Below are 56,900 nucleotides of genomic sequence, written 5' to 3'. Positions count from 1 at the left end.
ATCGGCGCGGGCGGCGCTGGCCTCGGCGCTGTCGGTGCAGCTACGGCTGTTCGCGCCGGTGCTGCCGTACGTCACCGAGGAGGTCTGGTCGTGGTGGCGGTACGGCTCGGTGCACCGCGCGACGTGGCCCACCACGTACGAGGTGGCCCGGGCGATCGAGGGGACGGGCGAGCCGGCGCTGCTGCGGCTGGCCGGTGACGCGTTGAGTCAGGTGCGGCGGGCCAAGTCCGAGCGGAAGCTGTCGATGAAGGCGGAGGTGCCGCTGGCCGAGGCGCTCGGCCCGGCCGAGCTGCTGGAACAGCTCACCCTGGTCGCCGACGACCTGCGCGCGGCCGGTCGGATCGGCAAGCTCGACCTGCTCCCCGACCGCACCCCGGAGCTCGTCATCGCCTGCGCGTTCTGACCGGAGCGGGATCGGTCACCAGCCGCGCAGGAAACGCAGGCCGAGCAGGATCGCGACCACCGACGGCCCGACCAGCAGGGTGATGGCCTGGAGCCGGTACGGCATCCGGTGCCGGGTCAGCTCGACCGCGTTACCCAGCACGATCGCCCCGGCCAGCATCATGAACCCGCCCCACCAGCCCGTCCTCAGACTGACCAGATCCACCCGGATCAGTTGCAGGGTCAGACCCAGCAGCGCGCCGGTGAGCGCGAGCAGAGCCACCGCCCGGTGCAGGCCACGGGCCAGCGGGTGGGCGGCCCGCCACCCGTAGGTGCCGGCGATCGCCAGGCAGGGCAGCACCACCAGCAGCGGCCAGCCCGCGCCCATCACGCCGAACATCAGCAGCGCGCCCACCACGAACGTCAGCGTGCCGACGCAGGCGATGACGAACCCGGCAAAGGCCCGGCCGCCGCCCCGGGCCAGCAGCGGCCCGCCGCTGGCCGCGATCAGCGCTGCCGGGATCAGGATGAACCCGGCCCACCAGTGGAACCGGCCGGTGCCCTGGGCCGCCGTCGCCACCGTCGCGCTGGCCAGCCCGGCGACCGCCAGGCTGGTCAGCCAGGCCCGGCTGCTGCGGGAGTACGGCTCAGCCAACGACGTCCGCTCCGCTTCGACACCCATGTCCACGCTCACGCCCACCAGCGTGGCTGGCACCGCCCCGGCCAGTCCATCCGGCCAGCCCTACCTGCCTGCGGAGGCTGGCCGGAACAGTACCGCGCATCAGCCTCAGCTCGTCTCGCCGGCCACGCTGAACGAGCGCAGGCGGTCGACGGCCAGCACGGTGAAGCCGATGCTCACCAGCGCAGTCATGACCGATGCCACCGGCACCGACACCGTGGTCTCCAGCAGGCCGGTGGGGGCGATCCGGTCGGCCAGCGCGATCACGTACTGCTGAATGGAGAGCACCTTCGTGCCGCTGACGAAGTTGCCCAGCAGCCCCTCCCAGATCAGCACGTAGACCAGGCCGAGCAGCACCGGCCGCCGGGTGACCAGGCTGAGCGCGAGGAACAACGCCGAGTACGCCAGCGCGCCGAGCGCGGCCGAGACGGCGAGCGCCAGGCCGAGGCGTACCGAATCGGCCAGCACGCCCGCGACGTAGAGCGGCACCGCGACGGTCACCGCGGTCACCCCGGCGGCCACCGCGAGCTTCGGCAGCACGATCTGCCAGCGCGGCAGCGGCTTGGTCAGGATGTGCACCACCGTGCCGTCGTCGATCTCGGCACCCAGCACGCCGGTGCCGATGATCAGCGCCACCACCGGCAGCACCACGGCCAGCCCGAGGCCGACCAGCACCGGCGGCCCCCACTGGCGCGGGTCGACGCCCAGCGACCGGCAGAGGACGGCCAGCCCGAGCAGCACCAGCGGCAGCGGGAGAAGCAGCAGGAACCGTCGCCGGCCGAACAGCCCACGCGCGGTGATCCAGGTAATCGTCGACATCTCAGCTTCTTTCGTTCGTGACTGCGGGGCTCACTCGCTGCGCTCGTTCACTCCTCGCACTCACCGGCTCAGGCCTCCACGAGGTAGGAGAAGACGCTCTCCAGGGACTCGTCGGACGGCACCAGTTGGCGCACCCGGATGCCCCGGGACAGTGCGATCCGGGGCAGCGCCCGGGTGAATGCTCCGTAGTCGCCGGCGCGCACGGTCAGGCCGGTGCGGTCCAGTTCGACGCCGCTCACCGACGCCTCGGCGATCAGCGCCACGGCCAGCGCCCGGTCGTCGGTGGAGCGCACCGCGAAGACGTGCGGACGGTTGGTCATCAGCCGGCGGATGGTCCGGAAGTCGCCGGAGGCGGCCAGTCGGCCGGCCACCATCACCTGCACCGTGCCGGAGACCTGCTCGACCTCCTCCAGGATGTGCGAGCTGAACAGGATCGTCCGGCCGGAGTCGCCCAGTTTGTGCAGCAGCTCCATCATGTGCAGCCGCTGGCGCGGGTCCATCCCGTTGAACGGCTCGTCGAGCAGCAGCACCTGCGGTTCGTGCACCAACGCGGCGGCCACCCGGGCACGCTGCCGCATGCCCTTGGAGTACGTGCCGATCCGCCGGTCCTGCGCCGACTCCAACTCGACCAGCTCGATGGCCCGCCGAGCCGCCGCCGCAGGATCGGCCAGACGGTGCAGCTTCGCGCTGGCCAGCACGAACTCGTGGGCGGTGAGGTAGCTCTGCACCGCCTCCCGCTCGCTGACCAGCCCCAGCCGCCGGTAGACGTCGGGGTTGCGCCAGGTCGGCTCGTCGTCGAGGGTGACCGTGCCGCGCGACGGGGCGAGGAACCCGGCCATCATGTGCAGCAGGGTGGTCTTGCCGGCGCCGTTCGGGCCGAGCAGGCCGGTCACGCCCGGCCCCAGCGCCATGCTGATGTCGTTGACCGCGACCACGTTGCCGTACCACCGGGACACCCCGGTCAGGCTCAGCGTGCTCATCAGGAGGCAACCTTCCGGTAGCGGGCCAGCAGGAGGGCGGTGGCGCTGGCGACCAGCAGCACCGCGGCCAGGGCGTAGACCGGACCGAACCCGCCGATCATCATCTCGCCCGGATCGCCCTCCACCAGCAGGTCGCCGAGCGACCAGATGCCCACTCCCTGCACCAGGGTGGAGGGCGAGGCGAGACCGGCCAACTCGTTGGCGCTACGCGACGGCAGGATGCTCAGCACCCCCACGATCGGCGTGGTCATCAGGAAGACGGCGACCACTCCACCGGCGGCGAAGGCGCGCTTGCCGGTCAGCGACGCGATCAGCAGCCCGACCGAGGCGAAGACCACCGCCCACAGCCCGGCGTAGAGCAGGCCGGGCAGCAGGTCGAGCAGCTCGTTCCAGACCCCGCGAGGGCCCTGCTTGGTGGTGAACGCGGCGCCCAGGAACATCAGCACCTGCGGGCCGCCGAGCAGCAGCCAGAGCCCCGTCATCAGTGCCAGCAACTTGGCCAGCGCGTAGTCGCTGCGCGGCAGCGGCCGGGAGAAGTAGAGAGGCAGGACGCCGCTGCGCAGGTCCCGCGAGACCAGCTCCGGCGCGGCCACCGCGACGAAGAAGAGGACCAGCCAGCTCATCGAGTCGGCGAACTGGGCGTACGTGGCGACCGGCTCGCCCACCTGGCTGCGGATCGCGGTCAGCGCCGCCGCGACCAGGGTGACGATGCCGATCACCAGCCAGGGGAAGATCTTGGCCTTGGCGCTGCGCCCGAAGCCGAAGGTGGTGCGCAGCCCGTGCACGTAGAGCGCGCCGAAGACCTGCCGCCGGCCCAGCATCGGGCCTGTGTACCGCTGGTAGCCGATGTCGTGGATGACGCCGGTCGGCGTGGACCGCAGCGCTGCGGAAGACGGCTCAGGCATGGGAGAGCTCCCTCGTGGCGAAGAGTTCGGCCACCCGGTGCCGGCGCTGGTCCAGTCGGTGCAGTGGCAGGTCCAGTTCGGCGACCGCGCCGAGGATCAGGTCGTAGGTGCCGTCGTCGGCGAGTGGTACGAGGAGCAGTCGCCCGTCCCGCGCGACCGGCAGCTTCAACTCGGCCAGGCGGGCGGCGAGTTCCTCGGTGCCCTCGCTCACCTCCACGGCGAGCACGTCGGTCGCCGACGTCATCGCGGAGATGTTGTCGGCGCGCAGCAACCGGCCGCCGTCGATGGCGATCAGCGTGTCGCAGATCCGCTCCACCTCGCCGAGCAGGTGCGAACAGACCAGCACGGAGATGCCGAACTCGGTACCGATCCGGTGCACCAGGGCCAGCATGGCGTCGCGGCCGGCCGGGTCCAGGCCGTTGGTCGGCTCGTCGAGCAGCAGCAGGTCGGGGTCGTGCACCAGCGCCTGGGCCAGCTTGACGCGTTGCTTCATGCCTGTCGAATAGCCGCCGACCGGGCGGTAGCGCTCCTCGTAGAGACCGACGTGCCGCAGCGCCTCCGACGCCCGCTCGCGGGCGGTCGTGCGGGGCAGGCCGCTCATCCGGCCGAGGTGGGTGACCAGCTCGGCGGCGGACAGGTCCGGCGGAAGACAGTCGTGTTCGGGCATGTAGCCGACGCGGGCGCGGACCTGCGCCGGGTCTGCGGTCGGGTCGATGCCGAGCACCGACACCTGACCGCTTGTCGGTGGGATCAGGCCGAGCAGGATCTTGATCAAGGTGGACTTGCCGGCACCGTTGGCGCCCACCAGACCGATGATCCCGGGCTCGACGGCGACGGTGAGGTCGGCCAGCGCGGTGACCCGACCTCCGTACGTCTTGGTGAGCGACTGGGTCGCGATCAGTGTCACGACGTCAGCGTATGGAGTCGACGCCCTCCATGGACCCCGGCGCGCCCCCGGTGCTCCCCTGATCCTCGGAACAGGTCACCCCTAAGGTCCGTCGGCGGGCACGGATGATATTTGCGCCGGTCCGGCGGGCGGTCAGACCCCGCCGCCGAAATGGCCGGTCCCTGATGGCACGATTCACATTCCGTTCACCGGACAGTGTTCCCCAGGACATCCGGCCGCCGACGCGGGAGGAATCGTGATGGTCGAGGTTGGCGTCCCCAAGGTGAGTGTCGTCGTGCCGGCGTACAACACCGGCCGGAACATCGAGAAGCTTGTGTCGTCGCTGCTGTGCCAGTCGCTGCCCGCCGGCGAGTTCGAGGTGATTTTCGTCGACGACGGCTCGACCGACACCACGGGCAAGCGGTTGGACCAGCTCGCCGACGCGCACCCGCACATCCGGGTGCTGCACATCGAGAACTCGGGCTGGCCGTCGCGCCCGCGCAACCTGGGCATCGAGCACGCCCGCGGCGAGTACGTCTTCTTCGCCGACGACGACGACTGGTTCGCCGATCAGGCGCTGGAGCGGCTCTACGACTGCGCGAGGACGTACGACGCGGACGTGGTGATCGGCAAGATGGCCGGGCACGGGCGCGGCGTGCCCCGGGAGCTGTTCCGGAAGAACCGCTTCGACGCCACCCTGGCGAACGCCCCGCTGATCGACAGCCTCACCTGCCACAAGCTGTTCCGCCGCTCGTTCCTCGACGAGCACGGGCTGCGGTTCCCGGAGGGCGGCAAGCGGCGGCTCGAAGACCACTCGCTGGTCGTGCGGGCCTACTTCAAGTCCCGCCGCACCTGCGTGCTGTCCGACTACACCTGCTACCACCACGCCCAGCGGGGCGACACCCGCAACATCACGGCGGCGCTGATGGAGCCGTCGAGCTACTACGCGAGCGTGCGGGACGCGCTGGACATCGTCGACGCCCACACCGAGCCGGGTCCGCTGCGGGACCGGCTGCACCGGCGGTGGCTGCGCAACGAGATGACCAACCGGCTGCGTGGCAAGCGGATGCTGGAGGCCCCCGACGACTGGGTGGAGCAGGTCGCCCTGGAGGTCCAGAAGATCATCGCGGAGCGGTTCGCTCCCGGCGTGGCCGCCGGCCTACCGCCGCTGCAACGGGCCGTCGCCTACCTGGCCGGGCAGGGCCGGGTAGCGGACCTGCGCCGACTGGCCCGCTGGGAGGCGGGCGTCGCCGGGCACAGCAGGATCGACGACTTCCGGCCCGACGAGCACACGATCACGATGACCGTCGCCGCCGAACTGCGCTCCGAGGGCCAGCCGATCGGTTTCCGCGCCGACGACGAGCGGGACGTGCTGGTGCTCCCGGTCGACGAGATCGCCCCCGAGGTCCTCGACGCCACCACGCAGGTTCGCAAGGGGCGACTGGACCTGGTTGCCCGCCGCCGGGAGACCGGCGACGAGATCTTCCTCCCGGTGACCTTCGAGATCGAGCGGGTCGACGGCTCGGCCGCGGAGGGGACCGTCCACCTGGTGCACCGGGCCACCACCACGATCGACTTCCGCGCCCTCAACGGCGGCCGGACCCGGGGTAGCTGGCTCCTCAAGGCACGGATCACCAACGCCGGGTGGACGGAGGACGCGCCGCTGCCGCTGATCTTCGTCTGCCGGGCCGACGGCGCTCGCCCGCGGATCCGCGACGAGCGGAAAGTCTGGAACCGGCTGCGGTCGGCGGTGGGTCGCCGGGTCCGCCGCTGACCCGCCCGTCCGGGTCGTGGAGTGGCGGCCTCGACCGATCGGCGGTGGGCTGCGAAACTGTGTGCCGATCACCGAGTGGGGGGTGTGGATGAGCAACGGCTGGGTGCTGCCCGACGAGGTGCTCCGGGACGCGCCGGCGTACACGCCGCGTCCCGGTGAGCTCGCTGATCTGGAGCTGCTGCTGACCGGCGCGTACGCCCCTCTGACCGGCTTCATGACCCGCGCCGACCTGGTGTCGGTGAGCCGTCGTGGCCGACTGGCCGACGGCACGCCGTGGCAGGTGGCGGTGACCCTCCAGGTGCCAAGCGCGCTGGCGCAGGGCTTCGATCCGCGCGACCCGGCCCGCCGGGCGCTGGTGCTGACCGACGGGGAGGGCGCGCCGGCGGCCGCCCTGGACGTATCGGACGTCTGGCCGGTACGCGAGGGCGTGGCCGGAGTCGGCGGGCAGGTGCACCGGCTCGGCGACGGCGGCCACGGCCCGTTCCAGCGGTTGCGCCGCAGCCCGGAGGAGGTCCGCGCGCTGCTGCCCCCGGGCCGGGTGCTCGGGGTCATCGCCGATCGACCGCTGCACCGGCCGCAGCTCGCGCAGATCGCGCACGCCGCCCGCACCCTTGCCGCACACCTGCTGGTGATGATCCCGGTCGGTGAGGGCGGCGCCGGTGGGCTCGCACCGGAGGCGCTGGTGCGTGCGGTCTTCGCCGCCCGGGACCGGATGCCCCCGGCGACCCTGGTGGCCGTGCCCCTGTCGCACCGACGGGAGGAGATCAGCGACGCGCTGCTGCGCGCCCGGGTCTCCGCCGCGTACGGGGTGACCCACCTGCTCTCCACCGGGGAGATGCTCTCGGGCGCCGGGCTGCGGGTGCTGGTGCCGCGCGAGTTGGCATACGACAACCGGGACGGGCAGTGGCGCTGGCGGGACGACATCCCGCCGCGTAACCGCCGCCTCGCGCTCACCCAGAGCGAGATCGACGACCTGCTCGACCGGGGTTTCCCGCTGCCGGAGTGGCACACCCCTCCGGCGGTGGCGAAGGAGCTGGCCCGCGCCCGGCCGCCGCGCCGGCACCGGGGTCTGGTGGTCTTCCTGACCGGCCTGTCCGGCTCCGGTAAGTCCACCATCGCCCGAGGGCTGGCGGACGCGCTGCGCGAGAGCGGCGACCGCACGGTGACCCTGCTCGACGGGGACGTGGTGCGCCGGGAGTTGTCCGCCGGGCTCGGCTTCAGCAAGGCCGACCGGGATCTCAACGTCCGGCGGATCGGCTGGGTGGCGGCCGAGATCGCCCGGCATCGCGGGGTGGGCATCTGCTGCCCGATCGCCCCGTACGCGGCGGCTCGGGCGACCGCACGGGAGATGGCACTGGCCGCCGGGGCGGGCTTCACGCTGGTGCACGTCGCCACGCCGCTGGAGGTGTGCGAGCAGCGGGACCGCAAGGGCCTGTACGCGCGGGCCCGGGCCGGCCTGCTCACCGGGATGACCGGCATCGACGACCCGTACGAGGCGCCGACCGACGCCGATCTGGTGCTCGACACCACCGACCTGAGCGTGGCCGACGCGGTCCAGGCGGTGCTGCACCACCTCACCGAGACCGGCTGGGTGGAGCTCAAGCTCCCGTCTGCCTGAGGCGTCGCCCTCCCCTTCCTTCCATCGGTTCTGCGCACGCGCTAGTGTTCATCTTTGTTGGAACACGTTCGAGCACGTGAGAGTACGTGGACCCTTGGGAGGCGCGACGAATGCTCGCTCAGCAGCGGCAGGCGGCCATCCTGGAGCGGGTCCGCGCGGCCGGCGGTGTCCGGGTGAGCGAACTCGCCACCGAGTTCGGCGTCTCCGACATGACCATCCGGCGCGACCTGGAGGCGCTGGACGAGCGCGGCCTGCTGGCCAAGGTGCACGGCGGCGCCACCACGACCGGCCCGAGTTCGACCGACGAGCCCGGCTTCCACGCCAAGTCGGTCCGCCAACTGTCGGAGAAGGCCGCCATCGCGGACCGCGCGGCGCAACTGGTCCGACCGGGTGCGGCGATCGCGCTGTCCGCCGGCACCACCACCGCCGAGTTGGCTCGCAGGCTGGTGGACGTTCCCGGCCTGACCGTGGTGACCAACTCGCTGCCGGTGGCCGAGATCCTGCACGCCGGCGGTCGGCCCGACCAGACGGTGGTGCTCACCGGCGGTGTGCGTACGCCGTCGGACGCCCTCGTCGGCCCACTCGCGGTCGACGCCGTCCGGACGCTGCACCTGGACCTGCTCTTCCTCGGCGTGCACGGCATCACCGAGCGGGCCGGCTTCACCACCCCGAACCTCATGGAGGCGGAGACCGACCGGGCGTTGGTGGCCGCGGCGGACCGGCTGGTGGTGCTCGCCGACCACACCAAGTGGGGCACCGTGGGCATCTCCTCGATCGTCGAACTGGCAGCAGCGCACGTCCTGGTCAGCGACGACCGGTTGCCTCCGCCGGCACGACGGGTACTCGGCGACCAGGTGGGCGAATTGATCATGGTGAAGGCAACGGGGGCGGGTCGCACTACGCGCACGCCGACGAGTGAGGGGACGGCGCAGTGAAGCGCACCGCGATCGACCTGGCTGACGGCCGGGAGCTGATCTACTTCGACGAGAACGACGACGCCGTCCGCGACCAGCCGGACCGGCGGGACCTGCCGCCACCGCCGCCCGCCTCGCAGTTGCGCTACGACCCGCTGACCGACGAGTGGGTGGCCGTCGCCGTGCACCGGCAGACCCGCACCTTCCTCCCGCCCGCTAACGAGTGCCCGCTCGACCCGTCGGTCGGCGACCGGCTGACCGAGATCCCGGCCACCGACTACGACGTGGTGGTCTTCGAGAACCGGTTCCCGTCGCTGAGCGGCCGGGTCGCCGACGAGCCCGGCGAGATCACCCCGTTCACGCCGGTCCGGCCCGGGCTGGGCCGGTGCGAGGTGGTCTGCTTCACGTCGGACCACAACGCGTCCTTCGCCAGCCTCCCCCCGCGCCGGGTCCGCACGGTCCTGGACGCGCTCGCCGACCGCACCGAGGTGCTCGGTGAGCTGCCCGGTGTGGAGCAGGTGTTCTGCTTCGAGAACCGGGGCGTCGAGATCGGCGTCACCCTGCACCACCCGCACGGGCAGATCTACGCGTACCCCTTTGTGACGCCACGCACCCGGGCGCTGCTGGCTGCCGCGCGCCGGCACGCCGAGCGGACCGGCGGGGGCAACCTGTACGCGGACGTGCTGGCCGCCGAGCGCGCCACAGGTGACCGGGTGGTCGTCGAGAACGAGCACTGGACGGCGTTCGTGCCGGCGGCGGCCCGCTGGCCGTTCGAGGTGCACGTCGCGCCGCGCCGCGTGGTGCCGGACATCCCGGCGCTGGACGACAGCGAGCGGGACGCCTTCGGGCCGCTCTACCTCGATCTGCTGCGCCGCTTCGACGGGCTGTTCGACATGCCGATGCCCTACATCGCGGCGTGGCACCAGGCACCGATCCAGATCGACCGCGAGCTGGGCCACCTGCATCTGCAACTGTTCAGCATCCGGCGAGCCGAGGACAAGCTGAAGTACCTGGCCGGCTCCGAGTCGGGGATGGGTGTCTTCATCAACGACATCGCCCCCGAGCGGGCCGCCGACCTGCTGCGCGCCGCCTGAGAAGGGCCGGCACCCGCGCGCCGCGGAGAAGGGCCGGCGCCCCGCACGTCGCGGAGAAGGGCCGGTGCCCCGCGCGTCGCCGGAAAAGGGCGGGGAACAGGGCGCGGGGGGCCCGGGACAGGGCCCCCCGCAGGGAAGGGACGGCTGGCTGTGCACGCCACAGCCGGGAAGGCTGCCTGATCGGCACGCATGCCGCTGGTCGACCGCGGTCAACCTTCCTTGGACGCGACTGGCATCTCGTCCACCCTGGTCAACGAGGCGCGCCGGGGGCGGTGACGCCGAAGGCGCGCCACCGCCAAACACGCCGAAGCCCGCCGGCGGGTGCCGGCGGGCTTCGATGATGCGGTACGCCTGGATCAGCCAGCGATCTTGCGGGCCAGGTTCTCGTCCAGGGCGTTCATGAACTCGTCGGTGGTCAGCCACGGGGCGTCGCGCGAGATGAGCAGCGCGAGGTCCTTGGTCATCTGGCCGCCCTCGACGGTGTCGACGATGACCTGCTCCAGGGTGTTGGCGAACTCGGTCACCGCCGGCGTGCCGTCCAGCTTGCCCCGGTGCGCGAGACCCCGGGTCCAGGCGTAGATCGACGCGATCGGGTTGGTCGAGGTCTTCTCGCCCTTCTGGTACTGCCGGTAGTGCCGGGTGACCGTGCCGTGCGCGGCCTCGGCCTCGACGGTACGGCCGTCCGGGGAGAGCAGGACCGAGGTCATCAGACCCAGCGAGCCGAAGCCCTGCGCGACGGTGTCGGACTGCACGTCACCGTCGTAGTTCTTGCAGGCCCAGACGTAGCCGCCCTCCCACTTGAGCGCGGCGGCGACCATGTCGTCGATCAGCCGGTGCTCGTAGGTGATGCCGGCGGCGTCGAACTCGGCCTTGAACTCGGCCTCGAACACCTCGGCGAAGATGTCCTTGAACCGACCGTCGTACGCCTTGAGGATGGTGTTCTTGGTCGACAGGTAGACCGGGTAGTTGCGGTCCAGGCCGTACCGGAACGACGCCCGGGCGAAGTCCCGGATCGACTCGTCGTAGTTGTACATGCCCATGGCGATGCCGCCGCCGGGGAAGTTGGCGACCTCCATCTCCATCGGCGCGCCGCCGTCGGCCGGGGTGTAGGTGATGGTCACCGTGCCCGGGCCGGGGACGACGAAGTCGGTGGCCTTGTACTGGTCACCGTGGGCGTGCCGGCCGATGATGATCGGCTTGGTCCAGCCGGGGACCAGCCGCGGCACGTTGGACATGATGATCGGCTCGCGGAAGACGACGCCGCCGAGGATGTTGCGGATGGTGCCGTTGGGCGACCGCCACATCTTCTTCAGGCCGAACTCTTCCACCCGGGCCTCGTCCGGGGTGATGGTCGCGCACTTGACGCCGACGCCGTGCTCCTTGATGGCGTTGGCGGCGTCGACGGTGACCTGGTCGTCGGTCTCGTCGCGGTGCTGGATCGACAGGTCGTAGTAGTGCAGGTCGACGTCGAGGTAGGGCAGGATCAGCTGCTCCCGGATCTGCTTCCAGATGATCCGGGTCATCTCGTCGCCGTCGAGCTCCACGACCGGGTTGTTTACCTTGATCTTCGCCATCGGCCGGCGCTCCTCTCGGGGGACACGTGCTCAAGCAGTACGAGCGTACTGCAAATGGGCCGGCAGCCCCCACCCGGCCTCGACCGGCCGGGGGAAACCAGGCTGCGCGGCGCAGGAGTTCCCTGGCACCATCACCCGATGCCTCTGAGCCGCACCCTCGGGTCTATCACGGTCACCGCACTCACCGACGGGGAGGGGCCCTTCTTCCAGCCCCGGGCCGACGCGTTCCCGACGGCCACCGCGGCGCACTGGCGGGAGGCCGACCGGCGCGACCCGAGCAGCGTCACCGCCGACGGGCAGTGGTGGCTGCAATTCCGCAGCTTCGCCCTGCGGGTCGGCGACGGGCCGGTCACCCTCGTCGACGCCGGCATCGGGCCGTCGGACTCCCCCGCCGCGAGCTGGGCGCCGGTGCCGGGCCGGCTGCCGGCCGAGCTGGCGGCGGCCGGCATCGACCCCGACGACGTGCACGCTGTCGTGCTCACCCATCTGCACACGGACCACGTCGGCTGGGCGGTGACCGGCACACCGGGGCGGCCGTACTTCCCGAACGCGAGCTACCTCGTGCAGCGGGCCGAGCTGGACGCCCTTCAGGTGATCAACCCCGGGCTGCGGGCCAGCCTGGTCGAGCCCTTGCGCGCCGCCGGCCAGCTCCGGGTGGTCGACGGCGAGACGAGCCTCACTCCGGCGGTACGTCTGCTGCCCACCCCCGGTCACACTCCCGGCCACCAGTCGGTGCTCCTGACCTCGGCCGACGAACGGATGCTGGTCACCGGCGACCTGCTGGTGCACGCCGTGCAACTCGTCGACCCCGACCTGGCGTACGCCCACGAGGAGGACCCGGAACTCGCCCGCACCTCCCGCCTGACCGCTCTGCGCACCCACTCCCCCACCATCCTCGCCACCCCCCACCTAGGCACCCCCTTCACCCCCACCCCCACCCCACCCCCCGCCCGCGTTGATCATGAAGTTATTGCCCCGACACGCCGGTCGGGAGGGCAATAACTTCATGGTCAACGGGGCCGGCTGGGGCGGGCCTGGGATATATGCGGAAGGGGCGCGCCGGCTTGCCGGCGCGCCCCTTCCGTACTGCTGGGTGGATCACATGCTGGCGACGTCGCCCTGCTTGGCGCGGACGGCCTCGGCGGCCTCCTTGAGGCTGGCCAGCTCGTCGGCGTCCAGGTCGGTCTCGACGACGCGCTTGACGCCCTCGGCACCGATCGCGGCCTCGACACCCAGGTAGACACCGGAGATGCCGAACTCGCCGTCGACCCAGGCGCAGACCGGCATGACGTCGCCGGAGTCCTCGGCGACGGCCTTGGCCATCCGGGCGGCGGCGGCGGACGGCGCGTAGTAGGCCGAACCGGTCTTGAGCAGCGCCACGACCTCGGCACCACCGTTGCGGGTCTTGACGACCAGCTCCTCGATCTGCTCGGCCGGCATGGCGTCACGCAGCGGCTTGCCGTTGACGGTGCTCTTCGAGGGCACCGGCACCATGGTGTCGCCGTGCGAGCCCAGGGTCAGCGTGCGGACCGACGCCACCGGTACGTTCAGCGCCTCGGCGACGAAGTTGCTGAACCGGGCGGTGTCCAGCATGCCGGCCTGGCCGAGCACCCGGTTCTTCGGGAACTGGGTGGCGAGCTGGGCCAGCGCGGTCATCTCGTCCAGCGGGTTGGAGACCACGATGACCACGGCGTTCGGGGCGTACTTGGCGACGTTCTCGGCGACCTGCCGCACGATCTTGGCGTTGGTCTCCAGCAGGTCCATCCGGCTCATGCCGGGCTTGCGCGGCAGACCAGCGGTGATCACGACGACGTCCGAGCCCTCGATGGCCTCGTAACCCTCGCCGTTCGGGCCGGTGGTCGCGCCGACGACCTTGGTCTCGAAGCCCTCGATGGCCCGCGACTGGTTGAGGTCGAGAGCGAGACCCGCGGGCTTGCCCTCCACGATGTCGGTGATCACGACGGTGTCGAAGACGTCGTACTCGGCCAGGCGCTGTGCGGTGGTGGAGCCGTAGAAGCCAGCCCCGACGACAGTGACCTTCTTACCCATGGTCGTCCCACTCCCTGCTACCAGTCGGTTTTCCGGACCGTATCAGTCATCCTGGCACCGGACAGGTCAGGGGCGGCGGACAACGGCGGGATGGGGCGAACGTCACCGCCGCCCGGTTCGACCACAGTTACGCGCCCCGCCCGCTGCGGTGGGGCGCACCGGGTCAGCCGCGCTCGGCGCGCTCCACGACGTTGGTGAGCAGCATGGCCCGGGTCATCGGACCGACACCACCGGGCATCGGCACCAGCCCGCCGGCAGTCTCGACCACCTCCGGGTCGACGTCGCCGGTGTAGCGGCCCTTGCCGTCGGGGCCGATCACCCGGGTGATGCCCACGTCGACGACGACCGCGCCGGGCCGGATCATGTCGGCGGTCAGCAGGCCGGGTACGCCGGCCGCCACGATCACGATGTCGGCGGCCCGGGTGTGCGAGGCGAGGTCGAGCGTGCCGGTGTGGCAGAGGGTCACGGTGGCGTTCTCGCTGCGGCGGGTGAGCAGCAGGCCGAGCGGGCGGCCGACGGTGTTGCCCCGGCCGACCACGGCGACGGTGGCACCGCGCAGCGCCACGTCGTGCCGGCGGAGCAGCTCCACGATGCCGCGCGGGGTGCAGGGCAGCGGGCCGTCGTAGCCGAGGACGAGTCGACCCAGGTTGACCGGGTGCAGACCGTCGGCGTCCTTGGCCGGGTCGATCAGCTCCAGCACCCGCTGCGTGTCGAGGTGGGCGGGCAGCGGCAGTTGGACGATGTAGCCGTGGCACGCCGGGTCGGCGTTCAGCTCGGCCAGGACGTCGTCGACCTGCTGCTGGGTGGCGTCGGCCGGCAGCTCCCGGCGGATCGAGGCGATACCCACCTCGGCGCAGTCGCGGTGTTTGCCGTTGACGTACGCCTGGCTGCCCGGGTCGGCACCGACCAGGACCGTGCCCAACCCGGGGATGATGCCGCGTTCCGCGAGTGCCTTAACGCGTATCCGCAGCTCGTCCTTGATCTCCGCTGCGGTCGCCTTGCCGTCCAGAAGCGTCGCCGTCACGACCAGATCGTCTCATGTCCGGCACCCGCCCCTCAGACGACCTCGCCCGGTGGGGTGCCGACGCCCCCACCATCCCGCCCTTAGTAACCGTTAGTGAAAACCACCTCGTCACTATGGGTTACAGATGTGGGCCTGGTCACCCTCGGAACGGCCAGAGATCATCGGACGGGATGGAACCCGGAGGACGGCCCGAGCCGGGCGAATCCGGCCCAGACGAACACGGCAGGCACCTGACCTGACCGGAGAATGTGCAGTTCAGTGCCACAGAATCCGGTTTGGTTCAGCAGGCTCACCCGCCCTCCGACCGGAAAGAAGCCCCGACCGTTGCGCGCTTGCAATCGAGCCGTTGTCGAAGGCCGGTACGCGATCTACCGTTGCCGCTTGTTGCGCAGCGTAACCCAGCGTCGGGCCTGACTGCGCAGCGTGAGGAGATGAGGAGGCACAATGCGAGTTCGTAGACTCGCCGCCTGGACCGCCCTCCCGCTCGCGGTGACGCTGGGCCTCGCGGCCTGCGGCAGCGGCGGCGACGGCAACTCCGGTGGCAGCAGTTCGGCGGTCAGCATCCAGATCGCCGAACCGAAGCACCTGGTTCCCACCAACACCGCCGAGACGTCGGGAGCGCAGGTGCTCGCCGGCCTGTTCAGCCCGCTCGTCGACTACGACGCCCAGAACAAGCCGTACGAGGTCGCAGCGGAGTCCGTGACCTCGTCCGACAACAAGGTCTGGACGATCAAGCTCAAGGACGGCTACACCTTCCACAACGGCGAGAAGGTCACGTCCGAGGACTACATCAACGCCTGGAACTACGGCGCGTACGCCCCCAACGGCCAGGACAACAACTTCTTCTTCGAGAAGATCGCTGGCTACGCCGACCTGCAGGGCAAGGAGCCGAAGGCCAAGGATCTGTCCGGGCTGAAGAAGGTCGACGACCTCACCTTCACCGTGACGCTGTCCGAGCCGTACATCGACTTCAAGACGACGCTGGGCTACACCGCGTTCCTCCCTCTGCCGGACGCCGCGTTCTCGGCCCCGGGCGTGCTCAAGGACTCCTACGAGCAGGCGCCGATCGGGCAGGGCCCCTTCAAGATGAAGGGCTCCTGGCAGCACGACAGCAAGATCGCGGTCGAGCGGTACGACGCGTACCCGGGCGAGAAGCCCAAGGTCAAGGACATCGAGTTCCGGATCTACCAGCAGCTCACCGCGGCCTACGCGGACGTCCTGGCGGACAACCTGGACGTGCTGCCCACGATCCCGACCGAGAGCCTGAGCACCGCGCCGACCGACCTGGGCGACCGGTACCAGACCAGCCCGATGTCGTCGTTCCAGTTCCTGGCGTTCCCGACGTTCGACAAGGACTACAGCAACCCGGACGTGCGTAAGGCCATCTCGATGGCGATCGACCGTGACGAGATCACCAAGTCGGTCTTCAAGGGCTCGCAGGACCCCGCCCGCTCGTTCGTCTCGCCGGTGCTGCCGGGCTACCGGGAGAACACCGCGGGCAGCGCCGGGGAGTTCAACCCGACCGAGGCCAAGAAGCTCTACCAGGCCGCCGGCGGTCCTTCGAAGATCGTCATCTCCTACAACGGCGACGGCGGTCACAAGGACTGGGTCGACGCCACGGTCAACCAGCTCAAGGCCAACCTGGGTGTCGACGCCGTCGGCTCGGCCGAGCCGAAGTTCGCCGACCTGCTGACCAAGGTCGAGAAGAAGACGCCGGTGGGTGCGTTCCGGATGGGTTGGGTCATGGACTACCCGACCATGGAGGACTACCTCGGCCCGCTGTACAGCACCAACGGCTCGTCGAACTACTACGGCTACAGCAACCCGGAGTTCGACAGGCTGGTGAAGGAGGGTTCCGCCGCCAAGACGCAGGACGAGGCGATCGCCAAGTACCAGCAGGCGGAGGACATCCTGGCCAAGGACATGCCGGTGATCCCGCTCCGCTTCGGCGAGAACGTGTTCGGCCACTCGTCCAAGGTCAAGAACGTCGAGATGGACCTGTTCCAGCGGGTCAACCTCGTCAAGATCGAAGCGGCCAGCTGAGCTGACCATGTGCGGGCCACCCGGGCGACGACGCCCGGGTGGCCCGGACGCTCTGTGCCCGCCGGCCCCGCTCACGCGGGCCCGACACCCGGCGGCGCAGGCCTCCCCCGGCCCGACGGCACATCTCAGATATTTCGGGTACGACCAGAGATGCCGTCCTGCGACCCTTTCGCATAATTCCGGAGAGACTGCTAAGCATGTTCCGCTACATCCTTCGGCGCCTCCTCCAGATGGTCCTGGCGTTCTTCGGGACCACCCTGATCGTCTACGCGCTGATGTTCGCCGGCCAGGGCGACCCCATCCAGGCACTCGCGGGCGAACGACCGGTGACGGCAGCCCAGCGGGCCTACCTGACGGAGAAGTACCACCTGGACGCGACAGGCGTCGGCGGCTTCTTCTACCGCTACTTCGACTATGTGAAGAACCTGCTCCAGGGTGATCTCGGCCAGTCCCTGACCGGCCGGCAGATCGGCGACATCCTGCAGGCCGCCTGGCCGGTCACCGTGAAGCTCGCGCTCATCGCGCTCGCCGTGGCGATCATCTTCGGGGTCAGCGCCGGTGTGATCGCCGGGATCCGCCGGGCCAGCATCTTCGACAACTCGACGCTGGTGCTGACCCTGCTGGTGCTGGGCATCCCGACCATCGTGCTCGCGCCGCTCGCGCAGTACTTCCTGGGCGTCAAGTGGCAGCTATTCCCGCCCACCGCCGGCTCCGAGCCGACGTTCTACGCCCTGCTGCTGCCCGGCATCGTGCTCGGCTCGCTGTCGCTGGCCACCGCGTTGCGGCTGACCCGTACCTCGGTGGCCGAGAACCTCCGCGCCGACTACGTCCGCACCGCCCGGTCCAAGGGCCTGGTCAAGCGCCGCATCGTCACCGTCCACGTGCTGCGCAACTCGCTCATCCCGGTGGTCACCTTCCTCGGTGTGGAGCTGGGCAACCTGATGAGCGGCGCGATCATCACCGAGGGCGTCTTCAACATCCCCGGTGTGGGCTTCAACCTCTTCCGCGGCATCCGCACCGAGGACGGCCCCCTGGTGGTGGGCATCGTCAGCGTGCTCGTCGTGGTCTACCTGGTCTCGAACCTGGTGGTGGACGTCCTGTACGCCGTACTCGACCCGAGGATCCGCTATGAGTGACTTTGAGACTGTGGCGGCCACCGAGAACCAGGCCGCACGGCGGGGCCCCTCCGGCGAGCCGGGCGCGCCCAACCAGATCGACGTGCCGCAGAAACCGCGCAGCCTGGCCGGCGATGCCTGGCGCGACCTCCGCCGCAACCCCATCTTCTGGATCTCGCTGGCGCTGGTCGTCATCTTCACCCTGATGGCCATCGCCCCCGGCCTGTTCACCGCCAACAGCCCGAACGACTGCCTGCTGTCCCGGCAGCACGCCGGGCCGTCCGGCGGGGCCATCTTCGGGTACGACTTCCAGGGCTGCGACACGTACTCCCGAGCGGTCTACGGCACGCGGGCCTCGCTGCTGGTCGGCGCGCTCGCCGCGCTCGGCACCGGCGTGATCGCGCTGGCGGTCGGCATGCTGGCCGGGTACTTCGGCCGCTGGGTCGACGCGGTGCTCTCCCGGGTGATCGACGTGGTGCTCGGCATCCCGCTGCTGCTGGCCGCGATCGTGCTGCTCAAGCGCGTCTCCAGCGACAGCGTGAACACCCGGATCGCGGCGGTGATCTTCGTGCTGGCCATCCTCGGCTGGACCACGGCGGCCCGCGTCGTCCGCTCCTCGGTGATCACCGCCAAGGAGCAGGACTACGTGGCGGCGGCCCGGATGCTCGGCGCCGGCAACGGGCGGATCATGTGGCGGCACATCCTGCCGAACTCACTGGCCCCGGCCATCGTCGTGCTGACCATCGCCCTCGGCTCGTTCATCGCCGCCGAGGCCACGCTCTCCTTCCTGGGCATCGGCCTGAAGGCGCCGACCATCTCGTGGGGCCAGGACATCGACACCGGCCGGATCCACATGCGGGAGGCGGCGACCCCGCTGATCGTCCCGTCGGCCTTCCTCGCGCTGACCGTGCTGGCGTTCATCATGCTCGGCGACGCGATCCGTGACGCCTTCGACCCGAAGCTGCGGTGAGGACCTCATGACCGTTCAACCCACGCCCGCCTCCGCCACCCCGGACGGCGGTCACCTGCTGGAGCTGCGGGACCTGCATGTCGAGTTCCGCACCCACGAGGGCGTGGCCCGGGTGATCAACGGTGTCTCGTACCACCTGGACGCCGGGGAGACCCTCGCGGTTCTCGGCGAGTCCGGCTCCGGCAAGTCGGTCACCGCCCAGGCGATCATGGGCATCCTGGACACCCCGCCCGCGTTCGTCCGCTCCGGCCAGATCCTCTACCAGGGTCAGGACCTGCTCACCTGCTCCGAGGAACAGCGCCGGCAGGTCCGCGGCAAGGAGATCGCGATGATCTTCCAGGACGCGCTCTCCGCGCTGAACCCGGTCTTCCCGGTCGGCTGGCAGATCGGCGAGACGCTGCGTCAGCGCGCCGGCATGTCCCGGGGTGACGCCCGCCGCCGGGCCGTCGAGCTGATGGACCTGGTCAAGATCCCCGGTGCCGCCAAGCGGATCGGCGACTACCCGCACCAGTTCTCCGGCGGCATGCGGCAACGCGTCATGATCGCCATGGCGCTGGCGTTGAACCCGAAGGTGCTCATCGCCGACGAACCCACCACGGCACTCGACGTCACCGTGCAGGCCCAGATCATGGACCTGCTGGCCGACCTGCGCCGGGACCTCAACATGGCCATGATCCTGATCACCCACGACCTGGGTGTGGTCGCCGGCGTCGCGGACCGGATCGCGGTCATGTACGCCGGCCGGATCGTCGAGCACGCCGATGTCCGCTCGCTCTACAAGGCGCCGGCCCACCCGTACACCAAGGGTTTGTTGGAATCGATCCCGCGGATGGACGTCCGCGGCCAGGAACTGTCGACGATCAAGGGATTGCCGCCGAACCTGATGCGAATCCCCTCCGGCTGCCCGTTCCACCCCCGCTGCCCGTACGTCCAGCAGGTCTGCGTGGACGTGGTGCCGCACGACCTGGTCCTCGGCGACGGCCGGACCAGCGCTTGCCACTTCGCGCAGGAGGTCCGTGATGACAGCGCCCGCTAGCCCCACCAAGGTCCGGGGCGAGACCATCCTCTCCGTCGACAACCTGGTGAAGCACTTCCCGATCAGCCAGGGCGTGCTGTTCCAACGACAGATCGGCGCGGTGAAGGCCGTCGACGGCGTGAGCTTCGAGCTGCGCCGGGGCGAGACGCTGGGCGTCGTCGGCGAGTCCGGCTGCGGCAAGTCCACCCTCGCCCGGCTGCTGATGCGACTGGAGACACCCACCTCCGGTCGGGCCACCCTGGAGGGCAGGGACCTGTTCAAGGCGTCCGGGGGCGAGTTGCGCCGACTGCGCCGCAACATGCAGATGGTCATGCAGGACCCGTACACCTCGCTGAACCCCCGGATGACCGTCGGCGACATCATCGGCGAGCCGTTCGAGATCCACCGGGACGCCGCACCCAAGGGCAGCAAGCAGAAGCGGGTCCAGGAGTTGCTGGACGTCGTCGGGCTCAACCCGGAGCACATCAACCGGTACCCGCACCAGTTCTCCGGCGGTCAGCGCCAGCGCATCGGCATCGCCCGCGCGCTCGCGCTCCGGCCCGAGATCATCGTCTGCGACGAGCCGGTCTCCGCGCTCGACGTCTCCATCCAGGCTCAGGTGATCAACCTGCTGGAGCAGTTGCAGGACGAGTTCGGGCTGTCGTACATCTTCATCGCCCACGACCTGTCCGTGGTGCGGCACATCGCCGACCGGGTCGCGGTCATGTACCTCGGTCGGATCGTCGAGATCGGCACCGAGGACGAGATCTACGAGCGGGCCACCCACCCGTACACCCAGGCGTTGCTCTCGGCAGTGCCGGTGCCCGACCCGGAGGTACGCGACCAGCGCAACATGATCCGGCTGGTCGGCGACGTGCCCAGCCCGGCCGACCCGCCGAGCGGCTGCCATTTCCGAACCCGCTGCTGGAAGGCCCAGGACATCTGCGCGGTAGAGGACCCGCAAACGGTGCCCCGCGCAGCAGACCCTCACCCGTCCGCCTGCCACTTCGCCGAACTCCGCCCTCCAACCCTCCCGGCCTGACCCCTCGCGTTGATCATGAAGTTATTGCCCTGACGCGCCGAGGCGGCGGGCAATAACTTCATGATCAACGGGGTCCAGGCCGGGGCCCGGGCACTGTTAGTGGAAGAAGTGGCGGGTTTTCGTTAGGTACATCGTTACGTTGGCCTTTTTGGCCGCTTCGATTACCTCGTCGTCGCGGATGGAGCCGCCGGGCTGGACGATGGCGCGGACGCCGGCGTCGATGAGGATCTGCGGGCCGTCGGCGAACGGGAAGAACGCGTCCGAGGCGGCCACCGAACCGCGGGCCCGGTCGGCGCCGGCGCGGCTGACCGCGAGCTGCGCCGAGTCGACCCGGTTGACCTGACCCATACCGACCCCGACGGTGGCGCCGTTCTTGGCGAGCAGGATCGCGTTGCTCTTCACCGCGCGGACCGCCCGCCAGGCGAACGCGAGGTCCCGCAGCAGTTCCTCGTCCGCGGCCTCGCCGGTCGCCAACTGCCAGCTCGCCGGGTCGTCACCGGGAGCGTCCACCCGGTCGGCGACCTGGGACAGGACGCCACCGGTCACCTGCCGCCACTCGACAGTCGCCGGGGTCCAGGCCGGCGCACGCAGCAGCCGGATGTTCTTCTTGCCCTGCAACACCTCGGCCGCGCCCTCGTCGAAGCCGGGGGCGACCACCACCTCGGTGAAGATCTCGGCGACCTGCCGGGCCATCTCGATCGAGACCGGGCGGTTGACCGCGATGACGCCGCCGAACGCCGACACCGGGTCACAGGCGTGCGCCAGGCGGTGCGCCTCGGCCACGTCCGCGCCCACCGCGATGCCGCACGGGTTGGCGTGCTTGATGATCGCCACGGCCGGCTGGTCGGCGAAGTCGTTCGCGGCCCGCCAGGCGGCGTCGGCGTCGACGTAGTTGTTGTAGGACATCTCCTTGCCGTGCAGCTGCTCGGCCTGGGCGAGCCCCGCCGGGGCGTCCGGGTCGATGTAGAGCGCGGCGGGCTGGTGCGGGTTCTCCCCGTAGCGCAGCACGGTCGACTTGCGCAGCGCCGACCCGGCGAACGCGGGCCAGGAGTCGTCGGCCGGAGCCAGCTCCTTGGCGCACCACTGCGCCACCGCCACGTCGTACTCGGCGATGTCGGCGTACGCCCGGGCGGCCAGCGCACGGCGCTGGGCCAGGGTGAAGCCGCCCTCGCCAAGCGCGCCGAGCAGCGCCGGGTAGCCGGCCGGGTCGGTCAGAACGGCGACCGAGGCGTGGTTCTTGGCGGCGGCCCGCACCATGGCCGGCCCGCCGATGTCGATCTGCTCCACGCACTCCTCGACACCGGCGCCGGAGGCGACCGTCGCCTGGAACGGGTAGAGGTTGGAGACCAGCAGGTCGAACGCCGCCACCCCCAGCTCGTCGAGCTGCGTGACGTGCGTGTCCTTGCGCAGGTCGGCGAGCAGACCCGCGTGCACCTTCGGGTGCAGGGTCTTCACCCGACCGTCGAGCACCTCGGGGAACCCGGTCACCGTCTCCACCGGCGTCACCGGCACCCCGGCGGCGGCGATGGTGCCCGCCGTACTGCCGGTGGACACGATCTCCACGCCGGCCGCGTGCAGGGCCTGGGCCAGCTCGACCAGCCCGGTCTTGTCGTAGACGCTGACCAGCGCCCGCCTGATTGGGCGGCGCCCGTCCTGAGTGGGACTCACGGAACCGTGACCTTCCTTCCGGTGATGGTCCAGCCTTCGCGGACCAGGCGACCCACCTGCTCGACGAGCTGGCGCCGCTCGGCTTCCTTGATGCGCTCGGTGAGCGCGTCCACGTCGTCGTCGTCGAGCACCGGCACCGCGACCTGCGCGACGATCGGCCCGGTGTCCATGCCGGCGTCGACGAAGAAGAGGGTGGCTCCGGTGAGCTTCACGCCGTAGGCGAGGGCGTCACGCGGGCCGTGGATGCCGGGGAACGCCGGCAGCAGGGTGTTGTGGGTGTTCAGGTAGCGGTCGCCGAAGGCGGCGAGGAAGTGCGGGCCGACCAGCTTGAGGAAGCCGGCGGAGATGACCAGGTCGGGTTGGTGCTTCGCGACGTGCGCGGTGAGCGCCCGATCCCAGTCCTCCCGGGTGTCGTGGTCGCGGACCCGCTCGACGAAGGTCGGCACCCCGGCCGCCTCGGCCCGGTCCAGGCCCGCGATGCCGTCGCGGTCCGCGCCGACCGCGACCACCTGCGCGCCGTACGCGGGGTCAGCGGCGGCATCCAACAGGGACTGAAGGTTGCTCCCGGAGCCGGAAATGAGGACGACGATGCGGGCGGCGGACGCGGGCTCGGTCACCGGACCACCCTATCGGGCAGGTCAGGAGGCCCTTCGGCTGGGCGGCCGCCGATCTCCGACAGTGCGGACGGGCATCGACCCGGTACGCTGCCGGTCGCTCGGGCTGGACACCGCGCCGGCCCGCATCCCCGGTACCGTTCCGGCACGCCAACCGTGTCGTTGGAATGAGGAGCACCCCCATGCAGCCCGGTCACCACCCCCAGCAGCAGCCGCCGATCGACAACAACATGACGATGTCGATCGTCGCCGTCTTCCTCTTCTGGCCGCTGGCCATCCCGGCGATCATCAACGCGTCGAAGGTCAACCCACTGCTTCAGCAGGGTGACTACGCCGGGGCACAGGCCGCGGCCACGGAATCACGGAAGTGGTCCAAGTGGGCCCTTATCGTGGGTATTACGTGGTATGTCATCGCGTTGCTGTGCTGCGCGTTGGGTGGTCTGGGCGCGATCATGAGTGGCAACAGCAGCAGTAACTAACAAGTCCAAGGAGCTCTTCGAATGCAGCCCGGCAACCCCGGTCAGGACCCGTACGGCCAGCAGCCCAACGACCCGACCTCACCCCCGCCGCCGCACGACCCGTACGCCCCGCCGCCGGCCGCCCCGTACGGCCAGCAGCCCACCTCGGGCCAGCCGTACGGCCAGCAGCCCACCTCCGGCCAGCCCTACGGCCAGCAGCCGCAGGACCCGTACGGCGCTCCGCAGGCTCCGTACGGTCAGCAGCCGCAGGACCCGTACGGTCAGCCGCAGGCCCCCTACGGCCAGCAGCAGCCCTACGGTGCGCCCTCGTACCCGAACGCCGGATACCCGCAGGCGCAGGGCCAGAACAACACCCTCGGCCTGGTGTCGATGATCCTCGGCATCGCGTCGATCCCGCTGATCTGCTGCCTCTACCTGGGCATCCCGCTCGGCATCGCCGGCGTGGTCACCGGTTACCTGGCCCAGCAGAAGGTTTCCCAGGGCCAGGCCAACAACGGCGGCCAGGCCAAGGCCGGTCTGATCTGCGGTGCGGTCGGTGCCGGGTTGGGCGTCCTGCTGCTCATCCTGAGCATCGTCGGCAGCTTCGACCTGCCGGCCCAGCCCTGAGCGGTCCGGTCCTGACGGGGCGCTCCGGATCGTCCGGGGCGCCCCGCGCCGTACCCACCACCGGCACGGCCAGGTCGGCGAGCCGGTCAGCTGGTGCGGCGGGCCCGGTCGGGCTCCGGGTCACGCGGTGGGGTCTGGCCACCACCTGGGCCCCGAACGAGCGCCCGGGTGGCGGCGGCACCGAGCAGCGCGCCGACCGCGATGACACCGGCCGCCACCACCCCGACCTGCCAGGCCACCGGCCCGACCTGCGCCAGTCGGCCGGCACCGAGCGGGCCGCCGGAGATCGCGGCGGCCACGCCGAGCAACACGCCGGCCACCGGCCCGGCCAGGGCTGCCGGAGCCAGCAGCCCGGCCCAGCGCCGCGGGGCCCGCTGCGGCCCGGCGAGACGGGCAACCCGGCGGGCCAGCAACCAGCCGACGACCATCCCGGCCAGCACCGGCACCGCGAGCAGCAGTGCGCCGAGGCCGTCCACGGGACCGCGGGGCAGGCCGGCGAGCAGCGGGATGGCCGGCAGCGCGCCCACCGACACCTCGCTGGTGCGGACGGCGGTGTCGACGCCGACCGCGAAACCCGGCCCGAGCAGGTAGCTGGTCGACCAGATCGCCGCGTTCGGCGCGTACGCCATGCTGACCAGGGTGATCCCGGCCTGCCCGGCCACCCCGGTCTGGTACGCGCCGATCATGTCCGCGGCGTCACCGCCGCCGGTGGCCACGGCCAGGCCGGCCGCGCCGGCACCAGCCCCGAGCAGCAGGAGCGCGGCGACCAGCCCGGCACGCACAGCGTCCCGCAGCGGACCGGGCATCCGGGCGACGAGCAGCCGGGTCACGGCCGTGATCCGGGTCGCGCCGACCAGCGCGGCGAGCGTGCCGACCACCGCGAACGTGGCTGCCGCCCGCACCACTGACACATCCGGCCCGTCCGCGCCGATCAGCACCGCGGCAAGCGCGCCGAGCAGCGCGTACGCAAGGCCGACCGCGCCCGCGGCGATCAGCGCCCGACGCGGTGAGCGGCTGTCGCGGGCGCCGATCGCGCGGCTGACGTGCACGCCGGCCCGGGTCAGTCGCCAGAGCGCGAGCACGGTCAGCGCCAGCGGGGCGAGCCCGAACGGGCCGGACTCGGTGTGCAGCGGCACGCCGTGCCCCACCAGCCAGCCGGCCAGTGCGGTGCGCAGGGTGCCGCTCAGGGTGGTGGAGTCCGCGCCGAGTTGCACCAGGCCGAGCACGATGGCGACCGGCAGGTACGAGGTGAGGGCGGCCCCACCGGCGGCCACCCCTGCGGCGACGGGCAGCGGTGCCCGCCCGCGCGGCGACTCACCGGCGCGGGGCGCGGGCACCCGCCGACGCGGTGTGGCGCGGTCGACCGACCGGTCGTCGGCGCCCGCACCGCCCGGACGGCTGGGACGGTCAGGGGTGACGGGGGGCATCCGCTCTACTCTGGCACGTCGCACGGGCCGTGGCAGTCCGTTAGACCGCTCCGGACGGCGGCGAGTTGAGCGAACCGGGGTCGAGGGCGTCCGGCCGGGTCTAGCCTCGGCCCAGAGGGGGTGGCCGTCGCGGCCTCCCAGGTCGGGTCCGCCGGTCGCGCCCGGGTCGGCCCGTCGCCCATGACCGCGCCGGAGGAAGCCGTGACGACCGCATACCCACCACCCCCACCGCCGCCGGCCAGGGGTCGGGACCGCACCACACTCTGGGGCGTGCTGGGCATCGTGCTGGGGCTGATCTGTTGCGGCATTCTCGGCATCATCTTCGGTTACCTGTCGATCCGCGACGCCCGGCGCTACGGCCAGTCGCCGATTCTCGGTTACCTCGCCATCGCGTTCGGCGTGATCAACATCATCGGCAGCGCGATCCTACGGTCGTCCGGCAACTACCCGTTCTGGAACAACGACTGAGCCGGGGCGCTCCCGCCCGCGTGGTACGCCACAGGGGCCGACCGGAACAACCGGTCGGCCCCTGCGATGCTGTCTGGCCGGCTCAGTTGCCGGACATGATCTCCCGCATGAGCTTCGCGGTCTCGGTCGGCGTCTTGCCGACCTTGACTCCGACCGCCTCCAGCGCCGCCTGCTTCGCCTCGGCGGTGCCGGCCGAGCCGGAGATGATCGCCCCGGCGTGACCCATGGTCTTGCCGGGAGGCGCGGTGAAGCCGGCGATGTAGCCGACCACCGGCTTGGTGACGTTGGCCTTGATGAACTCGGCGGCCCGCTCCTCGGCGTCGCCGCCGATCTCGCCGATCATCACGATGGCGTCGGTCTCCGGGTCGGCCTCGAACGCCGCCAGGGCGTCGATGTGCGTGGTCCCGATGATCGGGTCGCCACCGATGCCGACGCAGGTGGAGAAGCCGATGTCGCGCAGCTCGTACATCATCTGGTAGGTCAGCGTGCCGCTCTTGCTGACCAGGCCGATCCGGCCGGAGCCGGTGATGTCGGCCGGGATGATGCCGGCGTTGGAAGCGCCCGGCGAGGCGATGCCGGGACAGTTCGGCCCGATGATCCGGGTCCGCTCGCCCTGCGACACGTTGTACGCCCAGAACGAGGCGGTGTCGTGCACCGGCACGCCCTCGGTGATCACCACGGCCAGCGGGATCGCGGCGTCGATCGCCTCGACCACGGCGGCCTTGGTGAACTGCGGCGGCACGAAGATGACGGTGACGTCGGCCCCGGTCTCGGCCATGGCGTCCGCCACGGACGCGAAGACCGGCAGCTCGGTGCCGTCGAAGTCGACCTTCTGGCCCGCCTTGCGCGGGTTGACGCCGCCCACCACGTTGGTGCCGGCGGCGAGCATCCGCCGGGTGTGCTTGGAGCCCTCGGAGCCGGTCATCCCCTGAACGATGACCTTCGAGTCCTTGGTCAGCCAGATAGCCATGATCAGACCCCCGCAGCTGCCAGCTCGGCGGCCCGCTCGGCCGCGCCGTCCATGGTGTCCACCCGCTGCACGAGCGGGTTGTTCGCGCTGTCCAGGATCGCCCGGCCAGCCTCGGCGTTGTTGCCGTCGAGGCGGACGACGAGCGGCTTGGTGACCTGCTCGCCGCGCTGCTCCAGCAGGGCCAGCGCCTGGATGATGCCGTTGGCGACCTCGTCGCAGGCGGTGATGCCGCCGAAGACGTTGACGAAGACGCTCTTCACAGCCGGGTCGGAGAGCACGATCTCCAGCCCGTTCGCCATCACCGCGGCGCTCGCGCCGCCGCCGATGTCGAGGAAGTTGGCCGGCTTGACGTTGCCGTGCCGCTCACCGGCGTACGCGACCACGTCGAGGGTCGACATGACCAGACCCGCGCCGTTGCCGATGATGCCGACCTCGCCGTCGAGCTTGACGTAGTTGAGGTCCTTGGCCTTGGCGGCCTGCTCCAGCGGGTCCACGGCGGCCTGGTCGACCAGGGCCTCGTGGTCGGGGTGCCGGAACGCGGCGTTCTCGTCCAGGCTGATCTTGGCGTCGAGCAGCAGCAGCCGCCCGTCGCCGTTCTTCGCGAGGGGGTTGACCTCGACCAGCGTGGCGTCCTCGGCGACGAACGCCTGCCACAGCCCGACCGCGATCTCGACCACCTGGTCGGCGACGTCGGCCGGGAAGCCGGCGGCGGTCACGATCTCGCGAGCCTTGGCCTCGTCCACACCCTTGACGGCGTCGATCGGGGCCTTCACGACCTTGTCGGGGGTCTCGGCCGCGACCTGCTCGATGTCCATGCCGCCGGCGACGCTGGCGATGCAGAGGAAGGTGCGGTTCGCCCGGTCGAGCAGGTACGAGAAGTAGTACTCGTCGGCCACGTCCGCGGTCACGGTGATCATGACCTTGTGGACGGTGTGACCCTTGATGTCCATGCCGAGGATGTCGGTGGCCCTGGCCACCGCCTCATCCGGGCCCTCGGCGAGCTTGACGCCACCGGCCTTACCTCGGCCGCCGACCTTTACCTGCGCCTTGACGACCACCCGACCGCCGAGGCGTTCGGCGATCGCGCGGGCCTCCTCCGGGGTAGTGGCGACGCCGCCGGCCAGCACGGGCAAGCCGTGCCGCTCGAACAGGTCCCGCCCCTGGTACTCGTACAGGTCCACGATTGCGCGTCCCGTCCCGTCTCCGCGGCGCGCCGTCGCGCCGCCACCAGCGTTCACCAACAGTTTGACGCCTGTCGTCAGTTCAAACAGGCCATTGGCGGCAGCCTAGCGAGGTGGGCACCGCCGGCAACCGAGCGGGTGCGCGGTGTGCGGTAATGCACAACCGGACCACCTGACGTGGCGGTTCCGGCCGCGACACGGCCCACGTCAATCGTCCGGGCGATGTTGGAACGGGTGCGTAACCCGGCCGTGGGGCCGTCGTTGAGTCAGATGTCGGAGCGCTGAACAGCGCGATGACGGGAGACGGCCGATGCCCTGTCGGTCGAGGGGTGGCGGCGGGGCATCGTGCATAGAGGGGCCGGACGTGTGAGGGGTGCGTCCGGCCCCTCCCCCGTGCCCAAATCCGGCTCGACCCCGCCTGGCGGAGACTCGAACCCGCTGCCCGCCTCAGCCGACCGGCTGCGCGACGTTCTGCCGGACCCACTCGACGATCGCCTGGGTGGTGGCGCCGGGCGTGAAGATCTTGGCGACGCCCAGCTTCTCCAGCTCGGGGATGTCACCGTTCGGGATGATGCCGCCACCGAACACGACGATGTCGCGGGCGTCCCGCTCACCAAGCAACTCCAGCACCCGCCGGAAGAGCGTCATGTGCGCGCCGGAGAGCACGGAGAGGCCGACGGCGTCGGCGTCCTCCTGGATGGCGGTCTCCACGATCTGCTCGGGCGTCTGGTGCAGGCCGGTGTAGACGACCTCCATCCCGGCGTCCCGCAGGGCACGCGCCACGACCTTGGCGCCCCGGTCGTGGCCGTCCAGCCCTGGCTTGGCGACGACGACCCGAATACGAGAGCTCATCAGCGCACACCTTTCACCGGCTTCACGGCCTTCACCTGAACGAACGGTAACCCGCCCGACCGGGGCCGGGAAATCCGGGCCGGAAACCCACCGGCATCCGGGCGCCTCCGAGCCCGACCCGGGCCGACCGGACGGTGCTCGCTGGGCTGCGGCGTCAAGTCGGACGACTCCGCCGGTCCGGTCACGCTCGGCGACGAACGGGCAGTTACGGGGGCACCGATCGACGCCACGATGCGTGACAATCGTGGACGCAGACGGACAGATCGACACGCCAATTCCGCGCTCTGGCTTGTGACTCGCCTGGGGGTTGGCTAACGTGTCCACGGTTGTCATCAGGTCCATGGACGGGTGACGACGCGGTTGGCAGACGTTCATCGGAGCTTCACGGACGTCCACCAGTCGCCTCGGAACCCCGACAACGGAGGGTGTGCGTGCGCCAGCGCCTGTCGTCTGAGCCCGATCGATATCGCGGTCGTCGCCGCGTGCCCACCCCCCCGCGTAGCCGTTACGCGGCCGTCGTCACCACCGCCTTCGTCGGCGCCGGCCTCGTCGCGCTCGGCGCGAGCGCCCTGCCCGACGCCAAGGACGTCAGCCCGTCGGTTCTCGACGAGCTCAAGCAGGCGTCGGCCACCAGCCAGGACGTGACGGAACGTGCGGACAACGCCGAGCGCGCCTCCCGGGACAGCCGCGGCAAGGACGCGGCCGAGCCCGAGGTCTGGATGCTGCCGCTGCAGGGCTACGACTTCAACTCCCCGTACGGGATGCGTTGGGGCAAGCTGCACACCGGCGTCGACCTGGTCGTCCCCGAGGGCACGCCCTATGTGGCGATCCACGACGGGCTGGTCACCAAGGCCGGCTGGTTCGGCGGCTACGGCTACGCGGTGATCGTCCAGCACGCCGACGGCAGCGAGGCCATCTACGGCCACTCCTCCGCGCTCAGCGTCAAGGAGGGGCAGCAGGTCAAGGCGGGCGACCAGCTCGGCCTGGTCGGTCAGACCGGCCACGCCTACGGCACCCACCTGCACCTCGAGCTGCATGTCAAGGGTCAGCCGACCGACCCGGTGCCCTACCTGCAGAAGCGCGGAGTGGACATCAAGCTGCAAGTCGAGGCAATCTACAGCGAGGTAGCCGCGTCCTGACGCTGCGTACCGACCACTGACCGCCCGGATCTGTCGATCCGGGCGGTTTTTCGTTGCGGGTCGGCTGCGGATGTCTGCCGAATCACAGTACGGACTGTGACCGACGACACCACCGCGCATGATCACTTTTCCGGACGGACTGCTTCAGAAGGACGCATATCCGGGCAGGTGACGCGCGACCCGTTGCGCGGCTCCCCGGTCCCGATGCCCCGTCCAGCTCGGCCCGACACCACTATTTCGAGGTCAAGTGCCCCTCGACTGTGAAGGTCCGCCGTGCAGGAAGACAGCCCCGTCCAGAACGAGAACACCCCCGACACCACCACCGAGCAGCCGCGGCGCGCCCGTCGGCGAAACCGCGCCATCGTGCTCGGCGCGGCCGCCCTGGTGGCCCTCGGCCTGGGCGGCGTCGCCGTCGCCACCACCGGCGGGGACCGCCCAGCGCCCACCGCCGTCTCGCTCGACGCGCAGTCGCGGGCCGAGGCCGACAACCGGGCCGACCGCTCCGCCCGCGAGTCGACCGCGCCGGACTCCCCGTCGGCCACGCCCAGCGCGAGCCCGACCGTGAGCCCGTCGGCCTCCGCCAGCCCGACGCCGACGAAGACGGCCACCACCAAGCCGAAGCCGGTGGCGAAGAAGACCACCAAGCCCACCCCGGCCTGGGTCGACCCGATGCCGGGCGCGTCGGTCACCTCCTGCTACGGGCAACGCTGGGGCACCCTGCACGCCGGCATCGACCTGGCGCTGCCCTCCGGCACGCCCATCCACGCCGCGGCGGCCGGCACCGTCACCCAGGCCGGCGACGCCTCCGACGGGTACGGCAACTCCGTCTTCATCGACCACGGCAACGGCTACCTGACCCACTACGCCCACCAGAGCCGGATCGCGGTCACCGTCGGCCAGAAGGTCAAGGCCGGCCAGGTCATCGGCTACGAGGGCAGCACGGGCGACTCCACCGGCCCACACCTGCACTTCGAGGTGCACCAGGGCATGTGGAACCAGATCGACCCGGCGCCGTTCATGCAGGCGCGCGGCGTCGACCTGGGCTGCTGAGCCCGGCAGACCTGTCGACCGATCGAGTGGGTGACCTCCGCACTGCCGGAGGCCACCCACTCGTGACGTGACCCCGAACCGGCCGGGCCCGCCGCTGTCAGAGCTTGTCGACCGGGGCGTGCCGCAGCACCAGCCACATGGTCTGGTCACCGAAGTCGATCTGCGCGCGAGCGCCCGGGCCGTGACCCTCGACGGCGAGCACCCGCCCCAGCCCGTACCGCTGGTGGTTGACCCGGTCTCCGGCGGACACCTTCGGCCCCTGCGGCAACTCGCTGGCCGTGGTGAGGCGGCTGCCGTCCACGCCGAGCCGCTGGGCCAGCTGCGCCGCCTTCGGCGTACCCCCGGTGAAGGTCCCGCGCCCGCCGGGCACGCGGTCCGCGCGCCCACCGACGCCGCCGCCCCCGCCGGCCCACGAGGTGTACGAGCCCTCGGTGCGCTCCCAGCGCACCAACTCTGGTGGCAGCTCCTCCAGGAACCGCGACGGCGGGTTGTAGGACGGCTGCCCCCAGGCTGAGCGGGTCACCGCCCGGGAGAGGTAGAGCCGCTGCCGGGCGCGGGTGATGCCGACGTACGCCAGCCGGCGCTCCTCCTCCAGCTCACGGGTGTCGCCCAGCGAGCGCAGGTGCGGGAAGACGCCGTCCTCCAGCCCGGTCAGGAAGACCACCGGGAACTCCAGGCCCTTGGCGGTGTGCAGGGTCATCAGCGTGACCACGCCCTGGTGGTCGGGGTCGTCGGAGGGGATCTGGTCGGCGTCGGCGACCAGCGCGACCTGCTCCAGGAAACCGGCCAGGGTGGCCCGCTCCCCGTCGGCGCCCAGCGCCTCGATCCGCTCGGTGTACTCCCGGGCGACGCTGACCAGCTCCTGGAGGTTGTCCACCCGGCCGGCGTCCTGTGGGTCGAGGCTCTCCTCCAGCTCGGTGAGGTAGCCCGAGCGGGTCAGCAGCGCCTCCAGCACCTCCTCCGGGGTGCCGGTCTCGGCCAACTCCCGGGCACCGTCAAGCAGCGCCACGAAGTCGGCGATGCCGTTTGCCGCCCGGGTGGAGATGCCGGGCGCCTCCCGGGCCCGGCGCAGCGCCGCCCCGAAGGAGATCCGGTCGCGGCTGGACAGCGCCTCGACGCACGCCTCCGCGCGGTCACCGATGCCCCGGCGGGGGGTGTTCAGCACCCGCCGCAGGCTCACCGTGTCGTCGTCGTTGACCACCGAACGCAGGTACGCCAGCGCGTCGCGAACCTCCTTGCGCTCGTAGAAGCGCACCCCACCGACCACCTTGTAGGGCAGACCGGCCCGGATGAACACCTCCTCGAAGACGCGGGACTGCGCGTTGGTGCGGTAGAACACCGCGACGTCGCCGGGGCGGGTCTCGTCGGCGTCGACCAGACGGTCGATCTCCCGGCCCACCCAGTCCGCCTCGGCGTGCTCGGTGTCGGCCACGTAGCCGACGATCCGCTCGCCGTCGCCGGCCTCGCTCCACAGCCGCTTGGGCTTGCGGGAGGTGTTCCGGTCGATCACCGCGTTGGCGGCGTTGAGGATGGTCTGGGTGGAGCGGTAGTTCTGCTCCAGCAGGATCGTCCGCGCGTCGGTGAAGTCCCGCTCGAACTCCAGGATGTTGCGGATCGTCGCGCCCCGGAACGCGTAGATCGACTGGTCGGCGTCACCGACCACGCACAGCTCGGCCGGCGCCAGCCCGTCGGTGCCGGACACCAGCTCCTTGATCAGCGTGTACTGGGCGTGGTTGGTGTCCTGGTATTCGTCGACAAGCACGTGCCGGAACCGTCGCCGGTAGCTCTCCGCGACGTGCGGGTGGGACTGGAGCAGGTGCACCGTCGTCATGATCAGGTCGTCGAAGTCGAGCGCGTGCGCCTCGCGCAGCCGACGCTGGTAGAGCGTGTACGCCTCGGCGAGCGCCCGCTCGTTGGGCCCGCTGGCCCGCGCGGCGAACTGCTCCGGGTCGACAAGCTCGTTCTTGAGGTTGGAGACCTGGGCGGCCAGCCCGCGTGCCGGGTAGCGCTTCGGGTCGAGATCCAGCTCCCGGGTGACCATCTGCATCAGCCGGCGGGAGTCGTCGGCGTCGTAGATGGAGAAGGTCGACTTGAGGCCGGCGTGCTCGTGCTCGGCGCGCAGGATGCGGACACACGCGGAGTGGAACGTCGACACCCACATCAGCCGAGCGCGCGGGCCGACCAGGGCGGCGACCCGCTCCTTCATCTCGCCGGCAGCCTTGTTGGTGAAGGTGATGGCGATGATCTCCCCGGGATGCACGTCCCGTTCGGCAAGCAGGTAGGCGATCCGGTGCGTGAGCACCCGGGTCTTGCCGGACCCGGCGCCGGCCACGATCAACAGCGGCGAGCCGGCGTGACTGACCGCGTCGCGCTGCGGCCCGTTCAACCCGGCGAGCAGCTCGCGCGGATCGAGGCGGGCGGAGGCCGACCCGGGACGGTGCGGACGGGCCGGCGCGGACTCCGGCGCGGGCGGGGACGCGGGAATGTCGAAGAGAGGATGCATCGCGCGTCAAGTCTATGCCGGCAGCCGGACACTTCCCGACCGCGCCGTCCGGCGGCGAAGGGTCCTCGCCGACGCCTCCGGCGTGGCAGGGGTCGCCATTTGGGGCGGAATCCTTGCGCACCCGCCGTCGACGTGGGCATACTCGACGGCGTGATCACTGCGCGCTACTACTTTTACTACGGCACCGGGAGTCCGGCTGCCGTAGGTCGCGCCTGATCAATCAGACCTGCGAAAAGCCCCGGGCTCCTGGAGCCCGGGGCTTTTCTGTCCCGGGTTCTGGGCACCGGGCACCACAGCGCGAGAGGTACCCGATGATGACAGACGTGGTGGAGCAGAGCGGCGGCCCGACCCGGCCCGAGCCGGACCAGCCCTCGTTGAACGGGGGCACGCCGGCGGTGCCCCCGGACGAGGCCAGCGACCCGGCCGAGGCACAGACCGGCACCGTGGAGCCGACCGCCTCCGCGCGGATCGTGCAGATCAGGGAACGCATCGACGAGATCGACAACGCGTTGATCTCGCTCTGGCAGGAGCGGGCCGCGCTGTCACAGGAGGTGGGGGTCACCCGGATGGCCTCCGGCGGGACGCGCCTGGTGCTCTCCCGGGAGCGGGAGATCCTGGAGCGCTTCCGGATGGCGCTCGGCGCCGACGGCACCCAACTGGCGCTGCTGTTGCTGCGTGCGGGTCGCGGCCCGCTCTGAACCACCCCGGCTGCCCCGCACGGGGCGTTCGGCGTCGCACCGGCCCGCTCAGGGCACCGGACACACGAAACCGCCTGCCGTCGTCGTGGTGACGTCGGCAGGCGGTTCCGGTGACTCACGCCTCGTGGGTGGCGACGATCTCGCGCTTCTCCGCGAAGTGGCAGGCGCTCGGGTGGTCCGAGCCCTGTCGGATCTCCAGCAGCGGGACCTGCTCGGCGCAGACGTCCTGCGCCTTCCAGCAGCGGGTCCGGAACCGGCAGCCCGAGGGCGGGCTGACCGGCGACGGCACGTCACCCGTGAGACGGATGATCGTCTTGTTGTTCCGCTGCGTCGGGTCCGGCACCGGCACCGCAGAGAGCAGCGCCTGGGTGTACGGGTGGGTCGGCCGCTCGTAGATCTCGTCCTCGGTGCCGATCTCGACGATCTTGCCGAGGTACATGACCGCGACGCGGTCCGACAGGTGGCGGACCACCGACAGGTCGTGCGCGATGAAGACGTACGACAGCCCGAACTCGCCCTGCAACTTCTCCAGCAGGTTCATCACCTGGGCCTGGATGGAGACGTCAAGCGCGGACACCGGCTCGTCGCAGACGATCACCTCGGGGCGCAGCGCGAGCGCACGGGCGATGCCGATGCGCTGACGCTGACCGCCGGAGAACTGGTGCGGGTACCTGTTGATGTGCTCCGGGTTGAGGCCGACCAGGTCGAGCAGTTCCCGGACCTTGCCCCGACGGCTGCCCTTCGGCGCCACCTCCGGGTGGATCTCGAACGGCTCACCGATCAGGTCGCCGACGGTCATCCGCGGGTTCAGCGAGGTGTACGGGTCCTGCATGACCAGCTGGATCTGCCGGCGGAGACGCCGCAGCGCCCCACCGGACAGCTTGGAGATGTCCTGGCCCTTGTAGGAGACACTGCCCGCCGTCGGCTTCTCCAGGTTCATCAGCACCCGGGCAAGGGTCGACTTGCCGCAGCCGGACTCGCCGACCACACCGAGCGTCTCACCGGCGCGCAGACCGAACGAGACTCCGTCGACCGCCTTGACCTGACCGATGGTCTTCTTGAACACCACACCCCGCGTGACGGGGTAGTGCTTGACCAGGTCACGGACCTCGATGATGTTCTCAGACACGGTTCACCAGCTCCTCGGCGAAGTGGCAGGCGCTGGCCCGGGCGGTGCCCACCTGCAGCAGGGGCGGGACCTTCTCCCTGCACACCGGCTGAGCCATGGGGCAGCGCGGGTTGAACGGGCAGCCCGGCGGGATGTTCATCAGGTTCGGCGGGAGGCCCTTGATCGTCCGGAGCTGCTGCCCCTTCTCGTCCAGGCGCGGGATCGAGTCGATCAAACCCATCGTGTACGGGTGCGCCGGCTTGCCGTACAGGTCGTACACGTCGGCTTCCTCGACGATCCGGCCCGCGTACATGACCGCGATCCGGTCCGCGACGTCGGCGACCACGCCGAGGTCGTGGGTGATCAGGATCATGCCCATCTGCCGCTCACGCTGCAGTTCGGCGAGCAGGTCCATGATCTGGGCCTGCACCGTCACGTCGAGCGCGGTGGTCGGCTCGTCCGCGATCAGCACCTCCGGGTCGAGCGCCAGCGACATCGCGATCATCGCGCGCTGCCGCATACCGCCGGAGAACTGGTGCGGGTAGTTGTTGAACCGACCCTTGGCGTTCGGGATCTTGACCTGGTCGAGCATGTCGATCGCGCGCTTCTTGGCCTCCGCGCGACCCATGCCACGCCGGACCCGGAACTGCTCGGCGATCTGGAACCCGACGGTGAAGACGGGGTTCAGTGCGGAGAGCGCGTCCTGGAAGATCATCGCGATGCCCTCGCCGCGGATGCGGCGGCGCTCCTCGGCGGACATGGCGAGCATGTCCTTGCCGTGGAAGCGGACCTGTCCACCTGTGACGAAGCCGGGCGGGGTGTCGAGGATGCCCATGATGGTCTGCGCCGTGACGCTCTTACCGGAGCCGGACTCGCCCAACACGGCGAGGGTCTCCCCCGCGTTGACGTGGTACGTGACCCCGTTGATGACCTTTGCGACGCCGTCCCGGGTACGGAACTCCACCCGCAGGTCGTCGACCTCGAGCAGCCGACCGGAGGGACGTCCGGACCCGCCGGATCCCGGCGCGGACTGCTCGGACACGAGAATGTCGGACAACTGGATCTCCCCTAGCGGAGTTTCGGATCGAGGGCCTCGCGGACCGCCTCACCGAGCATCACGAAGCTCAGAACTGCGGTGACGAGGAACGCGGCGGGGAAGAACACGAGCCCCGGCGCGACCCGGAGGAAATCCTTCCCGTCGCTGATCATGATGCCCCAGGACACCACTGGCGACTTCAGGCCGACGCCCAGGAACGACAGGGTTGCCTCGGCGCCGATGAACGAGCCGACCATGATCGTGCCGTAGACCAGAAGCGGTGCCAGGCAGTTCGGCAGCAGGTGCTTGAGGATGATCCGACCAGTGCCGGCACCCAGGGCGCGGGCCGCCACGATGTAGTCGGCCTCCTTGGTGGCGAGCACCGAGGAACGCATCAGGCGCATCACGACCGGCCAGCTCAGCACGATCAGGGAGACGATCACCAGGCCCATGATCTGAGCCTTGCTGTTACCGGAGCCCGAGCCGTTGAACGTGGTCAGGATGACGATCGCGCCGAGCACGAAGGGAAGCCCGAAGAAGACGTCGGCGATCCGGCTCAGCAGCGCGTCCACCCAGCCACCGCGGTAACCGGCGATGACGCCCATGGCTCCGCCGACGAGCAGGGTGCCGATCACGGAGAGCACGGCGACGATGACGGACGCCCGCGCACCGTAGATGACCCGGGCGTAGACGTCACGGCCCTGCACGTCGTAGCCGAACCAGCCATTGCCGGACGGCTTCTCAAGGCTGCGGGACAGCGATCCGTTGACCGCGTCGCCCGGGGCGAACAGTGACGGGAAGGCCGCCATCAACAGGAAGATCGCGATCAGCGTGGCCGAGATCCAGAACAGGGGCTTGCGCCGCAGGTCGCGCCAGGCGTCACCGAGCAGGCCGCGCGGCTTCTCGTTGCTCTGCGGCTGGCCCGCGGTGGCGGGGGCGGCGGAGTCGGTCGGGTTCGCGGCAGGGGTGCTGACGATCGATGCGGTACTCGGGTCACTCATAACGGATCCTCGGGTCCAGGGCGGCGTAGATCAGGTCAACCAGCAGGTTCATCACGAGATAGACCAGCACCAGGACGACCACGATGCCCACTACGGTGGCACTCTCCTTGGTCACGATCGCGCGGTACACCGCGCGGCCGATCCCGTTGATGCCGAAGATCCCCTCGGTGACGATCGCACCGCCCATCAGGGCACCGAGGTCGGTGCCGAGCAGGGTGACCACCGGGATGAGCGAGTTGCGCAGCAGGTGCACACCCACCACACGACGCATCGGCAGGCCCTTGGCGATGGCGGTCCGCACGTAGTCGGCACGGCGGTTCTCCGCGATGCTCGTTCGGGCCAACCGAGCGATGTACGCCACGGACGCACTACCGAGCACGAAGCCCGGGACGATCAGTTCGGAGAGCCGCATCTCGGAGGAGACGGTCGGCTTGACGATGCCCCACTGCACGCCCAACAGCCACTGCAGCACGAAGCCGACGACGAACACCGGCAGCGCGATCAGGAAGAGCGTGGAGACCAGGACCAGGTTGTCCAGGAAGCCGTTGCGCCGCAGACCGGTCAGCACGCCGGCGCCGAGGCCGATCACGGCCTCGATGGCGAGCGCCACCAGGGCCAGCTTGAGGGTGTTCGGGTACGACGTGAGGATGATGTCGCTGATCTCGCGCTGCGAGAACGTCTGACCGAAGTCGCCCTGCAGCAGGTTCTTCATGTAGCTGCCGTACTGGACGAAGACGTTCTGGTCCAGGTTGTACTTCTCGGTCATGAAGGCGATGTACTGATCCGGGCAGCGGCGCTCGCCGCACTTGCCGGCGAACGGGTCGCCCGGAACGGCCCAGACGAGCCAGTAGATCAGGAACGTCGTCCCGATGAAGACGGGCACGAGTTGGAGCAGCCGCCTCAACAGATAACGGCCCATGGGGTGGTCCTCCAGACAGGGGGCGCGTCGGACGGCCGACACGGTGGTGACAACGTGCGAGTGCGTGTGGTGACACCCACTCGCGGAACGGCCCCGGGTCGGGCTCACCGGATGTGGCGAGCCCGACCCGGGGTCAGACCGTTCGGATCAGAGCTCGACCGAGGTGATGTCGAGTTCGCCGACGTTGTTCAGCTCGAGCTTCTTGATCTTCTCCGAGTGGCCGGACTGCTGGCCGTAGAAGTAGATCGGGATGCTCGGGACGTCCTTGTCGACCAGCTCGACGGCCTTGGCGAACGCCTCGTGGGAGGCCTCCAGGCTCGGCGCGCCGCTGGCCTGCTTGGCAAGGGCGTCGACCTCCTTGTTGCTGTAGAGGCCGTCGTTCGAGGAACCATTGGTGATGAAGAGCGGGTTGACCCAGTTCTCCACGTCCGGGTAGTCCTGCTGCCAGGCGGCGCGGTACAGACCCTTCATCGTGTGGGCGTTGATGTTCTGGCGGAAGACCGCGAAGGTCGGCACGCCCTCAGCCCGAGCCTCGATGCCGAGGTTGGTCTTGACCTGCTGCGCAACGGCGTCCATCCAGTCCTTGTGGCTGGAGTCGGCGTTGTAGTAGAAGACCATCTCGCCCTGGAAGCCACCGGCCTCGGCCAGCAGCTGCTTCGCCGTGGTCGGGTCGAACTTGCAGGCGGTGCAGTTGCCCGGCTTGGCGCCCGGGGTCAGCGGGTTGGCCCAGCTGTCAGCCGGCTTGCGGGTACCGAAGAAGATCTTGTCCGAGATCTCCTGCCGGTTGATCGACAGCGAGACGGCGCGACGCAGCTTCGGGTCCTGGAAGCGCTTGTCGTAGATCGGGAACGCGATGAACGCGGTCGACGGCGTGACGGTCGAGATGCCCCGGTCGCCGAGGTCGGCCTTCCACTTGTCGCCGGCGAGCGCCGAGGTGGGGACAACCTCCATGAAGTCGAGGTTGTTCGCCAGCAGGTCCGCGTAGGCCGCCGTCTCGTCCTGGTACAGCTTGACGTCGACGTCCTTGATCTTCATCTTGTCGCGCAGGTTGTAGTCGTCGAAGCGCGTCAGCTTGATGAGGACGTTGTCGTCCCACGACACGAACTTCACCGGGCCGTTGCCGATCGGCTTCTTGCCGAACTCCTCGGGCTTCATGGTGAAGAAGGCGTCCGGCAGCGGCATGAAGGCGCTGTAGCCGAGCTTGGTCGGGAAGACCGCGGTCGGGGCCGCCAGGGTGACCTCGAAGGTCTGCTCGTCGATGACCTTAAGGCCGGACATCTCCTTGGCCGTCGGCTCCGGGGCCTTCTGCGGGCCGTCCGGGCCGTCCGGGTCCGAGGTGTAGGTCTTGTCGAAGCCGTCGATGTCCGAGAAGAAGGTGCCGTTCTGCGCGCCGTTCGGCGAGTAAGCGGCCCAGTTCCAGGCGTCGACGAAGTTCTTCGCCTTCACCTCGGTACCGTCGTGGAACTTGGTACCCTTCTTGATCTTGATCGTGAAGACCTTGGAGTCCTTGGTGTCGATGGACTCGGCCAGCGCGTTGCGCGGGGCCCCACCGTCGTTCGGGTACTCGACCAGGCCGGTCCACAGCCAGTCGATGACCTTGCCGCCGCCGGTCTCCGTGGTGTTGGACGGGACCAGCGGGTTCTCCGGCTGGACGCCGTGGATGACGATCGAGCCGTCCTTGCTGGCGGCGGCGTCGCCGTCACCATCACCGCTCGAGCAACCACTCGCGACAAGCGCGGCAGCCGCGCTGAGCGCAATCGCGCTCGTCGCCCGCTTCGAGACTCTCATTCCGAGGGGCCTCCTCTTTCTGACCTGTTCCGTCGTGGGTTTCACGCACGTTTGGGGGTGACACAGTCCGACCACCCCGGGGCGGGGGTCGCCAGGACCACAGGGAAGCTTGGGGACACCCCTGATGTTCCGATCCGCCGGGCTCCCCACCCGGCAAGGCACGACCCTACGCAGGCGTCGCAGCCACGAACCCGCCGGGAAAACAGCGGAGGCCGTGGTCGTGGGCCGTACGGAGTGCCGCACACTGCGGGTGAGGTGCTGCCACTGTGACACCTACCGGCCGCTTCCGTGAAGGTGCCGTTATCAAGCCGTTAGTTGCCCGCCACGTTGCCGATACTTGAAAAATGATCATAAAGCCGGCGGCTCGAACGCCTCTGACCAGGAGAAACGTGGCCCAGACGGACACCGGCTGACGGCGTAGTCTCGGGTTCTGTGAGCTTCCCCAAGTCTGCTTCGGTGCTGCCCGACGTCCGTCGCGTGCTCGCCGTCTTTGCCCATCCGGATGATATCGATTTCGGCTGCACGGGCACCATCGCCGGCTGGGTGGATGAGGGTGTCGAGGTCAGCTATCTGATCATCGCCCCTGGCGACGCCGGCGGTTTCGGCGACATCCCGCGAGCCCAGATGCCCCGTCTACGCGAGGCCGAGCAGCGGGCCGCGGCGGAGGCCGTGGGCGTGCGACAGGTCGACTTCCTCGATGGGTACGCCGACGGCACGCTGACCCCGACGCTCGGACTGCGCCGGGACATCGCCGTCGACGTCACCGACCGGTTCGACAGCAAGGTCGCGGCGATGCGCGCGCACCTGTCGCAGACCGGCCACCTGGACGTACCGGCCTGGATCCGCGACCGCCTCACCACGGTCGCCGCCGAGGCCGGCCTGCCGCCGGGCCGACTGGCCGAGGCGTTCACCGTGCTACGCACCAGCTGACCGGATCACACCAGCCGACGGTCCGCCGCCCAGCGGGAAAGCTCGTAGCGGTTGGACATCTGGAGCTTGCGCAGCACGTTCGACACGTGCGTCTCCACCGTCTTGATGGAGATGAACAGCTCCTTGGCGATCTCCTTGTACGCGTACCCCCGGGCGAGCAGCCGCAGCACCTCACGCTCCCGGTTGGTGAGTTGGTCCAGCTCCGGATCGGCCACCGGGGCGTCCGGCCGGGCCGCGAAGGCGTCCAGCACGAACCCGGCGAGCCGAGGGCTGAACACCGCGTCACCGTCGGCGACCCGGCGGATCGCCGCGGTCAGCTCGTCCGGGGAGATGGTCTTGGTGACGTACCCCCGGGCGCCGGCACGGATCAGCCCGATCACGTCCTCCGCCGCGTCGGAGACGCTCAGCGCCAGGAACTTGACCTGCGGGTGGCTGCGCCGCATCGCCTCCAGCACCGCGCGACCGCCGCCGTCGGGCATGTGCACGTCGAGCAGCACCACGTCCGGCCCGGTGGCGGCGATCCGGGTGACCGCCTCGGCCACCGTGCTCGCCTCCCCCACCACCTCGACGTGCGCGCCCAACTCGGCGCGCACCCCGGCACGGAACATGGCGTGGTCGTCCACCAGGAACACCCGCAGCCGCTCGGGGCGGGCGTTCGCCGGGTCCAGGTGCTCCGTCGGCTGCTCGGACATGGTCATCTGTTCCTCTCCGCTGCGGACGAGTCCCGGGAGATCGGCAGGATCAACCGGACCTCAGTCCCCTCCCCCGGGCCGGACCGGATCTCGGCCCGTCCGCCGTGCCGCTTCATCCGCCCGATGATCGAGCCGCGTACGCCGTGCCGGTGGTCCTCCACGGTATCCGGGTCGAAGCCCTCTCCCCGATCCCGGACGAAGACGCTGACCTGATCGGGCTCCACCTCGGCGTAGAGCGACACGGTCTGCACCCCGGCGTGCCGGGCGGCGTTCACCAGCGCCTCCCGCGCGGCGGCGACCAGCGCGCCGACCCGCTCATCGGTCTCCCGGTCCCCGACCACCACCGTCTCCACCGTGATGGCGAAGGTGTCCTCGACCTCGGCGGCGGCCTGTTCCAGGGCTGCGGCGAAGCGCTCGTTCGGCGACGCGGTGGGCTTGTAGAGCCAGTTGCGCAGCGAGCGTTCCTGGCCGCGGGCCAGCCGCTGCACCGTCTTGACGTCGGCGGCGTTGCGCTGGATGAGGGCCAGTGTGTGCAGGACCTGGTCGTGCACCATCGCGGCCAGTTCGGCCCGCTCCTGCTCACGGATGCGACCCTCACGCTCCGAGCGGAGCTGGCTGTACGTCCGCCACAGCACCGGCGCGGCGACCACGCCGACCCCGGCCAGCCCGACCAGGGCGAAGATCACGCCGTTGATCACCGCGTCGAAGTTCTGTGCCGGAGAGTAGACGGCCGCGACGCCGATGATGCCGACCGCGACCAGCACCCCGCCGCCGATGAACCGGAGCACGAAGGCCCGCCGGTCGCTCTCCTCGACGACCGCGCCGAGCCAGGGCACCGGCATCGTGTCGCGCCACTGCCGCCGCCGCTCGGGCGCGGACTGGTGCCAGATGACCCCCGCGCCGACCGCGATGATGGCCACCAGCCAGCCGGCGGTGCCCGCCGCTCCGACCGAGTCGAAGACCATCACCTGGATCAGCAGGACACCCAGCCCGATCCCGACGAACGGCAGCAGCTGGGCCACGTCGCGCCGGGGCGGCACCGCGGTGTCACCGGGACGCAGCGGCACCACCGCCCAGAAGGCCGCGTAGAGCAGCAGGCCGAGCCCGCTCAGCCCGAGCAGCACCATGAACGCGACCCGCACCCGCAGCACCGAGATGCCGAGGTGGTCGGCGATGCCGGCGGCGACCCCGGCGGCCATCCGATGCTCGGGGGCGCGGTAGAGGCGCGGGGGCGGGGTCACGGTGCTGATCGGAGGCTCCCTGGTCACGGTGGTGGTGGGTGGGCGAGGCCGGTGCGTCCGATCGTCACACGCTGCGGCGCCCGCGACCACGGGGAGTCCCCCGACATTCCGACGGCCAGGATCTCAGGGTGGGGTCAGGGTCGGGTCCTGAGGCCGCTCGGGCGCAGCGGGCAGCAGGATCGAAGCATGACCGAGGAAGCTGCCCCGCCGCCCCGCCCCGGGTCGGCACAGCCGGGTGGTTCATCACCGCCCTCACCAGCCGCGACACCCGCCGGCTGGGCCGAGCCCACCACGTTCGGCCCGCCCACCGGCGGCCCGACCGTCGGGCCAGCACCGGGCGCTCCGTCCGGCGCATACGAGCCCGGCGGCACGGGCTCCGGCCCCGGCGAGCCGGGCTACCCGCCCGGCGGTGCGGGCTCTGGCCCCGGCGAGCCGGGCTACCCGCCCGGCGGTGCCGGCTACCCGCCCGGCGGCACGGGCTTCGGTCCTGGCGGCGCGGGCTACCCGCCCGGCGGCGCAGGCGCCGGCTTCGCGGCCGGCACGGGCTACGGGCCCGGTTACGGGACGGGCGGCGGCGCCGGCACACCACCCGGGGCGGGTGGTCCCGGGCCGTCCGTGGGCCCGTTGGGGGGCACCGGTTTCACCTCGCGGTACGGGTTGGTCCGGCCGCGCGACGGTCGGTACCTGGCCGGCGTCTGTGCGGCGATCGGGCGCGCCACCAACACCGATCCGGTGCTCTGGCGGGTGCTGCTGGCGGTCCTCGGGTTCTTCGGCGGCATCGGCATCCTCGTGTACGTCGCTGCCTGGCTGATCATCCCGAACGAGGGCGACACGGCGTCCCCGGTGGAGTCCATGCTCGGCCGTGGCCGGTCCAGCATGTCGCCGGTGACCGTGATCGTGCTGAGCATCCTGGTCGCGGCCAGCTTCGGCTACATCGTCACCGACGCCTTCCGCGCGGTGCTGCTCGGCGTGGCCATCCTGATCGGCGGTGCGCTGCTGCTCAACCGGGACGGCCGAGGGCCACAGCCCGGCACCCCGGGTGGCACTCCGCCCGCCCCGCCCGGCACACCACCCGGGCCGGTCCCGCCGGTCGCCTGGCCGGCCCCGTCGCACGGCGCGGCGCCGCCCACCGGCCCGCTGGCGACGGCGCCGCTAGCAGGCGGTGATCCGGCGTACGCCACGGTGGCGCCGGCCGAGGCAGCGACCGCCCCGGCCTACGCCGCTCAGCCGGCCACCGCCACGCAGCCGATCAGCAGCGTGCAGCCGGTGTCCGGGGCGGCGACGCCGGTGTCCGGGCAGCCGACCACCTCGACGACTCCGCCGCAGGCGGGCTGGCCGGCACCCGCGCCGAGCTGGCCGAGCGCCGGCACACTCAGCGCCGGTTGGCCGTCGGCGTCGGCGTCCAGCGCACCCGCGTCCGGCGCACCGGCCGGTTACCCGGGCGGGTCGACACCGGGCGGATACCGTCCTCCGTTCGCGCCGCACGGCCCGTACGCGTCACCGCCTCCGGCCGCGTACCCCCCGCAGAAACCACCGAAGCCGCCGAAGCGGCCCCGGGAGCGTTCGCCGCTCGGCGCCGTGACCTTCTCGTTGATCTTCCTGGCCCTCGGCGTGGTGGCCCTGCTCGACCTGCTGAACGTCTTCGCCGTCGGCGCTTCGGCGTATTTCGCGGCTGCACTGGCCACGATCGGGCTGGGGCTACTGGTCGGCACCTGGTTCGGCCGGGCCCGCTGGCTGATCGCACTCGGCCTGGTGACCGCCGCCGCGCTGGGTACGGCGACGGTCGCCGAGTCCTACGACCGGATTCGCGGAGTCGACGGCGCGGTCACGTGGGCGCCCACCGACCACCGCGATCTCGCCGACCGGTACGAGAACAGCTTCGGTGACGCCGTGCTCGACCTACGGGGGATCGACTTCGCGAAGCAGGAGAGTCAGGTGACTGTGGAGGTCAATTTCGGCCACGCGACAGTGGTCGTCCCGCCCAACGTGGACGTCACCACAGTGGCCGACGTCAACGCGGGCGACGCCACCATCTTCGGCAAGCACTCCGGTGGGCTGGACGGCCAACTGCGGGAATTCACCGACCTCGGTGCGGACGGCGCTGGCGGCGGCAAGCTGCGCCTCTACATCCATGTCAATGCCGGCAACCTGGAGGTGACCCGGTGAAGGCGCATCGCACGGACCTGCTCTCGTTCGCCTTCGGGCTACTCTTTCTGGCCCTGTCGGCCTGGTGGCTGCTCGCCCAACTGCTCGGGCTGGCGCTGCCCCCGGTCGGCTGGTTCCTGGCCGGCGCGCTGATCCTGATCGGCGTGTTCGGGTTGGTCGGCGCACTGCGCTCAGGTCGGTCAGGCCGCCCGGAGCCGGGCGACGCCGCAGCGCCGGCCACGGTCGTATCCGAGCCCGGCGCGCCGATCGGGGCGCCCGCCCCGACCTCCGGCGCGGGCCTGCCGGCCTGGGACGCTCCCGCACCGGCGCCGGAGGCACCGACCGCAGCATTCCGAACGGCGGAGACGCCGACCGCAGAGCTGCGGACGCCGGAGACACCGACCGCAGAGCTGCGAGCACCCGAGGCGCCGACCGCAGCGTTCCGGACGCCGGAAGCACCGACCGCGGATGTGATCCACCCGGCCTGGCTGGCCCACCCGCCAGCGGAGCCGGAGGCCACGCCGGTCTCCGGCCCGCCCGGCGACGGCACCGACGAGCCGACCCGGGCCGACCACTCGACCGAACGGGCGGGCGTCGAACCGGCGGAGGAACGGGAGGGCCAACGGCGGGAATCGTGACCTGGGTGCCACCGCCGGCCGCACTGTCGCAACACCACGGCAGTGCGGCCGGCGCGGGCAGGCGCATATGCTGGCCGGTGGAGAGATCTCGCCTCCGCCGGCCGGCCCGTCCCGCCGTGACGGCCCCGCCGCGATTCCCGTCTCTACCCCCGTCAGGAGCCCGCCCGACATGACGCAGTCCCCCGCCGTGCGTACCACCGGCCGGTCCGGTCCGGTCCGCATCGGCGAGCGAGCCGCCCGTACGCTCGTGGCCGAGTTGGCCCGGATGAACGACCCCAAGGTCGCCCTGCTGGTCGGCGCCAGCCCGGCGTCCACGGTGCTGGCCGCGGCGATCGAGGCGCTGCTCCCCGGTGACCAACTCACCGTGGTGCCCGCCGAGTCGTCCGGCGCCACCGCGCTCCGCGAGCACGTCACCGCCCAGGGCCGGTGGGTCGCCGACCGGGTACGCGTGGTCGACTCGCTGGCCGAGGCCGAGCCCGCCGGGGTGGTCATCGCCGGCGAGGCGCTCGTCGGCACCGCCGAGGAGACCCGCAGCGACATCGACGGGCTGGCCAAGCACCTGATCGACGGCGCGGTGCTGAGCGTGGCCACCGCCGCGACACCGGGCCGGACCGCCGGCGCCGCCGCCGAGTTGGCCCGGCAGGACGCCCTCTACGGCGTCGGCGCCGACCTGGTGCTGCGCAACTCGCCGCCGGTGCGGGTCTACCGGTTGCGCTTCACCACGGCCGCCCCGGCCGTGGCGGACCGGTTGGCTCCGGCGCACCGGCCGTCCAGCGTGCCGCTGACCAGGGGTATGCACATCGACTCCAACGGGGTGGCCGCGGCGGGCATCGCGCTGGGCCTGGCCGCGCTGGCCCGGGTGGCGCGTCCGTCCTCCAAGCTGTGGCTGCTGCCGGCGCTGGCCGCCGGGCCGGTCGCTGCCTTCTTCCGGGACCCGGAGCGGGACGTACCCGAGGATCCGACCGCCGTGGTGGCCAGCGCGGACGGCAAGGTCCTGTCGGTGCAGCGACTGCACGACGAGCGGTTCGGCGACGGCGAGTGGCTGCGCGTCGCGGTCTTCCTGTCGGTGCTGGACGTGCACGTCAACCGGGCTCCGGTCGCCGGCAAGGTGGTGGACTACTTCGTGGCCGACGGCGGCTTCGTCAACGCGATGAAGCCGGACGCCGAGCACAACGTGGCCGCGTACACCGTGTTGGACACCAGCCGCGGCACGGTGGTGGTCGCGCAGCGGACCGGCCTGATCGCCCGCCGGATCGTGCAGCGTGCGCCGATCGGCGCGCTGCTGGCCAAGGGCGAGCGCTTCGGGCTCATCCGGTTCGGCTCGCGGACCGATGTCTACCTGCCGGCCGAGGCCGCCGACCCGCTGGTCGGGCCGGGCGACAAGGTCGTCGGAGGGTCCACGGTCATCGCCCGCTGGCGCTGACCCACGAACGAGCAAACGGGGCGCCGCTTCCGCGGCGCCCCGTTTTCGTGTGCTCGGATCAGACGGTACGACGCTGGCGCAGCCAGAGCACCGGCCCGCTGACCAGGTAACCCACCACGATCAGGGCGAACGTGAGCCGGACGTCGACAAGCGCGCCGACCACCGGGGCCAGCCACAGCCACGGCGGCAACTTCACCAGCCGGGCGAGCTTCGCGTACGGGAAGCTGGACACCATCGCGAAGGCGAGCAGCGCCACCCCGGCGACCAGCACGGGGCCAGGCACCGGCACGCCGATCGCCACGGTCACGGCGAGCACCGCCGCCGCCATCGTGGTGGGGACGCCGCAGAAGAAGCGGCCATCCTTCGGCGAGACGTTGAAGCGGGCCAGCCGGATCGCGGCACAGGCGGCGACCAGGGCGCAGGCCACCGCTGCCGCAGCCGTCGACACGGAGCCGGCGAGCGAGGCGTAGACCACCACGGGTGCCGCGAGGCCGAACGAGCACATGTCGGCCAGCGAGTCCATCTGGGCGCCGAACGGGCTGGCCACGCCGAGCCGGCGAGCCAGCGCGCCGTCGAGGCCGTCGAAGGCGACGCAGGCGATCAGGCAGAGCGCGGCGACGCGCACCTCACCCTGCATGGCCAGGAAGATGGCCAGCATGCCGAGCATCAGGCTGGCCAGTGTGCAGGCGTTGACCAGGCCGAACTTCATCCGGCGGGCAATCGTGCGCTCGCCGGGGAGCAGCGGGATCGTCGCGGACGACGCGTCGTCAGCCTGCGCCATCGGCGGCAGCGCCGGGCTGACCGGCATCATCGCCTCGATCTCCGCCCGACCGGCGCCGAGCGACGGCCGGTTGAGCCGGTCCAGGCCGTAGCGGCGACGCTGCCGCTCGGCGTACCGGTGCTCGGGCGGCGCGACGTCGGTGGGCAGCAGGTCGCCATCGCGGCGACCCACTCGAACCAGCAGCACCTGGCGGGCGAACGTGCTGCTGCGGCGCAACCGGCCCGCCCAGCGACGCCCAGCGGGGCGCGGACTGTCAGTCGTACGACGCCGGCGCCATGGGGCTCTCGGCACGTTTCCTCCATCACCGGATCGACTAACCGCCGTGGGGCGGGTGTCCGGCTGTCTCGTGCCGGACCTTGCGGTGCCCGGCAGCCGTCTGCGGAGTACACCATCGCATAGGGGAATGTGGCTTGGCGATAGCTGCCTGCGGTACTCATCTAGCTCAAACCGCGCGAATCGCTGCGTTATTCCCATCTCGGGCGTCATCGCCCGTTCCTCCACCATTCCCACCTCTGACTGTACCGGAGGGTCACCTACTCGGCTCACCGAGCGGAGGGCTATCGAGTCAACTGTCCGATTGCCGAGGCAGCGATCCCGGTCAACGGCAGGTCAGCGGCCTCGGCGGGAGTGAACCAGCCGGCCTTGGCGGTCGAGCCGCCGGAGGACTCGGTCACCACCGCATCGGTGGGTACGTCCACCAGCACCCGATAGATCACCCGAACGCCGTGCCAGTCCAGTGGGCGGCCCTCCGGGCCGAGCGCGGCCGGGTTGTGCAGATTGTCCACGCCGAGCAGCTCCACCACCCGGCCCAGCTGACCACCCTCCTCGACCAGCTCGCGGAGCAGCCCGGTGGTGGGCTGCTCACCGTGGTCGGTGCCGCCACCGGGCAGGTGCCACCTGCCGGCGCCCGGATAACCGTCCGCGATCTGGGTCAGCAGGACCCGCCCGGCCGGATCGGTGACCAGCCCGTACGCCCCGAAGCGCAGCCGGCGGTCCGGATCCGCCGGAGGCAACGGCTCGGCGGGCCGACGCGCCCCGGCGGGTAACGGGGTGACCGGCAGCCCCAGCAGCTCGGCGCTGAACGGTGTCAGCGACAGCCGGGACGCCTCGGCCGGGGTGACCCAGCGGGCCTGGTCGGTCGGACCGTCCGGGGCGTCCCGGAGGGTGCCGTCGCGCACGCTCAGCTCGAACGCCAGCCGATCGGTGTGCAACGCGACCTCGTCGTCTCCCTGAATGGTCACGTCGGCCGTCACCGCCCGCAGCCGGGTCACCGTCACGGCCAGGCCGGTCTGCCGGGCGACCGTACGGACGACGGCGTGCTCGGGGTGTTCGGCGTGTGCCACCCCACCCCCGGGCAGTCGCCACACTCCAGGGAACTCGCCCGCCGCAGCCTCCCGGACAAGCAAAAAACGCCCCTCCCGCCACAAAACCCCATAAACCGCAACCACCCGCCGCAACTCCACCGCCCCACCCCTCCCCGGCCCCCGGCAAGGCCGTCGATCATGAAGTTATCGCCGTCCATGCCGGCGTGTCCTGACAATAACTTCATGATCAACGCGGGAGGCGGAGGTGGGACCGGGGGTGGGGGGGGTTGGGGGGTGGGGGGGTGGGTTAGGTGAGGTGGGCGGCTTGGACTGCTTCGGCTGTTACTTCGGTTAGGCGGTCGGTGGGGAGGGCGCCCAGCTCGTCGCGGCCGAACCAGCGGGCCTCGCAGGTGGAGCCGCCGACGTCGGCGATCGTCAGCGGGTTGGGCTGGTCGACCACCACGCGGTAGAAGGCGCGTACGCCGTGCCAGTCGATCGGGTAGCCCTCCGGGCCGAGCGAGGCGGCATCGCGGTGGCTGGCCACGCCGAGCAACTCGACGAGGCGGCCCGTCTGCCCGGTCTCCTCAACCAGCTCCCGGATCAGCGCCGCGCCGGGCTGCTCCCCGTAGTCGGTGCCGCCGCCGGGCAGGTGCCAACGGCCGGCGCCCGGGTAGCCGTCGGAGATCCGGGTGAGCAGCACCCGACCAGCCGGGTCGGTGCACACGGCGTAGGCGGCGAAGCGCTGCGCGCGGTGCAGCCCGTCCGGGCCGGGCACCGCGTTGAAGGAGGGGAACTCGGGCGCCTCGTCGGGCACCACGTCGGCCGAGGAGGCGGGCAGCCCGAGGGCACGCGCGGTGAACGAGCGCAGCGGCAGCTTGCGTGCCTCGTCGAGGGTGTACCACCGGGCGAGGTCGGTGGGGCGCTCACCGAGCCGGTCGGCCAGCGTGCCGCCGCGCACCGCGACCTGGTAGATCAGCCGGTCGGTGTGGATGGTGATGCCGCGATCCGGTAGTGCCCGCATGTCGGCGAGCACGTCGGCCAGGCCCGAGACGGCGACCGAGAGGCCGGTCTCGGCGGCGGTTTCGCGGACCACTGTGTGGTTCGGGTCCTCGCCGTGGTCGACCGCCCCGCCGGGCAGGGACCACGTGCCGGGGGTGCCGGAGCGCTTCGATGCGCGGACCAGCAACACTCGGCCGTCTGAATCAGCACAAACTGCGTATGCCGCGATCCTGCGAAGCGGCTCCAGCATGGTGGTCACGGAACCAAATTCTCCCCGGGCAGCGTTACCGGAACGGAAAAGAGTCGGATTCCTGACTGTCCGGTCCCGCTCAGGGATCGGTCAGGGTAAGGATCCGGGCGGTCACCGAGGTCGAGGCGGACTCCGGCGCGGACTGTGGAGACATGACAACCACCGGCGCTCCCCACGCCCCGTACAAGCAGCTCCGGCGACCGACGACCGACCGCATGGTGGCCGGGGTCGCCAGCGGTCTCGGCCGCTACTTCGGCGTCGACCCCACCCTGGTCCGGGTGATCTTCGCGGTCACCGGCCTGCTCACCGGCGGGCTGGCGCTGCTCGCGTACCCGATCATGTGGTTCCTGATGCCCGAGGAGCCCGTCAGCGCGCCCGCCTGGCCGCACCCGGCGGGCACCGCGCCGCAGGGCCCGCCGACCGTCGGGCCGCAGCCGGGGTACGCCCCGACGCCGCCCTACCCGCCGACGACCCCGTCCAGCCCGCCGACTGCCGGCTGAGCGGCGCTCACTCCCACTCGATGGTGCCTGGCGGCTTGCTGGTGACGTCCAGCACCACCCGGTTCACCTCGGCCACCTCGTTGGTGATCCGGGTGGAGATCCGAGCGACCACGTCGTAGGGAAGCCGCGACCAGTCGGCGGTCATCGCGTCCTCGCTGGAGACCGGGCGCAGCACCACGGGATGCCCGTAGCTGCGCCCGTCACCCTGCACACCGACGCTTCGCACGTCGGCGAGCAGCACCACCGGGAACTGCCAGACGCCCCGGTCGAGACCGGCCGCGGTCAGCTCCTCGCGGGCGATCAGGTCGGCCCGGCGCAGCAGGTCGAGCCGCTCCTGGTCGACCGCGCCGATGATCCGGATGGCCAGGCCGGGGCCGGGGAACGGGTGCCGCCAGACCATCGCCTCGGGCAGGCCCAACTGGAGGCCGAGCGCCCGGACCTCGTCCTTGAAGAGGGTGCGCAGGGGCTCGACCAGGGCGAACTTCAGGTCCTCCGGCAGGCCGCCGACGTTGTGGTGACTCTTGATGTTGGCGGTGCCGGTGCCGCCGCCGGACTCCACCACGTCCGGGTAGAGGGTGCCCTGGACCAGGAACTCCACGTCGCCGTGCAGGGCGATCTCGCGGGCGGCGGCCTCGAAGACCCGGATGAACTCGCGGCCGATGATCTTGCGCTTCTGCTCCGGGTCGGTCACCCCGGCCAGCGCGCCGAGGAACCGGTCCGCCGCGTCGACCACCTTGAGCTTGATGCCGGTGGCCGCCACGTAGTCCTTCTCCACCTGCTCGGCCTCGCCCGCACGCAGCAGGCCGTGGTCGACGAAGACGCAGGTGAGCTGGTCACCGACCGCCTTGTGCACCAGAGCAGCGGCGACCGCCGAGTCCACACCGCCGGACAGGCCGCAGATGACCTCCTTGTCGCCCACCTGGGCGCGGATCCGGGCCACCTGCTCGTCGATGATGTTCTCGGGGGTCCAGGTCGGCTCGATGCCGGCGATGTCGTACAGGAAGCGCTGGAGCATCTCCTGGCCGTGGGCGGTGTGCCCGACCTCCGGGTGGAACTGCACACCGGCCCGGCGACCGGCCACATCCTCGAACGCCGCCACCGGCGCGCCGGCCGACTCGGCGGTCACCGTGAAGCCCTCGGGCGCCTCGGTGACGCAGTCGCCGTGGCTCATCCAGACCGGCAGGTCGGCCGGCAGGTCACGCAGCAGCACACCCGGGTCGAGGAGGCGGGGGCGCAGCGGTGTGCCGCCGTACTCACGGTTGCCGGTCCGCGCGACAGTGCCGCCGAGCGCCTGGGCCATCGCCTGGAAGCCGTAGCAGATGCCGAAGACCGGCACGTCGGCCGTGAAGATGCCGGCGTCGATCTGTGGCGCATCCGGGGCGTAGACGCTGGACGGGCCGCCGGAGAGGATGATCGCGGCCGGGTTCTTCGCCAGCATCTCGGCGACCGGCATGGAGTGCGGCACGATCTCGGAGTAGACCCTCGCCTCGCGGACCCGGCGTGCGATGAGCTGGGCGTACTGGGCTCCGAAGTCCACCACGAGGACTGGGCGAGGCAGGCTCATGTGCACAAAGCCTACCCAGTGTCACGACCACCCCCAGCACCGGCTCGCCAGTTACCCCGCCCCCGCGTCTCCCCCACCCCTCCCTCCCGCGATCTTGCACTTCCCGCCCCGTCAAAAACCACATACAACACGAAACGGCGACCGAAACCGCAAGATCGCGCGAGCCGAGGGGTCAGCCCGGGTCGATCATGGAGCTGTGGTGGGCAAATCGCGGCGAGATGCACCTTTTGCGAGGCACCACAACTCCATGATCGACGATGCAGTCGGGGTCGGGGTCGGGGTCGGGGTCCGGGGTGGGGTGGGGTTAGGGGCGTAGCGCGCCTTGGGCGTTTGGAGGGACCGCCGGGTTTCGCGGGGGTACGGGTGGGAGCCTGCGGTACGGGTTGCCTAGGGGCGGGCGGGGGTCTTCGTCGCCCTTGTTGGGCCAGAAGGACATCGCCCGTTCGGCCTGCGCGGTGATGGTCAGCGACGGGTTGACGCCGAGGTTGGCGGAGATCGCCGCGCCGTCGACGACGTGCAGCCCGGGGTGGCCGTACACCCGGTGCCAGGGGTCGATCACCCCGTCGGCAGGTGTGGCGCCGATCGCCGCCCCGCCCAGGATGTGCGCGGTCACCGGGATGTCGAACGGCTCGGTGACCGAGCCTCCGGGCGTACCACCGATCTCGTCGGCGAGCAGCCGGGCGGCGGTGTTGCCGGCCGGGATCCAGGTCGGGTTCGGCGCGCCGTGGCCCGGGCCGGTGACCAGCCGGCGGCCGAACACGCCCCGATGCCAGCGGGTGGTCAGCGAGTTGTCCACCGACTGCATCACCAGAGCGATGACCGTCCGCTCCGACCAGCCGCGCACCGAGAGCATCCGGGCGGCCAGCCTTGGCTGCCGCACGATGCTGCCCAGCCAGCGGCGGACCCGGTGCGGGCCGCCGTCGACCAGCAACGACTGGAGCAGCCCCATGGCGTTGGAGCCGCGCCCGTAGCGGACCGGCTCGATGTGGGTCTGCGGGTCGGGGTGGAACGAACTGGTGATCGCCACCCCGTCGGTGAAGTCCATCCGCTGCGCCCGGGCCCGCTGGCGGGGCACGGAGGCGCCAAGGATCGCCTCCGAGTTGGTCCGGGTCAGGTCGCCCACGCGGGCGGACAGCCCGGGCAGCGCGCCGTCGTCCCTCATCGCGTGCAGCAGCCGCTGGGTGCCCAGCGCCCCGGCGGCGAACACCACCTCCTTGGCGTGGATCACCTGACGGCGGTGACGCACCCAGGCGCCGGTGCGGACGGTGTGCACGTCGTACCCGCCACCGGGCGCCGGTTTGACGGCGGTCACCGTGGTCAGCGGGTGCACTGTGACACCCAGCCGCTCGGCGAGCCACAGGTAGTTCTTGACAAGCGTGTTCTTGGCCCCGTGCCGGCAGCCGGTCAGGCACTCCCCGCAGTGCAGGCAACCGGTGCGCTCCGGACCGACGCCGCCGAAGTACGGGTCGGCGGCCCGCTCGCCGGGGCGCCCGATGTGCACGCCCACCGGGGTGGCGTGGAAGGTCTCCCCCACCCCCATCCGCTCGGCCACCGCCCGCATGGCGCGGTCCGCGCCGGTGTCGATGGGGTACGCGGTGGCGCCGAGCATTCGCTTCGCCTGGTCGTAGTGGCGGGCCAACTCGTCGCGCCAGTCGGTGATGTCCCGCCACTGCGGGTCGGTGTAGAAGGCCGGCAGCGGCTCGTAGAGGGTGTTCGCGTAGACCAGGGAACCGCCGCCGACCCCGGCCCCGGAGAGCACCAGCACCCCGTTGCCGGAGCGTCGGTCGGCCGGACGGAGCAGGGTGAGCCGCTGGATGCCGTAGCAGCCCAGCTTCGGCGCCCACAGGAACCTGCGCGCACGCCAGGAGGTCTGCGGGAACTCGTCGTCGGCGAAGCGTCGACCAGCCTCCAGCACGCCGACCGAATAGCCCTTCTCGGCCAGCCGGAGCGCGGTGACGCTGCCACCGAAGCCAGACCCGATGACGAGCACGTCATACCCCATGGACGCATCATTACTCGCGAGTAGCGCTCGCGCCAGCGGCAGTTTTCGCGCGATCATGCTCCGGCCGGCCGACCCGGCGCATTCCGGCCGCAACCGGGAGCACCCGTCGGAGCGTTGGTCCGGAAACGGGTGGAAGGAATTCACAATGGTCCTGGGGTCGATGGCACCGCGCCGACGGTGGCTGCTGTTCGGGCTGACCGCCCTCGCCGTCGTCGCGCTGGTCGTGGCGGGAGCGGTGGTGACCACCCGGCTGACCGGGGACGGCACGCCGGAGCGCACCACCCCGGCGGCCGGCTCGCCGAGCCCGTCGCCGGTCGGCACGCCCACTCCGAGCCCCACCGGCCCGCCGCCCGGCGCGGACATCACCGGCCCACTGAACCTGCTGCTGGTCGGGGTCGACACCCGGGTCAGCGTGCCCGGCTGGGAACCGCACTCCGACGCCGTGCTGGTGCTGCACGTGCCGAAAGGGCTGGGCAGGGCGTACCTCTTCTCCCTGCCCCGCGACCTGCTGGTGGACATCCCGGCGTTCCCCAAGGCCGGCTACCCGGGCGGCCGGACCAAGCTCACCCACGCGATGAGCTACGGCAGCCGGGTGCCGGGCAAGCCGAAGCAGCCGAGCGCCGCCCAGGGGTACGAGCTGCTGCGCAGCACGGTCAGCGGCTACACCGGGCTGCGCATCGACGCCGGTGCGGTGCTCACCTTCAACGGGTTCGACCGGCTCGTGAACGCCCTCGGCGGGGTGGACATCTACGTCGACCAGCGGGTCGCCTCGATGCACCGCCGGCCGGACGGCAAGCACCGCGAGAGCGCGCCCGGCGGCTACACCGGGCCGCAGATGGTCTACGAGAAGGGCGAGCGGCACCTCAACGGCTGGCAGGCGCTGGACTACGCGCGGCAGCGCTACATCCCCGGCGGCGACTACACCCGGCAGCGTCACCAGCAGCAACTGATCCGGGCCATCACCCGCAAGATCCTCGACGAGGGCCTGGCCCGGCAGCCGGAGCGGGTCGACCAGGTCGTCGCCGCGCTGGGCAACACCCTGATCTACGTGGGTGGCCGCCGGATCGTCGACCTGGCGTACGCGCTCAGTGGGGTGCCGGAGAAGCAGTTCGTACTGGTCGGCCTGCCCGGCTCGGGCGTCGGCAAGGGCAGCGCCTACCGCGGCGAACAGCTCACCACCACCGGCCGGGGGTTCCTCACCGAGCTCCGCGCCGGCCGCGCCGACGCGTACCTGAAAGCCCACCCCGCCCTGGTCGTCAAAACCTGACCCGCCCCCGCCGCGATCTTGCGCTTTCGGTCCGGGGTTCGTGGGTTTTTACCCCTTGCGCCCCGGCAGCAAGTGCAAGATCGCGAGGGGGTCAGAGGGGTTTGGGGGTTGGGGGTTTCTTGGTGCCGTAGAGCCAGGCGTCGAAGAGGGCGTCTAGTTGCTTGCCGGAGATGCGCTCGGCCAGGGCCACGAACTCCGCGGTGGTGGCCGTGCCGTTGCGCTTCTCGGCCGCCCAGGTCTTGACGATCTCGAAGAACGCCTTGTCGCCGACGGCCACCCGCAGCGCGTGCAGGGCCATCCCGCCGCGCTGGTAGACAGACTCGCTGAACAGTTGCTTGACCCCCGGCTTGCCCGGCGGCGTCCGCCACACCTGCGCGGACATCTGGGCGTACCGGATGTCGAACGCCTGCTTGGCGGTGTACTGCTCGGTGTGCTCGGCCCAGAGCCACTCCGCGTACGTCGCGAAGCCCTCGTTGAGCCAGATGTCCTCCCACTTGGCCAGCGCCACGCTGTTGCCGAACCACTGGTGGGCCAACTCGTGGGCGACGACCTCGGTGTTCTCGCCACGCCGGAAGAAGCCGGCGGAGTAGACCGGACGGCTCTGGGTCTCCAGCGCGTACCCGATCCGGCTGTCGGAGACCACCACACCGCCGTACGCGTCGAACGGGTACGGCCCGAACACGCTCTCCAGGTAGTCAGCCACCTTCGCGGTCTGCGCGATCGACGCGTCCGGGGCGCCCTTGGCCAGCGTGGTGGTGACCGCGCTGTAGACCGG

General features: G+C 71.0%; 50 protein-coding genes and 1 pseudogene (2 of these 51 cut by a window edge). 23 read left to right on the top strand and 28 right to left on the bottom strand.

Going from position 1 to position 56,900, the window contains the following annotated elements:
* Window positions 1-403, top strand: partial view of a valine--tRNA ligase gene (gene valS, locus ABZ808_RS17500; protein ID WP_357007195.1) — the end only. It extends 2,162 nt beyond the left edge of the window; 403 of the gene's 2,565 nt are visible here — the last part of the coding sequence; the start codon falls outside the window, past its left edge; its stop codon occupies window positions 401-403.
* A gap of 15 nt (window positions 404-418) precedes the next feature.
* On the opposite strand, the gene ABZ808_RS17495 is transcribed toward valS, so the two are convergent.
* From ABZ808_RS17495 to ABZ808_RS17475, 5 genes are all read right to left on the bottom strand, one after another.
* Window positions 419-1,075 (bottom strand): hypothetical protein, encoded by a 657-nt coding sequence (locus ABZ808_RS17495; RefSeq protein WP_357007192.1) that lies wholly within the window; start codon window positions 1,073-1,075, stop codon window positions 419-421.
* A gap of 93 nt (window positions 1,076-1,168) precedes the next feature.
* The gene (locus ABZ808_RS17490; protein WP_357007189.1) at window positions 1,169-1,879 is read right to left on the bottom strand and encodes an ABC transporter permease; all 711 of its coding nucleotides are present in this window, start codon (window positions 1,877-1,879) and stop codon (window positions 1,169-1,171) included.
* A gap of 68 nt (window positions 1,880-1,947) precedes the next feature.
* Window positions 1,948-2,859 carry an ABC transporter ATP-binding protein gene (locus tag ABZ808_RS17485; RefSeq protein ID WP_357007186.1) on the bottom strand — a complete coding sequence of 304 codons (912 nt, stop codon included), beginning with the start codon at window positions 2,857-2,859 and terminating at the stop codon, window positions 1,948-1,950.
* Window positions 2,859-3,764, bottom strand: coding sequence for an ABC transporter permease subunit (locus ABZ808_RS17480; protein WP_357007183.1), 906 nt, complete (start codon window positions 3,762-3,764; stop codon window positions 2,859-2,861). The genes ABZ808_RS17485 and ABZ808_RS17480 overlap by 1 nt, the downstream gene beginning before the upstream one ends.
* A complete protein-coding gene (locus tag ABZ808_RS17475; RefSeq protein ID WP_357007180.1) occupies window positions 3,757-4,671 on the bottom strand; it encodes an ABC transporter ATP-binding protein in 915 nt (304 codons plus the stop codon). Before ABZ808_RS17475 ends, ABZ808_RS17480 begins: the two co-directional genes overlap by 8 nt.
* Before the next feature lie 238 nt (window positions 4,672-4,909).
* Here ABZ808_RS17475 and ABZ808_RS17470 point away from each other — a divergent pair, with 238 nt between their 5' ends.
* The 4 genes from ABZ808_RS17470 (at window position 4,910) to galT (ending at window position 10,050) form a co-directional block, all read left to right on the top strand.
* Entirely contained in the window at window positions 4,910-6,424 is a 1,515-nt protein-coding gene (locus tag ABZ808_RS17470; protein WP_357007178.1) for a glycosyltransferase, read from the top strand.
* A gap of 88 nt (window positions 6,425-6,512) precedes the next feature.
* Window positions 6,513-8,042, top strand: a complete 1,530-nt coding sequence (gene cysC / locus ABZ808_RS17465; protein ID WP_357007176.1) for an adenylyl-sulfate kinase — start codon at window positions 6,513-6,515, stop codon at window positions 8,040-8,042.
* 110 nt (window positions 8,043-8,152) lie between these two features.
* Entirely contained in the window at window positions 8,153-8,977 is an 825-nt protein-coding gene (locus ABZ808_RS17460) for a DeoR/GlpR family DNA-binding transcription regulator (protein WP_357007174.1), read from the top strand.
* Window positions 8,974-10,050 (top strand): galactose-1-phosphate uridylyltransferase, encoded by a 1,077-nt coding sequence (gene galT, locus ABZ808_RS17455; RefSeq protein WP_357007172.1) that lies wholly within the window; start codon window positions 8,974-8,976, stop codon window positions 10,048-10,050. The genes ABZ808_RS17460 and galT overlap by 4 nt, the downstream gene beginning before the upstream one ends.
* A 356-nt stretch (window positions 10,051-10,406) precedes the next feature.
* Here the strand turns inward: galT and ABZ808_RS17450 are convergent, their stop codons facing one another.
* On the bottom strand, window positions 10,407-11,624 hold the full coding sequence (locus tag ABZ808_RS17450; protein WP_357007170.1) for an NADP-dependent isocitrate dehydrogenase: 1,218 nt from the start codon (window positions 11,622-11,624) through the stop codon (window positions 10,407-10,409).
* A 138-nt stretch (window positions 11,625-11,762) separates the two neighbouring features.
* On the opposite strand from ABZ808_RS17450, the gene ABZ808_RS17445 reads away from it, so the two are divergent.
* A complete protein-coding gene (locus tag ABZ808_RS17445; RefSeq protein WP_357007168.1) occupies window positions 11,763-12,626 on the top strand; it encodes an MBL fold metallo-hydrolase in 864 nt (287 codons plus the stop codon).
* Window positions 12,627-12,722: 96 nt separating this feature from the next.
* On the opposite strand, the gene ABZ808_RS17440 is transcribed toward ABZ808_RS17445, so the two are convergent.
* Together ABZ808_RS17440 and ABZ808_RS17435 are read right to left on the bottom strand one after the other, a co-directional pair.
* Entirely contained in the window at window positions 12,723-13,673 is a 951-nt protein-coding gene (locus ABZ808_RS17440) for a malate dehydrogenase (RefSeq protein ID WP_357007165.1), read from the bottom strand.
* Window positions 13,674-13,836: 163 nt separating this feature from the next.
* A complete protein-coding gene (locus ABZ808_RS17435; protein WP_357007162.1) occupies window positions 13,837-14,697 on the bottom strand; it encodes a bifunctional methylenetetrahydrofolate dehydrogenase/methenyltetrahydrofolate cyclohydrolase in 861 nt (286 codons plus the stop codon).
* Window positions 14,698-15,141: 444 nt separating this feature from the next.
* On the opposite strand from ABZ808_RS17435, the gene ABZ808_RS17430 reads away from it, so the two are divergent.
* The 5 genes from ABZ808_RS17430 to ABZ808_RS17410 all read left to right on the top strand — a co-directional run bounded on the left by ABZ808_RS17430 (window position 15,142) and on the right by ABZ808_RS17410 (window position 20,882).
* Window positions 15,142-16,740 carry an ABC transporter substrate-binding protein gene (locus ABZ808_RS17430; protein ID WP_357007159.1) on the top strand — a complete coding sequence of 533 codons (1,599 nt, stop codon included), beginning with the start codon at window positions 15,142-15,144 and terminating at the stop codon, window positions 16,738-16,740.
* A 197-nt stretch (window positions 16,741-16,937) separates the two neighbouring features.
* Window positions 16,938-17,876, top strand: a complete 939-nt coding sequence (locus tag ABZ808_RS17425; RefSeq protein ID WP_357007156.1) for an ABC transporter permease — start codon at window positions 16,938-16,940, stop codon at window positions 17,874-17,876.
* Window positions 17,869-18,825: an ABC transporter permease gene (locus ABZ808_RS17420; RefSeq protein WP_357007153.1), complete on the top strand. Its 957-nt coding sequence runs from the start codon at window positions 17,869-17,871 to the stop codon at window positions 18,823-18,825. Before ABZ808_RS17425 ends, ABZ808_RS17420 begins: the two co-directional genes overlap by 8 nt.
* A gap of 7 nt (window positions 18,826-18,832) precedes the next feature.
* The gene (locus ABZ808_RS17415) at window positions 18,833-19,861 is read left to right on the top strand and encodes an ABC transporter ATP-binding protein (RefSeq protein WP_357007150.1); all 1,029 of its coding nucleotides are present in this window, start codon (window positions 18,833-18,835) and stop codon (window positions 19,859-19,861) included.
* Window positions 19,845-20,882 carry a dipeptide ABC transporter ATP-binding protein gene (locus tag ABZ808_RS17410; RefSeq protein ID WP_357007147.1) on the top strand — a complete coding sequence of 346 codons (1,038 nt, stop codon included), beginning with the start codon at window positions 19,845-19,847 and terminating at the stop codon, window positions 20,880-20,882. Before ABZ808_RS17415 ends, ABZ808_RS17410 begins: the two co-directional genes overlap by 17 nt.
* A gap of 96 nt (window positions 20,883-20,978) precedes the next feature.
* On the opposite strand, the gene purH is transcribed toward ABZ808_RS17410, so the two are convergent.
* The gene (gene purH, locus ABZ808_RS17405) at window positions 20,979-22,550 is read right to left on the bottom strand and encodes a bifunctional phosphoribosylaminoimidazolecarboxamide formyltransferase/IMP cyclohydrolase (protein ID WP_357007144.1); all 1,572 of its coding nucleotides are present in this window, start codon (window positions 22,548-22,550) and stop codon (window positions 20,979-20,981) included.
* On the bottom strand, window positions 22,547-23,167 hold the full coding sequence (gene purN, locus ABZ808_RS17400) for a phosphoribosylglycinamide formyltransferase (protein ID WP_357007141.1): 621 nt from the start codon (window positions 23,165-23,167) through the stop codon (window positions 22,547-22,549). The genes purH and purN overlap by 4 nt, the downstream gene beginning before the upstream one ends.
* Window positions 23,168-23,346: 179 nt before the next feature.
* Here purN and ABZ808_RS17395 point away from each other — a divergent pair, with 179 nt between their 5' ends.
* Window positions 23,347-23,643, top strand: a complete 297-nt coding sequence (locus tag ABZ808_RS17395; RefSeq protein WP_357007139.1) for a CD225/dispanin family protein — start codon at window positions 23,347-23,349, stop codon at window positions 23,641-23,643.
* Between the two features lie 21 nt (window positions 23,644-23,664).
* On the top strand, window positions 23,665-24,249 hold the full coding sequence (locus tag ABZ808_RS17390) for a DUF4190 domain-containing protein (RefSeq protein WP_357007137.1): 585 nt from the start codon (window positions 23,665-23,667) through the stop codon (window positions 24,247-24,249).
* 86 nt (window positions 24,250-24,335) lie between these two features.
* Here ABZ808_RS17390 and ABZ808_RS17385 read toward each other — a convergent pair whose 3' ends face one another.
* Window positions 24,336-25,676: a DUF6350 family protein gene (locus ABZ808_RS17385; protein WP_357007134.1), complete on the bottom strand. Its 1,341-nt coding sequence runs from the start codon at window positions 25,674-25,676 to the stop codon at window positions 24,336-24,338.
* A gap of 201 nt (window positions 25,677-25,877) precedes the next feature.
* Between ABZ808_RS17385 and ABZ808_RS17380 the strand changes: the two genes are divergently transcribed.
* Window positions 25,878-26,144: a DUF4190 domain-containing protein gene (locus ABZ808_RS17380; protein WP_357007131.1), complete on the top strand. Its 267-nt coding sequence runs from the start codon at window positions 25,878-25,880 to the stop codon at window positions 26,142-26,144.
* An 82-nt stretch (window positions 26,145-26,226) separates the two neighbouring features.
* Here ABZ808_RS17380 and sucD read toward each other — a convergent pair whose 3' ends face one another.
* From sucD to ABZ808_RS17365, 3 genes are all read right to left on the bottom strand, one after another.
* Window positions 26,227-27,114, bottom strand: a complete 888-nt coding sequence (gene sucD / locus ABZ808_RS17375) for a succinate--CoA ligase subunit alpha (protein ID WP_357007129.1) — start codon at window positions 27,112-27,114, stop codon at window positions 26,227-26,229.
* A 2-nt stretch (window positions 27,115-27,116) separates the two neighbouring features.
* A complete protein-coding gene (sucC, locus tag ABZ808_RS17370; RefSeq protein WP_357007126.1) occupies window positions 27,117-28,295 on the bottom strand; it encodes an ADP-forming succinate--CoA ligase subunit beta in 1,179 nt (392 codons plus the stop codon).
* A gap of 447 nt (window positions 28,296-28,742) precedes the next feature.
* A complete protein-coding gene (locus ABZ808_RS17365; RefSeq protein WP_357007124.1) occupies window positions 28,743-29,147 on the bottom strand; it encodes a cobalamin B12-binding domain-containing protein in 405 nt (134 codons plus the stop codon).
* A gap of 431 nt (window positions 29,148-29,578) precedes the next feature.
* On the opposite strand from ABZ808_RS17365, the gene ABZ808_RS17360 reads away from it, so the two are divergent.
* Together ABZ808_RS17360 and ABZ808_RS17355 are read left to right on the top strand one after the other, a co-directional pair.
* Window positions 29,579-30,286 (top strand): M23 family metallopeptidase, encoded by a 708-nt coding sequence (locus ABZ808_RS17360; protein WP_357007121.1) that lies wholly within the window; start codon window positions 29,579-29,581, stop codon window positions 30,284-30,286.
* A 273-nt stretch (window positions 30,287-30,559) separates the two neighbouring features.
* Window positions 30,560-31,336 carry a peptidoglycan DD-metalloendopeptidase family protein gene (locus ABZ808_RS17355; RefSeq protein ID WP_357007119.1) on the top strand — a complete coding sequence of 259 codons (777 nt, stop codon included), beginning with the start codon at window positions 30,560-30,562 and terminating at the stop codon, window positions 31,334-31,336.
* A gap of 97 nt (window positions 31,337-31,433) precedes the next feature.
* Here the strand turns inward: ABZ808_RS17355 and pcrA are convergent, their stop codons facing one another.
* Window positions 31,434-33,839 carry a DNA helicase PcrA gene (gene pcrA / locus ABZ808_RS17350; protein WP_357007117.1) on the bottom strand — a complete coding sequence of 802 codons (2,406 nt, stop codon included), beginning with the start codon at window positions 33,837-33,839 and terminating at the stop codon, window positions 31,434-31,436.
* Between the two features lie 311 nt (window positions 33,840-34,150).
* On the opposite strand from pcrA, the gene ABZ808_RS17345 reads away from it, so the two are divergent.
* On the top strand, window positions 34,151-34,537 hold the full coding sequence (locus ABZ808_RS17345) for a chorismate mutase (RefSeq protein ID WP_357007115.1): 387 nt from the start codon (window positions 34,151-34,153) through the stop codon (window positions 34,535-34,537).
* Between the two features lie 115 nt (window positions 34,538-34,652).
* On the opposite strand, the gene ABZ808_RS17340 is transcribed toward ABZ808_RS17345, so the two are convergent.
* The 5 genes from ABZ808_RS17340 to ABZ808_RS17320 form a co-directional block, all read right to left on the bottom strand.
* A complete protein-coding gene (locus tag ABZ808_RS17340) occupies window positions 34,653-35,666 on the bottom strand; it encodes a dipeptide ABC transporter ATP-binding protein (RefSeq protein ID WP_357007112.1) in 1,014 nt (337 codons plus the stop codon).
* Entirely contained in the window at window positions 35,659-36,687 is a 1,029-nt protein-coding gene (locus ABZ808_RS17335; RefSeq protein WP_357008180.1) for an ABC transporter ATP-binding protein, read from the bottom strand. Before ABZ808_RS17335 ends, ABZ808_RS17340 begins: the two co-directional genes overlap by 8 nt.
* A 26-nt stretch (window positions 36,688-36,713) precedes the next feature.
* Window positions 36,714-37,682, bottom strand: a complete 969-nt coding sequence (locus tag ABZ808_RS17330; protein ID WP_357007109.1) for an ABC transporter permease — start codon at window positions 37,680-37,682, stop codon at window positions 36,714-36,716.
* The gene (locus tag ABZ808_RS17325) at window positions 37,675-38,601 is read right to left on the bottom strand and encodes an ABC transporter permease (protein WP_357007106.1); all 927 of its coding nucleotides are present in this window, start codon (window positions 38,599-38,601) and stop codon (window positions 37,675-37,677) included. The genes ABZ808_RS17330 and ABZ808_RS17325 overlap by 8 nt, the downstream gene beginning before the upstream one ends.
* Window positions 38,602-38,748: 147 nt before the next feature.
* Window positions 38,749-40,389 carry an ABC transporter substrate-binding protein gene (locus tag ABZ808_RS17320; protein ID WP_357007103.1) on the bottom strand — a complete coding sequence of 547 codons (1,641 nt, stop codon included), beginning with the start codon at window positions 40,387-40,389 and terminating at the stop codon, window positions 38,749-38,751.
* Window positions 40,390-40,821: 432 nt separating this feature from the next.
* Here ABZ808_RS17320 and ABZ808_RS17315 point away from each other — a divergent pair, with 432 nt between their 5' ends.
* Window positions 40,822-41,319 carry a PIG-L family deacetylase gene (locus ABZ808_RS17315; RefSeq protein ID WP_357007100.1) on the top strand — a complete coding sequence of 166 codons (498 nt, stop codon included), beginning with the start codon at window positions 40,822-40,824 and terminating at the stop codon, window positions 41,317-41,319.
* A 5-nt stretch (window positions 41,320-41,324) separates the two neighbouring features.
* Here the strand turns inward: ABZ808_RS17315 and ABZ808_RS17310 are convergent, their stop codons facing one another.
* Window positions 41,325-42,011, bottom strand: coding sequence for a response regulator transcription factor (locus tag ABZ808_RS17310; protein ID WP_357008177.1), 687 nt, complete (start codon window positions 42,009-42,011; stop codon window positions 41,325-41,327).
* Window positions 42,012-42,013: 2 nt separating this feature from the next.
* The gene (locus ABZ808_RS17305; protein ID WP_357007097.1) at window positions 42,014-43,279 is read right to left on the bottom strand and encodes a PspC domain-containing protein; all 1,266 of its coding nucleotides are present in this window, start codon (window positions 43,277-43,279) and stop codon (window positions 42,014-42,016) included.
* A gap of 159 nt (window positions 43,280-43,438) precedes the next feature.
* On the opposite strand from ABZ808_RS17305, the gene ABZ808_RS17300 reads away from it, so the two are divergent.
* The 3 genes and pseudogenes from ABZ808_RS17300 (at window position 43,439) to ABZ808_RS17290 (ending at window position 47,458) form a co-directional block, all read left to right on the top strand.
* Window positions 43,439-45,418, top strand: a complete 1,980-nt coding sequence (locus tag ABZ808_RS17300; protein ID WP_357007094.1) for a PspC domain-containing protein — start codon at window positions 43,439-43,441, stop codon at window positions 45,416-45,418.
* Window positions 45,415-45,609 (top strand): annotated as a pseudogene (locus ABZ808_RS17295) (hypothetical protein); the annotation flags it as partial. The gene ABZ808_RS17300 and the pseudogene ABZ808_RS17295, both read left to right, overlap by 4 nt.
* A 595-nt stretch (window positions 45,610-46,204) precedes the next feature.
* Window positions 46,205-47,458, top strand: a complete 1,254-nt coding sequence (locus ABZ808_RS17290; protein ID WP_357007091.1) for a phosphatidylserine decarboxylase — start codon at window positions 46,205-46,207, stop codon at window positions 47,456-47,458.
* A gap of 58 nt (window positions 47,459-47,516) precedes the next feature.
* Here ABZ808_RS17290 and ABZ808_RS17285 read toward each other — a convergent pair whose 3' ends face one another.
* The 3 genes from ABZ808_RS17285 to ABZ808_RS17275 form a co-directional block, all read right to left on the bottom strand.
* Entirely contained in the window at window positions 47,517-48,455 is a 939-nt protein-coding gene (locus tag ABZ808_RS17285) for a CDP-alcohol phosphatidyltransferase family protein (RefSeq protein WP_357007089.1), read from the bottom strand.
* 341 nt (window positions 48,456-48,796) lie between these two features.
* Window positions 48,797-49,702: an NUDIX domain-containing protein gene (locus tag ABZ808_RS17280; RefSeq protein WP_357007085.1), complete on the bottom strand. Its 906-nt coding sequence runs from the start codon at window positions 49,700-49,702 to the stop codon at window positions 48,797-48,799.
* Window positions 49,703-49,850: 148 nt separating this feature from the next.
* Complete coding sequence (locus tag ABZ808_RS17275) at window positions 49,851-50,801, bottom strand: NUDIX domain-containing protein (RefSeq protein WP_357007083.1); 951 nt, start codon at window positions 50,799-50,801, stop codon at window positions 49,851-49,853.
* Window positions 50,802-50,944: 143 nt separating this feature from the next.
* Here ABZ808_RS17275 and ABZ808_RS17270 point away from each other — a divergent pair, with 143 nt between their 5' ends.
* Window positions 50,945-51,292 (top strand): PspC domain-containing protein, encoded by a 348-nt coding sequence (locus tag ABZ808_RS17270; protein ID WP_357007080.1) that lies wholly within the window; start codon window positions 50,945-50,947, stop codon window positions 51,290-51,292.
* Window positions 51,293-51,299: 7 nt separating this feature from the next.
* Here ABZ808_RS17270 and guaA read toward each other — a convergent pair whose 3' ends face one another.
* Entirely contained in the window at window positions 51,300-52,856 is a 1,557-nt protein-coding gene (gene guaA, locus ABZ808_RS17265) for a glutamine-hydrolyzing GMP synthase (protein ID WP_357007078.1), read from the bottom strand.
* A 304-nt stretch (window positions 52,857-53,160) separates the two neighbouring features.
* Complete coding sequence (locus ABZ808_RS17260; RefSeq protein WP_357007076.1) at window positions 53,161-54,858, bottom strand: GMC family oxidoreductase; 1,698 nt, start codon at window positions 54,856-54,858, stop codon at window positions 53,161-53,163.
* Between the two features lie 145 nt (window positions 54,859-55,003).
* Here ABZ808_RS17260 and ABZ808_RS17255 point away from each other — a divergent pair, with 145 nt between their 5' ends.
* Window positions 55,004-56,125, top strand: a complete 1,122-nt coding sequence (locus ABZ808_RS17255) for an LCP family protein (protein WP_357007074.1) — start codon at window positions 55,004-55,006, stop codon at window positions 56,123-56,125.
* Window positions 56,126-56,216: 91 nt separating this feature from the next.
* Here the strand turns inward: ABZ808_RS17255 and ABZ808_RS17250 are convergent, their stop codons facing one another.
* On the bottom strand, window positions 56,217-56,900 hold the 3' end of the coding sequence (locus ABZ808_RS17250; protein WP_357007072.1) for a M1 family metallopeptidase. It continues 777 nt past the right edge of the window; the window shows 684 of its 1,461 coding nt (coding positions 778-1,461); its start codon lies beyond the right edge, outside the window — the gene reads right to left on this strand; the stop codon is at window positions 56,217-56,219.

Source organism: Micromonospora sp. NPDC047527, assembly GCF_040643015.1.
In the GTDB taxonomy this organism is placed as follows: Bacteria; Actinomycetota; Actinomycetes; order Mycobacteriales; family Micromonosporaceae; genus Micromonospora.
The sequence above is the reverse complement of the archived record's forward strand: the minus strand, read 5'-3'. Positions and strand labels throughout refer to the sequence as shown.

What these genes read in the sequence shown, in the direction of transcription:
- ABZ808_RS17420 (WP_357007153.1), top strand. Translation starts at nt 17,869, where the DNA reads ATGAGTGACTTTGAGACTGTGGCGGCCACCGAGAACCAGGCCGCACGG.
- ABZ808_RS17395 (WP_357007139.1), top strand. Translation starts at nt 23,347, where the DNA reads ATGCAGCCCGGTCACCACCCCCAGCAGCAGCCGCCGATCGACAACAAC.
- ABZ808_RS17270 (WP_357007080.1), top strand. Translation starts at nt 50,945, where the DNA reads ATGACAACCACCGGCGCTCCCCACGCCCCGTACAAGCAGCTCCGGCGA.
- ABZ808_RS17300 (WP_357007094.1), top strand. Translation starts at nt 43,439, where the DNA reads ATGACCGAGGAAGCTGCCCCGCCGCCCCGCCCCGGGTCGGCACAGCCG.
- ABZ808_RS17485 (WP_357007186.1), bottom strand. Translation starts at nt 2,859, where the DNA reads ATGAGCACGCTGAGCCTGACCGGGGTGTCCCGGTGGTACGGCAACGTG.
- ABZ808_RS17450 (WP_357007170.1), bottom strand. Translation starts at nt 11,624, where the DNA reads ATGGCGAAGATCAAGGTAAACAACCCGGTCGTGGAGCTCGACGGCGAC.
- ABZ808_RS17425 (WP_357007156.1), top strand. Translation starts at nt 16,938, where the DNA reads ATGTTCCGCTACATCCTTCGGCGCCTCCTCCAGATGGTCCTGGCGTTC.
- cysC (WP_357007176.1), top strand. Translation starts at nt 6,513, where the DNA reads ATGAGCAACGGCTGGGTGCTGCCCGACGAGGTGCTCCGGGACGCGCCG.
- ABZ808_RS17430 (WP_357007159.1), top strand. Translation starts at nt 15,142, where the DNA reads ATGCGAGTTCGTAGACTCGCCGCCTGGACCGCCCTCCCGCTCGCGGTG.
- sucD (WP_357007129.1), bottom strand. Translation starts at nt 27,114, where the DNA reads ATGGCTATCTGGCTGACCAAGGACTCGAAGGTCATCGTTCAGGGGATG.
- ABZ808_RS17490 (WP_357007189.1), bottom strand. Translation starts at nt 1,879, where the DNA reads ATGTCGACGATTACCTGGATCACCGCGCGTGGGCTGTTCGGCCGGCGA.
- ABZ808_RS17325 (WP_357007106.1), bottom strand. Translation starts at nt 38,601, where the DNA reads ATGGGCCGTTATCTGTTGAGGCGGCTGCTCCAACTCGTGCCCGTCTTC.
- ABZ808_RS17445 (WP_357007168.1), top strand. Translation starts at nt 11,763, where the DNA reads ATGCCTCTGAGCCGCACCCTCGGGTCTATCACGGTCACCGCACTCACC.
- ABZ808_RS17480 (WP_357007183.1), bottom strand. Translation starts at nt 3,764, where the DNA reads ATGCCTGAGCCGTCTTCCGCAGCGCTGCGGTCCACGCCGACCGGCGTC.
- ABZ808_RS17365 (WP_357007124.1), bottom strand. Translation starts at nt 29,147, where the DNA reads ATGAGCTCTCGTATTCGGGTCGTCGTCGCCAAGCCAGGGCTGGACGGC.
- ABZ808_RS17320 (WP_357007103.1), bottom strand. Translation starts at nt 40,389, where the DNA reads ATGAGAGTCTCGAAGCGGGCGACGAGCGCGATTGCGCTCAGCGCGGCT.
- pcrA (WP_357007117.1), bottom strand. Translation starts at nt 33,839, where the DNA reads ATGCATCCTCTCTTCGACATTCCCGCGTCCCCGCCCGCGCCGGAGTCC.
- ABZ808_RS17310 (WP_357008177.1), bottom strand. Translation starts at nt 42,011, where the DNA reads ATGTCCGAGCAGCCGACGGAGCACCTGGACCCGGCGAACGCCCGCCCC.
- ABZ808_RS17260 (WP_357007076.1), bottom strand. Translation starts at nt 54,858, where the DNA reads ATGGGGTATGACGTGCTCGTCATCGGGTCTGGCTTCGGTGGCAGCGTC.
- ABZ808_RS17415 (WP_357007150.1), top strand. Translation starts at nt 18,833, where the DNA reads ATGACCGTTCAACCCACGCCCGCCTCCGCCACCCCGGACGGCGGTCAC.
- ABZ808_RS17255 (WP_357007074.1), top strand. Translation starts at nt 55,004, where the DNA reads ATGGTCCTGGGGTCGATGGCACCGCGCCGACGGTGGCTGCTGTTCGGG.
- ABZ808_RS17470 (WP_357007178.1), top strand. Translation starts at nt 4,910, where the DNA reads ATGGTCGAGGTTGGCGTCCCCAAGGTGAGTGTCGTCGTGCCGGCGTAC.
- ABZ808_RS17385 (WP_357007134.1), bottom strand. Translation starts at nt 25,676, where the DNA reads ATGCCCCCCGTCACCCCTGACCGTCCCAGCCGTCCGGGCGGTGCGGGC.
- ABZ808_RS17410 (WP_357007147.1), top strand. Translation starts at nt 19,845, where the DNA reads ATGACAGCGCCCGCTAGCCCCACCAAGGTCCGGGGCGAGACCATCCTC.
- ABZ808_RS17390 (WP_357007137.1), top strand. Translation starts at nt 23,665, where the DNA reads ATGCAGCCCGGCAACCCCGGTCAGGACCCGTACGGCCAGCAGCCCAAC.
- ABZ808_RS17440 (WP_357007165.1), bottom strand. Translation starts at nt 13,673, where the DNA reads ATGGGTAAGAAGGTCACTGTCGTCGGGGCTGGCTTCTACGGCTCCACC.
- ABZ808_RS17330 (WP_357007109.1), bottom strand. Translation starts at nt 37,682, where the DNA reads ATGAGTGACCCGAGTACCGCATCGATCGTCAGCACCCCTGCCGCGAAC.
- ABZ808_RS17290 (WP_357007091.1), top strand. Translation starts at nt 46,205, where the DNA reads ATGACGCAGTCCCCCGCCGTGCGTACCACCGGCCGGTCCGGTCCGGTC.
- guaA (WP_357007078.1), bottom strand. Translation starts at nt 52,856, where the DNA reads ATGAGCCTGCCTCGCCCAGTCCTCGTGGTGGACTTCGGAGCCCAGTAC.
- ABZ808_RS17460 (WP_357007174.1), top strand. Translation starts at nt 8,153, where the DNA reads ATGCTCGCTCAGCAGCGGCAGGCGGCCATCCTGGAGCGGGTCCGCGCG.
- ABZ808_RS17345 (WP_357007115.1), top strand. Translation starts at nt 34,151, where the DNA reads ATGATGACAGACGTGGTGGAGCAGAGCGGCGGCCCGACCCGGCCCGAG.